39 protein-coding genes are annotated in these 41,232 nt (G+C 51.3%); 23 read left to right on the forward strand and 16 right to left on the reverse strand.

All coding sequences use genetic code 11. The features are described from left to right. A partial coding sequence (locus B7989_RS13140; RefSeq protein ID WP_144265082.1) for a tandem-95 repeat protein occupies nt 1-2,820 on the reverse strand: 2,820 nt, incomplete at its 3' end. A 442-nt stretch (nt 2,821-3,262) separates the two neighbouring features. Between B7989_RS13140 and B7989_RS13145 the strand changes: the two genes are divergently transcribed. The 9 genes from B7989_RS13145 to B7989_RS13195 all read left to right on the forward strand — a co-directional run bounded on the left by B7989_RS13145 (nt 3,263) and on the right by B7989_RS13195 (nt 10,741). Continuing rightward, a complete protein-coding gene (locus B7989_RS13145) occupies nt 3,263-3,673 on the forward strand; it encodes a hypothetical protein (protein WP_073322692.1) in 411 nt (136 codons plus the stop codon). Between the two features lie 10 nt (nt 3,674-3,683). Beyond that, the gene (locus B7989_RS13150) at nt 3,684-5,216 is read left to right on the forward strand and encodes a M23 family metallopeptidase (protein WP_088628929.1); all 1,533 of its coding nucleotides are present in this window, start codon (nt 3,684-3,686) and stop codon (nt 5,214-5,216) included. A gap of 204 nt (nt 5,217-5,420) precedes the next feature. Continuing rightward, nucleotides 5,421-5,870 carry a hypothetical protein gene (locus B7989_RS13155; RefSeq protein WP_088628930.1) on the forward strand — a complete coding sequence of 150 codons (450 nt, stop codon included), beginning with the start codon at nt 5,421-5,423 and terminating at the stop codon, nt 5,868-5,870. A gap of 128 nt (nt 5,871-5,998) precedes the next feature. Beyond that, the gene (gene leuC / locus B7989_RS13160) at nt 5,999-7,408 is read left to right on the forward strand and encodes a 3-isopropylmalate dehydratase large subunit (RefSeq protein WP_088628931.1); all 1,410 of its coding nucleotides are present in this window, start codon (nt 5,999-6,001) and stop codon (nt 7,406-7,408) included. An 18-nt stretch (nt 7,409-7,426) separates the two neighbouring features. Beyond that, nucleotides 7,427-8,029, forward strand: a complete 603-nt coding sequence (locus B7989_RS13165) for a 3-isopropylmalate dehydratase small subunit 2 (RefSeq protein WP_072978188.1) — start codon at nt 7,427-7,429, stop codon at nt 8,027-8,029. Between the two features lie 171 nt (nt 8,030-8,200). Then, complete coding sequence (locus B7989_RS13170; protein WP_088628932.1) at nt 8,201-8,632, forward strand: hypothetical protein; 432 nt, start codon at nt 8,201-8,203, stop codon at nt 8,630-8,632. Between the two features lie 368 nt (nt 8,633-9,000). Further along, nucleotides 9,001-9,495, forward strand: coding sequence for a hypothetical protein (locus B7989_RS13180; protein WP_088628933.1), 495 nt, complete (start codon nt 9,001-9,003; stop codon nt 9,493-9,495). A gap of 37 nt (nt 9,496-9,532) precedes the next feature. After that, nucleotides 9,533-9,775, forward strand: a complete 243-nt coding sequence (locus B7989_RS13185; protein ID WP_088628934.1) for a hypothetical protein — start codon at nt 9,533-9,535, stop codon at nt 9,773-9,775. 525 nt (nt 9,776-10,300) lie between these two features. Then, entirely contained in the window at nt 10,301-10,741 is a 441-nt protein-coding gene (locus B7989_RS13195; RefSeq protein ID WP_088628936.1) for a murein L,D-transpeptidase family protein, read from the forward strand. Here B7989_RS13195 and B7989_RS13200 read toward each other — a convergent pair. After that, on the reverse strand, nt 10,738-11,370 hold the full coding sequence (locus tag B7989_RS13200) for a PH domain-containing protein (protein WP_088628937.1): 633 nt from the start codon (nt 11,368-11,370) through the stop codon (nt 10,738-10,740). The two genes, B7989_RS13195 and B7989_RS13200, sit on opposite strands and share 4 nt — an antisense overlap. Nucleotides 11,371-11,522: 152 nt before the next feature. On the opposite strand from B7989_RS13200, the gene B7989_RS13205 reads away from it, so the two are divergent. Genes B7989_RS13205 through B7989_RS13215 form a run of 3 tightly spaced genes read left to right on the forward strand, consistent with a single transcriptional unit; the run spans nt 11,523 to nt 13,497 of the window. Continuing rightward, nucleotides 11,523-12,386 (forward strand): hypothetical protein, encoded by an 864-nt coding sequence (locus B7989_RS13205; RefSeq protein ID WP_088628938.1) that lies wholly within the window; start codon nt 11,523-11,525, stop codon nt 12,384-12,386. 56 nt (nt 12,387-12,442) lie between these two features. Further along, nucleotides 12,443-12,979, forward strand: coding sequence for a hypothetical protein (locus B7989_RS13210; protein WP_144265083.1), 537 nt, complete (start codon nt 12,443-12,445; stop codon nt 12,977-12,979). Beyond that, nucleotides 12,979-13,497, forward strand: a complete 519-nt coding sequence (locus B7989_RS13215; RefSeq protein ID WP_088628940.1) for a hypothetical protein — start codon at nt 12,979-12,981, stop codon at nt 13,495-13,497. Before B7989_RS13210 ends, B7989_RS13215 begins: the two co-directional genes overlap by 1 nt. A 76-nt stretch (nt 13,498-13,573) precedes the next feature. Here B7989_RS13215 and B7989_RS13220 read toward each other — a convergent pair whose 3' ends face one another. Then, entirely contained in the window at nt 13,574-14,173 is a 600-nt protein-coding gene (locus B7989_RS13220; RefSeq protein WP_088628941.1) for a superoxide dismutase, read from the reverse strand. A gap of 21 nt (nt 14,174-14,194) precedes the next feature. Beyond that, nucleotides 14,195-15,292, reverse strand: coding sequence for an exo-beta-N-acetylmuramidase NamZ domain-containing protein (locus tag B7989_RS13225; protein WP_088628942.1), 1,098 nt, complete (start codon nt 15,290-15,292; stop codon nt 14,195-14,197). Between the two features lie 162 nt (nt 15,293-15,454). Between B7989_RS13225 and B7989_RS13230 the strand changes: the two genes are divergently transcribed. From B7989_RS13230 to B7989_RS13240, 3 genes are read left to right on the forward strand one after another with little or no spacing between them, the layout of a single operon-like run. Next, entirely contained in the window at nt 15,455-15,916 is a 462-nt protein-coding gene (locus tag B7989_RS13230; protein ID WP_088628943.1) for a single-stranded DNA-binding protein, read from the forward strand. 3 nt (nt 15,917-15,919) lie between these two features. After that, entirely contained in the window at nt 15,920-16,876 is a 957-nt protein-coding gene (locus B7989_RS13235) for a hypothetical protein (protein WP_088628944.1), read from the forward strand. A gap of 9 nt (nt 16,877-16,885) precedes the next feature. Beyond that, nucleotides 16,886-17,887, forward strand: coding sequence for an aspartate-semialdehyde dehydrogenase (locus tag B7989_RS13240; RefSeq protein WP_088628945.1), 1,002 nt, complete (start codon nt 16,886-16,888; stop codon nt 17,885-17,887). A 126-nt stretch (nt 17,888-18,013) separates the two neighbouring features. Here B7989_RS13240 and B7989_RS13245 read toward each other — a convergent pair whose 3' ends face one another. Both B7989_RS13245 and B7989_RS13250 read right to left on the reverse strand, forming a co-directional pair. Then, a complete protein-coding gene (locus B7989_RS13245) occupies nt 18,014-19,132 on the reverse strand; it encodes an aminopeptidase (protein WP_088628946.1) in 1,119 nt (372 codons plus the stop codon). 103 nt (nt 19,133-19,235) lie between these two features. Continuing rightward, entirely contained in the window at nt 19,236-20,174 is a 939-nt protein-coding gene (locus B7989_RS13250; RefSeq protein ID WP_088628947.1) for an AgmX/PglI C-terminal domain-containing protein, read from the reverse strand. A gap of 519 nt (nt 20,175-20,693) precedes the next feature. Between B7989_RS13250 and alr the strand changes: the two genes are divergently transcribed. Continuing rightward, on the forward strand, nt 20,694-21,917 hold the full coding sequence (alr, locus tag B7989_RS13260) for an alanine racemase (RefSeq protein ID WP_088628948.1): 1,224 nt from the start codon (nt 20,694-20,696) through the stop codon (nt 21,915-21,917). 171 nt (nt 21,918-22,088) lie between these two features. On the opposite strand, the gene B7989_RS13265 is transcribed toward alr, so the two are convergent. From B7989_RS13265 to B7989_RS13280, 4 genes are read right to left on the reverse strand one after another with little or no spacing between them, the layout of a single operon-like run. Then, nucleotides 22,089-23,363 (reverse strand): RluA family pseudouridine synthase, encoded by a 1,275-nt coding sequence (locus B7989_RS13265; RefSeq protein WP_088628949.1) that lies wholly within the window; start codon nt 23,361-23,363, stop codon nt 22,089-22,091. Beyond that, nucleotides 23,363-23,974 (reverse strand): signal peptidase II, encoded by a 612-nt coding sequence (lspA, locus tag B7989_RS13270; RefSeq protein ID WP_088628950.1) that lies wholly within the window; start codon nt 23,972-23,974, stop codon nt 23,363-23,365. The genes B7989_RS13265 and lspA overlap by 1 nt, the downstream gene beginning before the upstream one ends. A gap of 6 nt (nt 23,975-23,980) precedes the next feature. Continuing rightward, complete coding sequence (locus B7989_RS13275; protein WP_088628951.1) at nt 23,981-25,087, reverse strand: squalene/phytoene synthase family protein; 1,107 nt, start codon at nt 25,085-25,087, stop codon at nt 23,981-23,983. 39 nt (nt 25,088-25,126) lie between these two features. Further along, complete coding sequence (locus tag B7989_RS13280; RefSeq protein WP_144265084.1) at nt 25,127-25,726, reverse strand: MFS transporter; 600 nt, start codon at nt 25,724-25,726, stop codon at nt 25,127-25,129. A 282-nt stretch (nt 25,727-26,008) separates the two neighbouring features. Between B7989_RS13280 and dnaA the strand changes: the two genes are divergently transcribed. Further along, nucleotides 26,009-27,334, forward strand: a complete 1,326-nt coding sequence (gene dnaA, locus B7989_RS13285; RefSeq protein ID WP_073054742.1) for a chromosomal replication initiator protein DnaA — start codon at nt 26,009-26,011, stop codon at nt 27,332-27,334. A gap of 105 nt (nt 27,335-27,439) precedes the next feature. Here dnaA and B7989_RS13920 read toward each other — a convergent pair whose 3' ends face one another. After that, nucleotides 27,440-29,422 (reverse strand): hypothetical protein, encoded by a 1,983-nt coding sequence (locus B7989_RS13920; protein ID WP_144265085.1) that lies wholly within the window; start codon nt 29,420-29,422, stop codon nt 27,440-27,442. 91 nt (nt 29,423-29,513) lie between these two features. On the opposite strand from B7989_RS13920, the gene B7989_RS13295 reads away from it, so the two are divergent. The 5 genes from B7989_RS13295 to B7989_RS13315 are packed head-to-tail and all read left to right on the forward strand — an operon-like array spanning nt 29,514 to nt 35,107. Beyond that, the gene (locus B7989_RS13295) at nt 29,514-30,311 is read left to right on the forward strand and encodes a peptidase-C39 like family protein (RefSeq protein ID WP_233144430.1); all 798 of its coding nucleotides are present in this window, start codon (nt 29,514-29,516) and stop codon (nt 30,309-30,311) included. A gap of 12 nt (nt 30,312-30,323) precedes the next feature. Then, nucleotides 30,324-31,829, forward strand: a complete 1,506-nt coding sequence (locus B7989_RS13300; RefSeq protein ID WP_088628954.1) for a RimK family protein — start codon at nt 30,324-30,326, stop codon at nt 31,827-31,829. Then, on the forward strand, nt 31,829-33,055 hold the full coding sequence (locus B7989_RS13305; protein ID WP_088628955.1) for a glutamate-cysteine ligase family protein: 1,227 nt from the start codon (nt 31,829-31,831) through the stop codon (nt 33,053-33,055). The genes B7989_RS13300 and B7989_RS13305 overlap by 1 nt, the downstream gene beginning before the upstream one ends. A 19-nt stretch (nt 33,056-33,074) precedes the next feature. After that, a complete protein-coding gene (locus tag B7989_RS13310) occupies nt 33,075-34,430 on the forward strand; it encodes a tyrosine-protein phosphatase (RefSeq protein WP_088628956.1) in 1,356 nt (451 codons plus the stop codon). Then, nucleotides 34,430-35,107: an N-formylglutamate amidohydrolase gene (locus B7989_RS13315; RefSeq protein ID WP_088628957.1), complete on the forward strand. Its 678-nt coding sequence runs from the start codon at nt 34,430-34,432 to the stop codon at nt 35,105-35,107. The genes B7989_RS13310 and B7989_RS13315 overlap by 1 nt, the downstream gene beginning before the upstream one ends. A gap of 44 nt (nt 35,108-35,151) precedes the next feature. Here B7989_RS13315 and B7989_RS13320 read toward each other — a convergent pair whose 3' ends face one another. From B7989_RS13320 to B7989_RS13340, 5 genes are read right to left on the reverse strand one after another with little or no spacing between them, the layout of a single operon-like run. Then, nucleotides 35,152-36,135, reverse strand: a complete 984-nt coding sequence (locus B7989_RS13320) for a diaminopimelate dehydrogenase (protein ID WP_088628958.1) — start codon at nt 36,133-36,135, stop codon at nt 35,152-35,154. Between the two features lie 45 nt (nt 36,136-36,180). After that, on the reverse strand, nt 36,181-36,615 hold the full coding sequence (locus tag B7989_RS13325) for a dUTP diphosphatase (protein WP_088628959.1): 435 nt from the start codon (nt 36,613-36,615) through the stop codon (nt 36,181-36,183). 25 nt (nt 36,616-36,640) lie between these two features. Beyond that, on the reverse strand, nt 36,641-37,003 hold the full coding sequence (locus B7989_RS13330; RefSeq protein WP_088628960.1) for a hypothetical protein: 363 nt from the start codon (nt 37,001-37,003) through the stop codon (nt 36,641-36,643). Next, nucleotides 37,004-37,777, reverse strand: coding sequence for an RNA methyltransferase (locus B7989_RS13335; RefSeq protein WP_088628961.1), 774 nt, complete (start codon nt 37,775-37,777; stop codon nt 37,004-37,006). Nucleotides 37,778-37,779: 2 nt separating this feature from the next. Continuing rightward, nucleotides 37,780-38,667, reverse strand: coding sequence for a sugar phosphate nucleotidyltransferase (locus B7989_RS13340; RefSeq protein WP_233144431.1), 888 nt, complete (start codon nt 38,665-38,667; stop codon nt 37,780-37,782). 81 nt (nt 38,668-38,748) lie between these two features. Here B7989_RS13340 and B7989_RS13345 point away from each other — a divergent pair, with 81 nt between their 5' ends. After that, a complete protein-coding gene (locus B7989_RS13345; protein WP_088628962.1) occupies nt 38,749-41,007 on the forward strand; it encodes a DUF748 domain-containing protein in 2,259 nt (752 codons plus the stop codon). Nucleotides 41,008-41,232 lie beyond the last annotated feature (225 nt).

Genomic DNA, 41,232 nt, shown 5'->3' on the forward strand with positions numbered 1-41,232 from the left:
TTCCTTGATGGTCTGGTTAGCAATATCCTTCATGACCGGCGGGTCGTTGATGGACTTGACCGTGAACACGGCGTCAGACTTGGCAGATGCGCCTTCGGGGTCAGTCACCGTGAAGGTCACCTTTTCAGAACCGTTCCAGTTCTTGGTCGGCTTCTTGATAGTGGCAACACCGTTGCCATCGATTTCAATCTTGAGCTGCTTGTTGCCAGAAACAGTCCACTTGAGGCTCTTGAAGGAATGATCCGGGTCAGAAGCGAGGTCTGCAAGATTGATCGAAGCAAATTCATGCTTTTCTTCGATCATCTGGTCCGGAACCTTCTTGAGGGTCGGCACGTCGTTCACAGACTGCACCGTGAACAGAGCCTTGGAGGTAGCCTTGGCACCTTCGGGGTCAGTGACCGTGAAGGTGATTTCGTCGGCACCGTTCCAGTACTTGTTCGGGATCTTGATGTTAGCCACATGCTGGGCGTCGATTTCGACCGTGAGGCCAGCATTCTTGCCGTTAGCAGACTTCACATCGACAGTGAACTGGAGATCAGAGAGCTTGTTGTCGAGGTCGCGGACCATTTCGCCGAGCTTGATCGGCTTGAACTGTTCCTTTTCCTTGATAGTCTGCGGAGCAACCTGCTTCGTGAATTCCGGAACGTCGTTCACGGATTCCACAGTGTAAGCGACAGTGCGTTCATCCGTTGCACCTTCCGGGTCAGTGACCTTGATGGTGAGCGTTTCAGAACCGTTCCACTGCGGGCTCGGCGGAGTGACCTTCAGCACGCGGCCTTCGAGGGACACCTTGAGTTCGCGGTTACCCGTAACAGTCCACTTGAGCTTGTCCTTAGAGTGGTCAAGGTCTTCGACAAACTTGTCGAGTTCGACCGGCTTGAAGGAACCCTTTTCCTTGATGGTCTGTTCAGCAATATCCTTCATGGCCGGCGGGTCGTTGATAGACTTGATAGAAAGCTTGAACTGAGTAGAAGCCTTGCCACCGTCGGGGTCGGTAGCAGTGAGGGTAATGGTTTCAGAACCGTTCCAGAGTTCGGACGGAGTCTTGAAAGAAATTTCGCGAGTCTTGTTGTTCAGGTTGACCTTGATGTCCTTATTACCTGCGATGTCGATCTTCAACTGGGAGAGATCGTGGTCGGCATCGGAGAGATAGTCATCAAGCATGACAGAAGAGAATTCGTTCTTTTCTTCGATCGTCTGGTCCGGAATCTTCTTGAACACAGGAATATCGTTAATGGACTTGACAGTAAATGTCACCTGCTGCTTGGCAGAAGCACCTTCCGGGTCAGTCACGGTGAAGGTTGCCACAGCGGTACCGTTCCAGCTCGGGTCCGGAATTTCGATAGAAGCAACATGATCGTCACCGATATTTACAGACAAAGTACCGGACTGCGGTTCCTTGCCCTGGTGCTTCACGTCAGCTTCCCAAGAAAGTTCAGAATTCTTGTGGTCAGCATCCTTCACATATTCATCGAGCTTGATCTTAGCAAAGGTCTTCTTTTCGTCGATGGTCTGGTTAGGAATCTGCTTCACGATCTGCGGCACGTCGTTCACGGAGTTCACCGTGAAGCTGTTTTCAGATTCAGCGCAAGCGCCAGCCGGGTCGCAAACCTTGAACTTGAGAGATTCAGAGCCGTTCCACATCTTGGACGGAATCTTGATGGTAGCGGTCTTGCCGGCGATATTGACGGCGAGATCCTTGTTGCCAGAAACAGTCCACTTAAGTTGTTCGAAAGGATGGTCGGGATCCTTGACCAGCTTGTCCAGTTCGATCGGCTTGAATTCCTGCTTTTCTTCAATGGTCTGGTCTTGGATTTCCTGCACAAATTCAGGAGCGTCGTTCACAGACTTGACCGTGAACTTGGCGGTTGCCTTGGCGGAAGCACCGGCGGCGTCAGTTGCGGTGAAGGTCACGGTTTCAGTGCCGTTCCAGAATTCGTTCGGGATCTTGATATTAGCAGAACCGTACTTGTCGATATCGAACTTCAGGTCCTTGTTGCCCGAAATGCTCCACTTGAGCTTCATGACATCGTCATCGACATCGGTCACATAGTCAGAAAGGCTAATGGATTCGAATTCGTTCTTTTCTTCGATGGTCTGGTCCGGAATCTTCTTGATCACCGGAGCATCGTTAATCGGCTTGACCACGAAGTTTGCGGTCGTAGAGGCACTAGCGTATTCGCCGTCAGTGGCCGTAAACTTGATCTTTGCAGAACCGTACCAGTTCTGGTCCGGGATAATCACGGAGGCGACGCGGTTCGGATCGATTTCCACATTCAGGTCGCCGTCAGCTTGATCCTTGCCCACCGGTTGGATGTCGAATTCCCACAAAATCTGGTTCTTCGGGTGGTCAGGGTCAGTGACGAAATCATCGAGCTTGATCTTGGTGAAGGACTTACCTTCATCGATAGTCTGGTCCGGAATCTGCTTGACTTCGGGCGGGTTGTTCACGGATTCCACATTGAAGTTCACCGTTTCAGAACCAACGGCACCCTTGGTGTCGGTAGCCATGAAGGTAATGTCTTCGGAACCGTTCCAATACTTGCTCGGAATTTCAATCGTTGCAACACGTTCGGGAGAAATGGAAACCTTGAGTTGCTTGTTGCCAGAGACAGACCATTTCAGCTTATCGGCTTTGTCATGATCGTCAGAGACGTACTTGTCCAACTTAATCGGGGCAAATTTACCACCTTCGTTAATCGATTCCCCCGGAATCCCCATAACAGAAGGAGCACTATTTTCTTCCTGTGCAATACCTATAGAAGCCAAAATACTGACTGACGCCAATAGGGCTGCTACAGACCAATTTTTTCGTTTCATTTATGATCTCCCATAAATTTCTTCTTCCAATTACACCTTTTGCTTTCACAAAAAACGTACCGCCCCCGGTAGTCCGAGCGCGATTTTACGAGGTCAAATATAACGTTTTTAAACGTGATAAAACGCACATTTTCAAAAAAAATCGCTAAAAAGTAAATTTTGAATAACCATCAAATTGCCGTTTTTGAGCAAATTTAAAGGTTTTCCGTTCGTAAATCATTGATACTCAACGACTTACGAAAAGTCCCCTCGAGGAGTCCTCCGGATGGGCCGGAAAAAATTTTTTTCGTAGTTTGTATTGATTTTCACGATTTTACAAAGAATTTACATTCAAACGGAACAAAAAGTTCCGAAAGCAGCTGTTTTCACGCCTTTGTCGGCTGACAGTGTATTACCAAAAAAGTATTTTTGTTGCAAACAACAATCAAAAACAGGTAAAACAATGAAATTCGTATTCCTTTGCGACGCCAACTACCTCAAGGGCGACATGGTCAACTTCGTGAACAACTTCCCCACCAACCACGAACTGGTAACCATGACGAGCGACGAACTGCTCCAGACCAAGTCCATTTTCGAAGGCACCTTCGCCGTGCTCGCCGAACGTACCACTTGGCAGAAGAACTTCAGCCTGTTCCGTTACTTCGGTCTGCTCCCGCTCCTGGAAGTGCTCCCGCTCGGTATCGTGAGCCGCTCCCGCCGCAGCGAACCGCTCAAGGGCCGCACCCAGAACCGCAACCAGGAAATCTATTTCAACCCGAGCGCCTCTGCCGAAGAACTCTATCTTCAGGTCGACAAGTTCGTGGCTGCCCCGCCTGCCGGTTTCACCTACCCGCGTGGCACTCAGAAGGCCTAATTAGGGGACAATGCAGCACAAGGTCTTAAATGACCTGTACAGGCAAGGCGGAATCACCTTTTTTGCTTTTCCGGGCGAAACCGAGATTCCGCTTGAACCCTTGCAGAACCTTGCGCTGGCGCTAAACGCCGGCGCTCGTTTTTTGGTTATTGACTTTTCAGGCAAGAACAGCCTGAAAGGGAACGCGCCTATTTCGGCAAGCGACCTGATCGAAAAGAGACTCCCGCAAGAATCTCTCAACGAACTCAGTGCCGATACAAACAGCTGGACCATTACCGGAACCAGGTGCTTTCCGCAAGACGATGACCAATTCAGGTGCCTGTACCACAACCTGCAACAAATCAAGAAATCGATTGCGCAAATCGTAGCCATCCTGCCATTGGAAATTAACGACCAGGAAGCCTATTACGCAAAACTGGTTTCGAGGCTCATCGTCATTGGCGGCGAAAGCGCAAGCGAAGCGTCTGCCTACCTGGAAGACCTCCCCCATTTCAACAAGTCGAATCTGCTTTGGCTGTTTCCGCAAAAGCCCGACAAGAAGAAATTTTACCACGCCTACAGGGCGGTACGCCGGAGCCATTCTTTCTACAAAGAAATCCGCCAATGCGACTGGAAAAAGAATCCTGAAAAATTCGCCAAGATTGTCGAGTACTTGCACAAGTTCTCGATTCTGGAAAAGAACCCCCTGGACGGTTCGTCGAAAGTATTCAGGACGTTGTTCCCGTTGTTGCTTTTGTTCGCCATCGCGCTACCGTTTTTCTTTGTGACCAAGACGGAACCCGGCATTTCCAACACTCGCGACCGCATCCACGAACGCGACAAGCTTTCGATTGCGCCGTCGTTTGAATACACCTTCGACGGCAAGGAATCCATGCAGCGCATTTCGCGCTACGCTATCGGCCGATTCAACGCCTTGATTACGAACGACAAGATGGTGCAGCAGTACGTCAAGGTTACGCTCGAAGAAAACGGCTTCCCCAAAAATTCCTGGGAAAACAACAGCAAGAACATTCCGCCCGCAGGAACCGTGATCAAGTTCTCGCGCCCCGATTTCTTCGCGAAATCGGCATCGGATTCTATTGGAGCCGCCTGGAAATACTGGACATCGATCGTATCGGATAGCGTCGCCTACCTGACAGAATTTTACCACGCCCAAGCCACCGCCTCGTATAGGCAACATAACGGCATCGACGTGGCCAGCCGACAGGGCGCCCGCATACTCGCCCCGTTCGCTGCAAAAGCATGGACCGCACGCGACGAACGCGGCGGCATCGTGATCGGACTTGTACGCAAAAAAGACGTCGTGATCTTTATGCATTGCGATCAGTTGTTATACCTTGATGGACAAGAAGTTATGGCAGGCGATCCTATTGCAACTGTCGGCCTTACCGGACACACCACCGGCCCGCACGCCCACGTGGTTACTGGGCTCATCGACAAGAACGGTGACAAGCGAATCGGCAACGTTAGGTACAAAGTAATAGACCCGATCAAGTGGTTCTACATGTTCAAGCCGACTGCCGATGCAGTGCGAAACCGATAACAATCACTTGTTGTAAAACACACAACGTAGCCGCAAAAGTGACAGCGGTCACAACGCACTCTAAAAAGTGTTCTCTAAGCGTTTTTTTAGGCCCGATGTAAGCTATTTGTTACATATTGGGGGTCGCCAAAACACCCCGTTTTAAATAACTTTTATTCTGGAATTAGGGATAAGGTTCAAACAAAGAAAAAAGGAATAAAAAAAATGAAATTACGTGTGTTGGCTTTCGCTACCATGACCGCCGCCCTCCTTACCGGATGCTCCGGTGTCGTTAAACCCACTGTAGAAGTCGCCAATCACGATTCCGACCACAACATCCCCGCCATTGATGAAATGATTGTCGCCTACAAGACGGACTACATCAACAAGTGCTACATTCCAGTCGCCAAGAAGCATCCGCCTGAAAACCAGTGCCAGTCCGAACTCTTCCAGATGCTGGAACGCAGCTACCACCTGGACTACAACCAGAACCACGTTGCAATGGCCTCTAACAAGTTGCTGTTCAAGGACATAGACGCAAAGATCATCGAAATGTCCCGCAACGATCCTGAAGTTCGCAACGCCATTCGCGCAGGCGCCTTCACCAGCACAAGCGAAATGCTCAGCTACTACCACGAAAAGTACCAGTTTGACACCCAGGTCGAACAGTATTAGGAAGATTGAATTTTATTCTTCGGTAAACAAAAGTCCTGCAGTCATTCTGCGGGACTTTTACTATATTTACGCCGCAATTAATCAGCCTTGGAGAATAATTCGAAAAGGCATAAAAAAGAGACAAAATCATGGGAAAATCACTCTATCAGAAGATTTTTGAAAGCCACACGGTAGCTAAGCTCCCGAGCGGCCAGTGCCAGCTCTTTATCGGGCTCCACCTCTGCCACGAAGTCACGAGCCCGCAGGCATTTGCGCAGCTCCGCGAAGAAGGCCAGAAGGTTCTGTTCCCGGAACGCACGTTCGCCACGGTCGACCACATTATCCCGACCACCTTCCCGGAACGTAACCGCCCGCTCAAGGACGGCATTTCCGAAGAGATGTTCTCCCACATTGAAAATAACACCAAGAACAACGGCATCAAGTTCTTTGGCCCCGCTACCGCCGAACAGGGCGTTATCCACATCGTGGGCCCCGAAGAAGGCGTGACCCAGCCGGGCATGACCGTCGCTTGCGGTGACTCCCACACGGCAACGCACGGTGCCTTCGGTGCTATCGCATTCGGTATCGGCACCAGCCAGGTGGCAGACGTTCTCGCTACCCAGACGCTCGCCATGAGCCCCTTGAAGACTCGCCGCATCAAGTTCACCGGCAAGCTGAAGCCGGGTGTGACCGCCAAGGACGTTGCCCTCGCCTACATCGCTAAGCTCGGCGTGAACGGTGGTGTTGGCTACGCTTACGAATTTGCTGGCCCCGTCATCGAAAACATGGGCATGGAAGGCCGTATGACCATCTGCAACATGGCTATCGAAGGTGGCGCCCGCGTCGGTTACTGCAACCCCGACGAAAAGACTTTCGAATACCTCAAGGGCCGTCCGTACGCCCCGAAGGCCGACAAGTGGGACGAAGCCGTTGCTTACTGGAAGTCCGTGGCTACCGACGCCGACGCCCAGTTTGACGACGAAGTCGAAATCAACTGCGACAACCTCGAACCGATGGTCACCTGGGGTATCACTCCGGCTCAGGCCATCCCGCTCAACGGCAACATGCCGAAAATCGACGAATTCGAAGGCAGCGAAAAGAAGGTCATCTCCGAAGCCTACGAATACATGGGCTGGGAAGAAGGTTCCAAGATGATTGGCCGCCCCATCGACATCGCCTTCGTGGGTAGCTGCACCAACGGCCGCCTCAGCGACTTGCAGGCCGCCGCCGAAATCATCAAGGGCCACAAGGTCGCCCCGACTGTCAAGATGTGGGTCGTTCCGGGCTCCATGAAGATCAAGGTGGAAGCCGAACAGCTCGGTCTCGACAAAATTTTCAAGGAAGCCGGTGCCGAATGGCGCGAAGCAGGCTGCTCGCTCTGCCTCGCCATGAACCCGGACAAGCTCAAGGACCGCCAGGTGAGCGCAAGCTCCAGCAACCGTAACTTCAAGGGCCGTCAGGGCAGCCCCTCGGGCCGCACCATCCTCATGAGCCCCGCCATGGTGGCCGCCGCCGCCATCGAAGGCAAGGTCACCGACGTCCGCAAGTACATCAAGTAACGCAAGGAGATTTAAAAAATGAATTCTATCGACATTGTTAAAGGTTCCGGCGTTCCTGTACGCGGCAACGACATCGACACTGACCGTATCATCCCGGCACGCTTCCTCAAGTGCGTGACTTTCGAAGGCCTCGGCGACAACGCCTTTGCCGACGATATCGCAGGCCTCGCCGCACAGGGCAAGGTCCACCCGTTCCGCGATCCGGCCTACAAGAATGGCTCCATTCTCGTTTCGAACCAGAACTTCGGTTGCGGTTCCAGCCGTGAACACGCTCCGCAGGCTCTCAAGCGCTGGGGCATCCGCGCCATCATCGCCGAAAGCTACTCCGAAATCTTCTTCGGTAACTGCGTGGCTATCGGCGTTCCTTGCTACAAGGTAAGCCACGAAGTGGCAGACAAGATTCTCGCCTGGATCGAAGCACACCCGAGCGAAGAACTCGTCACCAGCACCGAAAGCCGCACGCTCAAGATGGGTGACGAAACCATCGAGCTCACGCTTGCCGACGGCCCCCGCGGTCAGTTCCTCGACGGTTCTTGGCACGCACGTTCTGCCCTCATGGCCAACGCCGACAAGGTGCAGGAACTTGCAAGCAAGCTGCCGTATATGCAGTTCTTGAAGTAACCGCAGAATGTCATCCCGGACCCGTTCCGGGATCAGCATTCAAAAACGTCCAGGTTAAAAGCCTGGGCGTTTTTATTACACCATCTATTTATAAAATCATTTCTTCTTTATCTGGCAAAAAAAAACATATATTTGCAAAAGAACCTTTGAAAAAACGGGATGTAAATACATATGTTGTGGATAATTTTAATCTGTTTAATCATTGCCGGGGTTATTACCAATAATTTTACACCCTTAAAACTTTTTGGTAAAATCATGGCCTGGTTCTTTGGCATTTTGTTGGCCTTATACTTAATTGTTATTTTGATATTAGTTATTTTAGCAAAAAATGAAGATGCCAAAAACAAGAAACAAGAAGAAGCCTATTGGGAACAGGTTAAACAAACTCCATTAATCCAATGGGCATGTGATGCCGACGGCTATCAATTATATTTAGGAGAACGTCCGGAATATGTTTATCAGTGCTCAACAGGAAAATTGATCGCAACTTTGCATCATGACGGTTATATGTGCAAACCATCATATAAAACCGTAAACCATTGGAAGCACTGCGAGCATACCAATCAAGCAAAGAACTCGAAATACAATCACTTATTGAAATGATTTAGTTTAACCGAAGTTTCCGTCTTATAGCGACAGATCATTTTCCCCACACGGGGAAAATGATAAAGATAATCACCAAAACAAATTCTTATAAATCGTTCCGAGGGCATTCGCGAGCCTGTGGGCCATCTTGCGGCCAATCGGTTCCCTACCCCGCTCCATCGATTTTTCAAAACATCTAGGTTCAAAGCCTGGGCGTTTTTTTGTATTACGAGCAAAAAAATGGACAAAACCGCAGTTCTTTTATCTTAAATTTCTGATTTTTTCAGCGACAAAGCGCTTGCGAATCCGCATAAATAAAGGTATATTCAAAAATAGGTCTTATAGGGGCTCTTTACGAGCAGAGGAAAACAATGGAGATATAGAACATGAAATTATGGTTAATCAGTCTTGTCTCAATCTTTTTATGTGCCTGTTTTGAAGATTTATCTTATCCAAGCACACTCGTTTTCGACGCAAGAGTCCAAAATATTCCGGCCGAATTGAACAGGCTGAATCTTAAAATTTGGGGAGACGATTCCATTTATTTCGATACGAACCTGTACAAGTCGATTTCGGACAAAGCCGTATTCTGGGAAAGTTTATCAATAGATGACTACTCAGATACCCCAATAAAGACGATTACCATAGAAATGGAAGGATTTTGCGATAACGGAAGTTTCAAATTTCCAAAGATTAACATCGCGCTAGACAATTGTTACATGTTCGACATCAGCCAAATGCGATATAACTTAGACAGTGATAAATACTATCCCGTTCTGGAGAACCCGGAAACGCCCTGCGGGGAAATTGACTATTGGTTCTACTCCATCGACACCATTCATCAATTAGGAAATAGAGATTGTGAAATAAGAGCCGACTAGATACGGGACACCGATAAAAACTCTACCTTAAACTACCATGGATATCAAGATTCTCCGAGCTACAGAAGAATGGCAGCGTGCGGGCACGTACTCCATGCCTTTGAGGTCGCTACGCTTTGAGGTATGGGGTGTCATCCTGGAGCCGCAGGTCCCTGAGCTTGTCGAAGGGTGCGGCGATAGGATCCACAAGCATTACAAAGCGTCCAGGTTCAAAGCCTGGGCGTTTTTTTATATTCTTTTTATAATTACCCATAATTCACAAGGCATTTTTGATGACTAGCGATATAAAAAAAAGATTTTTGTTTACAGTGGCCAGCATAATTGTCTTCATTGAAACGATTATTGTCGATTTAATATACATGGGCGATAAAAGGGTGGTAATTTTTCTGCTGATCAGCATCGTTCCCTTTTCTTGGCTTACGTTTGCAATTCTGAAATCAAAATCAATAAAAGACAATCCACTTATAATAACAAAGCCCTTTAGTTTTCGTGGAATAGACAAACCTGAAGAAGACACTCTTTTTTGGAGTATTATTATATTCCAAATAGCGCTATTCTTTCATTGTATAATCAGCATCGCAAAACCCGACATTGATACCAAAATACTTTCTATAAGCGTTTTATTAAGTTGGTTTACAATTGGAGCATTTACTCTTTTATGCATAAAATCATTTAGGCGATGGAAAAAGTCAAAAAACCTGCAAGACCTACTTTTCGACTGGCCTTTTAAAAACAAATCGTTGCCGAACAAATTAGAATAAATCAAATCCAATAAAGAAAGACCTTTATCACTACATTTCAACTCATGCTCTCCTCTCCCATCGACAACATTCTCGTAGAAAAGGCAAAGCGCCAAATGCACTTGCGCAACGGCGATAGTGTTGTCAAGACATACAGAATTTCATTGGGTAAGAATCCCATGGGAGCGAAAGTCAAATCCGGCGACAACAAGACACCCGAGGGCAATTACTCCATCGAGTGGCACAATCCCAAAAGCAGGTTCCATTTATCGCTGAAGATTTCGTACCCGAACGCAGAGCAAATCAAGGCCGCGAAAGAAGGCAACTACGAGCCCGGCGGCGACATCATGATTCATGGCTTCCCGAACAAGATTCCGGCGTTTCTCTTTAAATTCTGGCACAGGTGGAAAGACTGGACCGCCGGTTGCATCGCCGTCACGAACGATGAAATCGAAGAAATCTACGCCGCCGTCAAAGACGGAACTCCGATAACCATCAAGCCTTAGCGCATATACTTCGACTTATACCCGTGATTTTCTGAAGGACGCAAATCATTGGGATACATCACGTCGGTGTAGATGTCTTCTTGCAGCTGTTTCACGAGCTTGTACACTTCTGCATAATTGGCGATGCTGTCAATAGAAATGCCCGCGTTGGTAGAAGTCCTACGCCCGTTCATCGTGGCGGGATTGGCCTGCGCAGAGGTCGTAATGATGTCGCCCACGCCAAACCACTGGTCAAAAACGCCGCGATGCAAGTCCACATGGGAAAGTTCCGCGAAAGGCTTTGACTTATAGGTCCTCGCAAAGATTCCGCCAGAAGCGTAGATTCCTTTGTCGGTAACGATATAGGCCGTGTTGCGGTACCGTCTGAACGAAAGCAGCGCCCCGCCCAAGTAAAGCCAAACCGGCATCATGTGCAGCGCCATGAACGGGATGATAAAGAAGGCCGCCTCGTCCGCCTTGTCCGAAGAGAATGCAGCCCCGATAAAAAACATGTCAAAGAGTCCCCAGACAAGCGCAAACGGGAGCAATGGATTGAAAATACATTCAAAGATAAAGCACCTTTTGTCCGGCTTGCCGGCATAAAGGATCTTTTCCCCCTTCCCTATCAAAAGTGTCAGTTCATTGTCCATAGCCACACCTCAAAACGGATAAACATTTCCCTATTAATATAAACAAAAAAGCGTGATTTACTCCTTTTTATTTACAATTTGTCCAAAGTTTTGGATTAATTCGTTTGCAAATCTTGCGCTTTAAAGGTATATTATGGGAAAAGGAGAACGAGATGTCTATCAAGAAATACAAGCGTAAACTCGCTTTATGCGTTGCCGCATTGTTTTGGGCAGGGTGCGACAGCGATTCCAGCAGCGCTACCGAAGCCATTCCAGAGAATCCCGGCGAGATTACTCCTCTCCCCAACAGTTCCGAGGATACCGCCCCCAGCAGTTCTTCCGAAGCGGAAACGATTCCTTCAAGCGAATCTTCTGACGAAATTTCCAGCAGCACTGAAGCAATCCCCGAGTCATCTAGCGAAGCGGTATCGCCCAGCGAAACTGAATCATCGTCTAGCGAAGCGGAATCGTCGTCTAGCGTGAACAGCGATTACCCCTACACGCTAAGCACATTCCCGAATGTCCACTGCAAGGATTCAAGCTATTTCCATAAATCCTGGTGCCCCTCCAGCAAGCCCACTTTAAAACAATCCATTGCCGAAATGGAAACAGACATGCCTTTATACGGCGTTGTTCAGCCTGTCTGCCAAGACTACGACAGAACTGAACATGTCTACACATGCGATAACGGATGCAAGTATCAACCAGGAGCATTCAATCTGCTGCAAGGAGACACAATCTTCCAGCAGGAATATTCCAATATCGACAAGAAGTATATTCCCATTCAGAAAAAGATCGCACAAGACAGCGCTCAAGCCGAGGCCAGCACCTCTTACCCGTACATGCTCGCCAGCGACACCACCGTCCATTGCAAAACCATGTACAAGACCAAAATTGCGAAATCGACTCCTTCGAGTTTGTGCGACACCTACTCCGAAGGATACCATTTTAGATGTAAAGACGGCAACAATTACGAATGGGAAGAGATGCTCCGAGACGAGAACGGACTTATCGAACGTGAAAACCCGGATGAATAAACCGGCCCGCTCACAAATCTTTGACAAACTAACAATCTAATACTACCTTACAAACTATGCGTAAAAAAACATACTCTCTCATGGCTTTATCGCTCGGCCTGATTCTTGCCGCCTGTGCAGGAACGAAAATTGAGCGTAATTCGCTCCCCGGCCTCGACATCAGCGGCAAGAAGCTTTGGATTCTTGTCGACGACCAGAAGGCATACACGGGCTACACCACCAAGCTCGATTCCCTTTGGAAGGCATACGGCGACAAGAACAATCTTGAAATCGAATACCGCAAGAACGAAGCTCTGGCCCTGGAACCGGTCAGTCCCAAGGCTCTCATGCAGGAATGCAAGGATTCCTACCTGATGCATACAGCCGTGTCCGGCAAATCCCAAACCACCCAGTACGACGCCTCGACCGGCATGATCATGGGCAGCTCCAGCGAAGTCGAATACACCTCTGTCATGTACGACTGCAACAACGGCAAGGTCGTCTGGAAAGCAATCCTGAAAACGACGGGAATGGAACTTTGGGCCCAAAGCGAACTCGTCAAGGGAATTATCAAGGACTTTCATGAAAATTCAATCTTAAAAGAGGAGAAATAATGAAAAAATTAGTGTTACTCGCACTCGCTGCACTTCTGCTTTGCTCTTGTGCACCTGCAATCCAGAAAATGTCCAACTTTGACAAGGTTCACCCGCTGCAGGGCAAAACCGTTGTCGTCGTTTCTGAATCCCACAAACAGGTGGCCGATTTCGCAAACCAGGTCGCAACCACGATGGCCGACTCCCTGAAGGTTCATGGAGTCGAAGCCAAGGCATTCGTACAGGACAAGAGCTCGCTTTCTCTGAGCGAAAATCCGGTTGTCGATTACGCCAAGGAACAGAACGCCGACTACCTGCTGCTCCAGAACTTTACCAAGGTGAACCTCTACAACGCCGCTCTTGACAGCTTCGAAGAAGAACTGGTTCTGTACTCCATCGAAGAAAAAAAGCCCGTGTGGAAGGGTTCCGTGACTTGGAACAACCCCATGCCCCTGGGTAACGGCCCCGGCATCACGGCTGCCCGTCAGGCTACCATGGAACTCTTGACGACCGACGGATTCGTACCCGCCAAGCAGTAAGTCCCTAGCACAAACTACCTATGAAAAAACCGCCGGTCGCATGACCAGCGGTTTTCATTTTACACTTGTATTGGAATTAGCCGAGACGGTTGTTGATGACGTTCCAGTCCACAATCTGCCAGAGACCCTTGAGGTAATCCGGACGGCGGTTGCGGTAGTCGATGTAGTAGGCATGTTCCCACACGTCGAACGTGAGGAGCGGCTTGAGACCCTTGGTAAGTGGGTTCTGGGCGTTGCCTTCCTGCGTGATGACGAGCTTGCCCGAAGCGTCGGCAGAGAGCCATACCCAGCCGGAACCGAAGAGGCCTGCGCCCTTCGCCTGGAATTCTTCCTGGAACTTTTCGAAGGAGCCGAAATCACGAGCGATGGCGTCGGCAATCTTGCCCGTCGGAACGTTGCCGGCAGAAGGAGCCTTGAACTGCATGAAATACATGTAGTGGTTCAGGAACTGGCCTGCGTTATTGAACACGCCGCCTTCGGCCTTGGTCACGATTTCGCCAATGGTCTTGCCTTCGAAAGCGCTACCCGGAAGGGCGGCATTCAGGTTGTTGAGGTAAGTCTGCAGATGCTTGCCGTAGTGGAATTCAATGGTTTCCTGGCTGAGCACCGGAGCCAAGTCCCCCGCTGCGTACGGGAGTGCCGGCATTTCAAATTTTCCGTTAGCTTGTTGAATCATTACGTGTCTCCTTCTTGTGGGTTAAATGCTACTTTCGATGAATTCCTTACGGAACGTGCCGTTACCGAGAAGAATGTCGATAGGCAACTTCTTGAATTCATATTCGTAAGGCGGCTGTTTCCAGGCGAAATCCTTCGGGTATTCGTTGAAAATGTACTGCAACAGCTTTACCGCCATGTCGAAACTGCGGAACTTGTCGCGGTCAAGCACATGGATCTGCGCACCGCCGCAAATCTGGCCAGCCCCCTTGTGGAAGGTGGGCTGGAAATAGTTTTCGCGGAAATACACGCCCGGGAGCTTGAGGTCGTTCATGTACTTGCAAAGCTTGACGGCATCGATAAACGGCGCGCCGAAAATTTCGAAGGGGCGTGTAGTGCCGCGACCTTCGCTCACGTTGGTCGCTTCGAACAGGCACATGCCCGGGTAAACGATGGCGGTATCGAGAGTCGGCATATTCGGACTCGGCAAAATCCACGGGAGACCCGTCTGATCGTACCACATCTTTTTATCGTAGCCTTCCATGCCGAGCACGTAGAGTTCGCACTTGGGGAAACGTTCTTCCTTGAACTGGACGGCAAGTTCGCCGATTGTCTTGGCGTGGCGAGTGCGGATGCTGTGCAGGCCCACGAAACTCGTGTAATTCAAATCCAGCACCGGGCCTTCTTCGTCCACGCAGTTGATGGGGTTCGGACGGTCCACCACAATCACGGGGATTCCGGCCTTTTCGCAGGCTTTCATACAAAGGAACAGCGTCCAGATAAACGTGTAGTAGCGGGCACCCACGTCTTGCAAGTCCACGAGCATCATGTCCACGTGGGAAAGCATTTCGGCGGTGGGTTCACGGTGTTCACCGTAAAGGCTATAAACGGGAATACCCAGTTCGGGGTCGGTGTATCCCTCCCATTCAATCATGTTGTCCTGGGTGTGCCCCTTGATGCCGTGCTGCGGGCCAAAAAGGGCAGAAAGTTTAAACAGCTTGCCGTCGTATTCTTTGAGTAAATCGAGGGTATAGTGCAAATCCGGGAGTACCGATGCCGGGTGCAGGACCGCGCCGAGGCGCTTGCCCTTGAGATTTGCGGGGAAAACTTTTTCAAAATGTGAAAGTGCTAAAGTAGTCATACGTTCAAGAAATATAATTAAAAGGAGTAATGCGGGGCTAAAGAATGTGGAAAATGTCAAACAATGTTTGCAAAACGCAAAAAATTCCCAAATTGGCACAAAATGACAGTTGGATTTTTTTATTTTTAGCCGCAGACAAAAAAAGATAAAATAGGATTAATTATGGCTTATTTGAATAAAGTGATGCTTATCGGCAATATCGGCAAGGACCCCGTCATTAGCGCAAGCGCAACTGGTCGCAAGCGCGTATCGTTCTCCTTGGCCACCAGCCGTCGCTATCGTGATAACAATGGCGAACAGAAGGAACAGACTGACTGGCACAACATCGTAGGTTGGGGCAAAATCGCCGACACGATGGAAACCCTCGGCGTGCACAAGGGCATGACGCTCTATGTCGAAGGTTCGCTCACCAACCGCAGCTGGACCGACCAGACGACCGGTCAGAAGCGTTACAGCACCGAAGTCAACCTGGATACCTTCCAGCTTTTGACGCCGCGCGGCCAGAACGGCGGCAATTTCCAGGGAGGCAACTCCTACAGCCAGTCCAACAACTTTAGCCAGGCTAGCGCCCCCGCTTACGATGCTCCGGCACCGGAAGGCGTCGACGACGACCTGCCTTTCTAAAAAATGAACCAGCAAATTGCAGATATCGCTTTGATGATGGTGCTCCCCCTGGGCATCACCTTTACAGCAATTCTCATGTCCGTTTCTGCAGAAACACGCACCAAGATCATGATGGGCGTGTTTTTGTCGTTCCTGATCGTGGCAATGGACTGCGTCTTCTTCTTCGCGAAGAACTCGTTCATCGCCTACAACTGCGACGGCGGACTCCTGCTTTCATTCGCAAGCCTGTTTTTCTTCGCCATCATAAGCTTTATCCGCTTTGATGACCGCGCCGCGAAGGTCGGAAACATCTTCCTCGCCTTCTTCATGCTGTCGGCCTTCATGGGTATCGCCTACTGGGACCGCCCGACGTTCATTCCGACATCGGACTACACCGCCGAAGAAATCGCCGCGATGAACACCAAGTACCAGGATTACATCGCCTCGTTCCAGAACGGCGAAGGCGGCCAGATCCTGCCCGGTTCCGACCACATGGCCCGCCATAGGATTCGTACCGGCGGTCAGGCCGGCAAAGCCGGCAGCGACGACAAGGACTTGAGCAGGCTCGACAGTTACCTGGTCGATGCAGAAACTGTCATCAAGCGCATGCAAGACATTATCAATGCCATGGATGCCTTCGGCACCCTGCCGTCCAGCATTTCGGAATCAGAGCGCGAAACGCGCAGCAGCCAGGCGCTTGCCATCAACAACAACGCCATCGCACTGAACAAGAAGGTTCTCGGGCTTTTCCACCCGCATGAATCCAGCGATGCGCACAAGGAACTGATTCAGGCAAGCGAATGCGTGAGACTCGCCGCATACGCGCTCTACAGCTACACGCTCCAGGAAAATCCGGAGCAGCAGCTGATCCTATACAGGCAGTCCAGAGACCAGATCGGCCAGATGAAAATCTACCTGAAGCGTTTCTGGAACGCCACTGAAGCTTTACAATCAAACAATCAACAACAAACCGAACAATAAAGGTTAATTATGATTCGCAACGTAGCCATTATGGGCGCAACTGGCGCCGTAGGCCAAGAAATCCTCTCCATCCTCGAAGAGCGCAATTTCCCGCTGCAGAGCTTGAAGCTCCTCGCTTCTGAACGCAGTGCCGGTAAGGAATTCAAGTTCAAGGGCGAAACTCTCAAGTGCGAAGTTCTGAACAAGGATTCTTTCAAGGGCGTTGACCTGGTGCTCAGCTCCGCTGGTGCCGCCATTTCTCAGGAATTTGCCCCGATCGCCGTCGAAAACGGTGCCGTGGTTGTCGACAACACGAGCTTCTTCCGTATGGATCCGAACGTTCCGCTGGTCGTTCCTGAAGTGAACCCGGAAGACATCAAGCTCCACAAGGGCATTATCGCTAACCCGAACTGCACGACCATCATGATGGTTGTGGTGCTCAACCCGATCGAAAAGATTTCCCACATCAAGAAGATCCACATTTCTTCTTACCAGAGCGCTAGCGGTGCAGGTGCCGTGGCCATGGAAGAACTCAAGCAGCAGTACAAGGATATCCTTGAAACCGGTTCTACCACCCACATCAACAAGTTCCCCTTCCAGCTCGCCTACAACGTGATTCCGCAGATCGACAAGATGACGGAAAACGACTACACGAAGGAAGAAATGAAGATGTTCAACGAAACGCGCAAGATCATGCACTCTGACGTTCGTACGAGCGCCACCTGCGTGCGCGTGAGCTCTCTCCGTTCTCACTCCGAATCCGTGTGGTTCGAAACCGAACGTCCGGTTTCTGTCGAAGAAATCCGCAACGCCCTCAAGAACGCTCCGGGCGTGACTCTCAAGGACGATCCGCAGAACTATGTGTACCCGATGCCGCTCGAAAGCGCTGGCAAGGACAACATCTTCGTGGGCCGTATCCGTAAGGACCTCGCCGATGAAAACAGCAACACGCTGTGGCTCACCGGTGACCAGATCCGCAAGGGCGCTGCTCTCAACGCCGTGCAAATCGGCGAAATCTTGCTCAAGATGTAAGATTGGTGATAGCGGGCGCCCCCGCTATTACATGCGTCAAAAAAGCCGTCCCGCAAAGGACGGCTTTTTTCATGGATTGCTTCTTCGCTACGCTTCTCGCAATGACGTGCAAAGCGAGTGCTGCAATTATTTTCCGAGCTGGTCCGGGTTCAGGCACTTGAGTTCGTCAATCACAAACAGGCCATCCTTGCGGATGAGCTTGTCGTCGAACCAGATTTCGCCGCCACCGTATTCCGGGCGCATGATGAGCACCAGGTCCCAATGGATGGCGCTGATGTTGCCGTTCGGGGCTTCTTCGTAGCAGCGGCCCGGCGTAAAGTGGATAGAGCCGGCAATCTTTTCGTCGAACAGGATGTCGCACATGGGAGCGTTCACGAACGGGTTGAAACCGATAGCGAACTCACCCACATAGCGGCCACCTTCGTCTGTATCGAAGAGGGCGTTGAGAGCCACGTTGTCGCCGGATTCGCAAGTGGCGTTCACAATCTTGCCGTCCTTGAATTCCAGGCGGATATTGCTGAAGTACTTGCCATCGTAAAGGGTCGGCGTATTGTAATGAATCACGCCGTTCACGCTTGTCTTGACCGGTGCGGTATAGACTTCGCCATCGGGGATATTCATGTTGCCGCAGCACGGAATTGCCGGAATGTCCTTGATGCTGAAGGTCAGATCGGTTCCGTTTGCCACCAGGCGAACCTTGTCGGTATGGTTCATGAGATCCACGAGATTCTGCGCGGCCTTGGCCATCTTCGGATAGTCGGCAAGGCAGGCTTCGAAATAGAAGTCTTCGAACGCCTCGGAACTCATCTTGGCACCCTGAGCCATGGAGGGGTTCGGCCAGCGGAGCACGCACCAACGCGTCTTATTCACGCGATAATTGAGCACGTCTTCGTTGATCTTGCGGTAGTTAAGCATCTGGCGGCCATTGATATCGCAATTTTCGAGAGCGTTATCGGCGCCGCGAATGGCGATGTAAGCCTGCATCTTCTGCATTTCGGCCATGGCGAGATCGGCCTGAAGCTGCATCTGTTCGATGGTTGCCGACTTGATCATTTCGCGACGGACACGGCCGCGGTAATTATGCACGAATGCGTTACCGCCCACTTTGGCGACAGCCTTCACAAGTTCAGTCGTGACTTCGTCGGGCGTGTCGGTCGTTTCGATAAGGATGTTTTCGCCCTGCTTAAGTGCAATGGCATTGTTAATCAAATTTTCAGCTAATTTGGTGATGCGAGGATCAGTCATTATTTCACTCCATTTTTGCAGGCTATAATATAGAAAAAGGAGATCGCCACGGCGCTACGCACCTCGCGATGACGAGAATACGTAGCATCCGCAGCGAATTATTTTATTCCGTAAAGGTAAACGGGATTGTCACCGTGGTATTGCCTGATTTCACCTTGCTGAATGTCCAGCGACCGACAGATTTCTTGATTTCATTGTCGAATTCGCTGTAATCCGTCGTGGACGACACCAGCGAAATGCTGATGATTTCGCCCCCCGGCGCAATCGTGAATTTGAGCGTTACTTTTCCTTGGAACCCCGGCTTCTTTTTGAGGTGTTTATTGTAGATATGCCGTAGTCCCGGAGTACGCTGACGGACGACCTTCATGATATCTGCAGCGGAACGGGATGAAGGACCGGAGCCCCACTCGATATCGGTATCCTTGGGAGCCTTTATATTTCCCATCGCCTTGGTCGATATAGCTCCAGCAGAGCCACTGACCAGGTTCGAGATATCGTCGCCGATACCGCCACTGCCACCGGCAAACATGCCTTGGTTAAATCCGTCTGAAATTTTTCCACGGACTTCGCCAATTTTTGTTTTACCCGTGACCTGCAAGCCATTCGTATTCTTGATGACCTTGTCGATATCCTTGGCAAAGCTTTGCTTGATCAAGTCGTAAGCGGCGGCCGAAGCATTTGCAGTTTGAGCCTCTAGCGCATGAATAACGCCACGATTGAGCGGGGCTCGAGGGTTACCACGCCCTACGGGTTTCCCGCCTCTGCCAGGCCTTTTGCTTTGGATATTTTGCGGTTTTCGTTCCGGTTTCTTGTCGGGCTTTTTTTCCTCCTTTTTGTCGATGATGTTCATGGTTGCTGTGATTTCGGTGGTTGGCGGATCCACAAAAATGGAATCGTCAATCAGCACCTCGTACGTCGTTGCCCAGAAGCACAGAAGAATCGCGACAAGAAGCGATACGCCTGCAATGCGCACCATCTTTTTGTCGGAATCCGGCAACAGGGACGCGATGAACGAATCCGGTGTTTGGATTACTGCTGTCATGATTTTATCCTCCCTTTAACAGGGTTTTGATGGATGTTTTAGGGTATAGGCAGGGACACTACCCTTTTGACAGGGCATTATTCTTGCCTTTGGAACAGACTCCGGAACGGGACTTTAAAAGGCAAGCCCATTACACAAAGTCAAATATGTCAGGGAAACAAAACGACAGAATAAAGGAATTAATTTATCTGTATTTCATTCTATATCCGTTCCTTTACTCGGAATTAGAACAAGATATTTCTTTCTTCAAAATGAAAACTACAAACAAAAAAAAGAAAGGTTTCATCGCAAACGGTAAACAAATTTTCATCTGCAAAATTGTAAACTCATACAAAATAACAGACTCCGCGCCATTACTGAGATTGAGCGCGAATTGAAGCTTAGGCTGCTGCCAGCCTGATTTACAAAAAACCTTTCAACTTGATTTATTCCACTATGGAATAAGAACACCCCAAAAAAGGACAATTTTCTTACAAACATGTAACCAAACCAAAAGGACTTACCTATATTTCACACATCATGAAACTTTTAGCGACTCCTCCCGATTTAAATAAGATAGCGCGCCCGAACTGGATTGAAATCAACTTAGACGCACTCTGCAACAACATTCAATTTATCAGAAGCCAGATTCCGGCCAACACGAAGATTCTTTTGCCCGTCAAGGCGGACTCTTACGGTCACGGAAGCCTCGCCTGCTCCTTTGCCGCCAAATTCGGCGGTGCCGACTACCTGGGCGTAGCCCACATTAGCGAAGGCATGTTGCTTCGCCAGTACGGCATGGACTTGCCGATTCTGGTACTTGGCCCCTGCACTCCGGCTGATTTCGCCTACTTCGTCGAATTCCAGCTGACCGCGGCCATTACAGACATTCGTACCGCCATGGCGTTCGATCAGTTCCTGCGCGATACGGGAACCACCTGCAAGGCTCACTTGGCCATCGATACCGGCATGAACCGCTACGGTTTTGACGCCGAAGACTTTAACAACATCCGTGCAGCCCTTAGTCTCAAAAACTTGCACTTCGAAGGCATGTTCACTCACCTGGCCACCGCCGACATGCCGGGGAACCCGAAGACCGAAATTCAGATTCAGCGCTTTTCCCGCCTGGTCGACGTGCTTGAAGCCGAAGGACTCCGCCCCGAGATTTGCCACTGTTCTAGCTCGGCAGGAACCCTCACCCACCCCGAAAGCCACTTTGACATGGTGCGCCCGGGCCTTGCCCTTTACGGCTACAACTGCATGGGAGCAGCGCCTTCTCCTTGGCCGATCAAGCCAGTAATGCGAATCAAGTCTACCATTCGTCACATCCACGATGTAAAGCCCGGCGAAACCGTGAGCTACGGCGGTTACTGGATGGCCCAGCAGCCGACCCGCATCGCCACAATCGCTATCGGTTACGGCGACGGCTACCTGCGCGGCGAATACAACAAGGGATTTGTGTTCATTCGCGGACAGCTCTGCCCGATTCTTGGCCGCGTGTGCATGGACGCCACCATGGTTGACGTGAGCCACATTCCCGATGTGCAAGTCGGCGAAACAGTCGATGTCGTGAACGGCGAGCTGGATTTTCGCATTTCGATGGAAAGCGTGGCCGATGATCACCACACAATTCCGTACGAATTAACAAGCCGCGTCGCCCGCCGCCTGTACCGCAAGTATTACTGGAAGAACCGCCTAGTCCGCTGGGATTACCTGCGCAAGGAATTCGGCGTCAAGGACTTCAAGGAATACCCGCTGCGATAGCTAAAATCTATATAAACTAAAAAAGGCTCCCCCTCAGGGAGCCTTTTTTGCAATTAAAGATTGATGTATGCCGAGCGGAGGCGGTAGGCATATAGCCTACCGTCAAAGCGAAGGGCGACCAAAGACTTACTTACCCTTTTGGAGTTCGCATACTTCTTTGGTCGCGATTCATTAAAGTAAATCCGGGTCGATTGTCGGTTCGTAACCCGGCTGAACAAAGTCTTCGGGAGCGATGCCGCGCTTGCGGGCGGCCTTTTCTTGCTTGATACGCTTGCGTTCTGCCGCCTTGGCCTTGCGGTTAGCGGCATTGGCAGCGCGTTCGGCAAAGCGCTGGGCACGCGTTTTACGTTCCTTGTAAGGAGCCACTTCTTCGGGGAAGAGGGCCAGCGGTTCGCCATCGTCGATTTCTTCCTCTTCTTCGAAATAACGCATTTCGGGGTCAAAATCGCGGAAGCCTTCATCTTCGTCGAATACCGGAGCGTCTGCCGGGCATTCCTTCTTGAGGAGCTTGAGAACTTGTTCGAAAGGCTTTTCGAGCGGCACTTTGAACTTCATCTTCTTGCCCGTGGTCGGGTGAATCAATTCAATTTTCACGGCCTGCAAAAGCTGAGCCGGAGCTATTTCCAAGACCTTCGCTGCAATATCCTTCATCAAGGGAGTCACACGGTTCAAGCAGCCATCGCGGCCATCGTACAGCGGATCGCCCACGACCGGGTGCCCCATGTAGCGGCTATGCACACGAATCTGATGCGTACGGCCCGATTCGAGCTGCAATTCCAGAAGTGTTGCAAACGCAAAGAACTTCTTTGCCACAAAATGCGTGCGGCTCGGCTTGCCATCGCTCACGACCGCCATCTTCAGGCGATTCTTGGGGTTACGCCCGATGGGGGCATCGATGGTGCCTTCCAAGTCGCGGGGATGCCCCCACACCAGGGCATTATAGGTGCGGTGCAGCGTGCGTGTTTCCAGCTGGTGTGCCAAATGCCTGTGGGCAGCGTCGTTCTTCGCCACCACCATAAGCCCAGGTGTATCCTTGTCCAGTCGGTGGACAATGCCCGGGCGTAACGGACCGTTCACAGCCGACAAATTTTCTTTGAAATGATACAGAAGGCCTGCGGCCAGCGTACCGTTCTGCACGCCGTTACCCGGATGCACCACCAGGTTGCGCGGCTTGTTCAAGACCACGATATCGTCGTCTTCGTAAACGATGTCGAGCGGGATATTTTCGGGTTCCAAGGTGCTCGCCTCTTTTTCGGGGACCTTGTCGACCACCACGACCATGCCCGTTTCGACACGGAAATTCTTGGGAGAGGCAACGCCACCCACCTTGACTTCGCCAGCGGCAATCAGCTTCTGCACGTCCGTGCGGGACACGTTTTCCATGACACCCACAAGGAACTTGTCGATGCGTTCGCCAGAATGTTTTTCGTCAACGATATAGTTCATTATTCTTCCGCACCTTTTTCGTTTTCGGATTTCGGTGTTTCTTCTACGACGTTCTTCTTTTCTTTTTCTTCTTTAATCTGCTTGTGCAGTTCACGCAAAATGACGGGAGAAAGAATGACTATAGCTACGCCGACAGTGACAAAGGAATCCGCGACATTGAATGTCGGGAAACGAGTCATGATAAAGTCCGGGAAATCGCAATCGATAAAATCCACCACCATCTGCAAGCGCATACGGTCGATAAAGTTGCCCACGGCACCACCGAGAATCATCACCACGCCCAAACGGCTCATCCAATCACGCTTGTCGATGGACTTGTAGAACCACACAAGCACAATGGTTGCAACAATCGAAATCAGCAAAAAGAACAGCCAAGGCGGCAAAAAGGGCATCAAGTCCTGCGGACGGCTGCTGAATGCGGCCCCCTTGTTGAACACCAACTGGAAACGGACCAATTCACCGACAATATTGATCGTATCGTGGTTCGGCGCACCCGTTTCGTTCGTAAAGCGAACTAGCGCCCACAGCTTTGTCAGCTGGTCAGCCACAATGCTAAAAAGAATCAAGCCCAGGTGAAACGGCCATTTATTCACAAAATCAAATTTCTTCATATACTCTTATTTGTTTCTCAATTTAGCGTAAGACTTCTCGATCCACTTATCCGAATAGAAATGCAACGTCGTCTGCTTAATGATTCGCTTGACGGTGTCGCGGGTAATCTTCACCTTCTTTTCGGAGGCAAAAAGGCTAGAACCGTCGCCAATCAGCTTCATGTTTTCGGCAGCCATAAAGAGCGGCCACAGGCAGAACAGCCTTGTACGCATCTTGACGTTCGGAATGAGCTTGGTGTAGGCAATGGCATCGTCCAAGTGGCCCCAGGCCTTTTGCACGAGCTCGCCCATCACCGCGGCGCGACGCTTGTCAAAGTCTGCACGGGCACTTGCATCTGCCGGGGCCTCGAACATTTCGTAGGAATGGGCAAAGCCATGCCTGCGGCAAATTTCTTCGGGAACAAAACAGACCCTGCGTCCGGAATCTTCGACGCAGTCCTTCACGATGTTCGCCACCTGGAGCGCAAGCCCAAAGCTCACGTCCAGTTTCTGCATTTCGGCCTTGCGGGATTCGCCGATGAGGCAAGTATCGGCAGCAAAGAGATTCGTCAAGAGCTTGCCGACAATGCCGGCCACGTAGTAGCAGTATTCGTCGAGGTCGGCCACGCTTTCGAGCGTAAACCAGCCGGAACTGAGCGCAGCCTCTTGCCGGAGCGCAAACTTGGCCATGCCATGGCACATTTCGATCGTTACCGCACGCACGGGTGCCGCATACGTTTCGGGCATTTCGCGCAACAGGGGCACCACCACATGGGTATGCAGGCAAAGGTTCATGTACGGGTGTTCAGACTTGCGCCAACTTTCCGGAAGCGTTTTTTCAAAGTCGGCAACCAGTTCGTCGGAGAGTTCCGCCGTCTTGAAGATTTCGGCAAACTTGCCCAGAATGATTTCTTTTTCAGAAGCCTTCATATCGGGATCGTCTTCGACCGTGTCCGCAATGCGCAAGTACAGGTAAGCAAGCAGAATGCTCTTGTGGAGCTTACCCTTGAGCACGTTGATATTGAGCGCAAAAGTCCTAGAAACCTGCAGAAGGATTTCTTCGGCATACTTCCATGCGGCGCGACCGTCCAAGACGTTTTCACCGACTCCGATTGAATCAAGAATATTCGACATTCAAAACCCTCAACACATCCTTTGACTTAATCGAAGAAACTAGTTGATCTCCGCGTAAATGTCGCGAGGAATCTTCTTGCTCTTGGCCATTGCATTCACATACTTCCACAGACGTCCGTGAGCTTCGGCATTCTTAAGCTTCTTGGTAAAACTCCAGAAAGTGCGATTCTGAATATCGGACTCATTCCTGAGAGCTCCCTTGACATCGCACTCGTAACAAGCCTTGCGGTATTCCAGGAAATAGGCAGCCTGGAAAAGTTTAGCCGTCTTGCCGCGTGCAATACGGCGAAGCAACAGGCCAAACAGAATAAACAGGGGCGAAACGGCAAATCCGTAGAACCAGGGGTAAATCGGGAGCCATTTCATCACGGCCCAAATAGCGGGCATGGCCGAGGCAATCGAAAAAATCAGCGTAAAGAAGGTGTCCAAAGGTTTCCAATAGAACTTCCACTTAGGAACATAAGCCCATTTTACCCTTTTATTCGCCAATTTCTTGAAATAGAGCGGGTAAGACACACGGAAAAACCATCTATACAGCCAAAACCAGAATACGAGCGGAACCCAAAACCAAAAGTCCATCGTTTCGTGAAGCTGTGTAATCACAGTATCAAGAATCTGCATATAATCGAACGTCTGCATACGGGCGTAAATGTAGAAAAATAGAGGCAAATTCAGGAAAAAGAAGCCTCAAAGAGCGGCCTTCCAAGCAGTTTATTAATTTATACGTAAACGCCGTACTTTATGTAAATTATTCATTCTATCTTGTTTACAATCAACGACTTAGGGTTGCAGTCCAACCTCGAAAATCGATTTTTTGCCATTAAGTGAGGCCAAACTTATCAACACCCCAGCGCATTTTTCTAGATTATATGGCCTACCTGTTGATAGATTTTTGTTCGCCCTTTAGTGGAAGAGGAAGAAATGCAAGCCGAATGGGAAAGATGTTTGAACTACCTCCGTGGGATGCTTTCAGACACGGTTTATAAGACATATTTTGCGCAGACCAAGCTCACGAGCCTTACTACCGGTCACGCTGTCGTTACCGTTCCGCCCGGACTGGATACCGCCGTCTATTCTGCTTACAAGGAACTCATCCGCCTCGCCTGGCGCGAAGTCACGCACGACGAATCCGCTATCGAATTCGAATTCCAGCAGCAAGAAGCCGTAGCCCAGGCCGCACCTGCAGGCAACAACAGCTTCCGCGATTTCTTGAAGCCGAGCATTCCGCTTTCGGGTTCTTTCCGCTTTGAAAATTTTGTGCCGGGTGACAAGGCCCAGCTTGCGTTCAATGCAGCACTCGCAGTCGCCCGCAACCCCGACGGCACGCAGTACAACCCGCTCTTCATTTACGGTTCTTCGGGCCTTGGCAAGACTCACCTTTTGCAGGCTATCGGTAACTACATTCTCGAAGAAGATCCGACCAAGCGCGTGTGCTACCTGACCTCCGAAGATTTTTCGCAGCAGTACATGAAGTGCCTGCGCGAACAGCGCATCACCGAAATGTCCGACTTCTACCGCAACGAAGTCGACATCTTGCTGATTGACGATATTCAGAACTGGACTGGCAAGTACGAAACCCAGAACGAATTTTTCTTGATCTTTAACGCATTGCACCAGGCCGGCAAGCAGATCGTGCTGACCTCTGATGCACCGGCAGCCGAAGTCAAGAACTTGTCTGACCGCTTGGTCAGCCGCTTTGCTTGGGGCTTGACCGTAGACATCCAGCCGCCTGATGTAGAAACCCGCGAAGCCATTTTGCACAAGAAGGCCGAAGAACGCCACCTGGAAATCAGCGATGACGTTTTGCACTACCTTGCCGAAAACATTGCAAGCAACGTGCGCTGCCTCGAAAGCGCCATCATCAAGCTCACCTTGCAGTCGAGCCTGATGCACCACGATATCGACATGAGCATCGCCCAGAAGGTGGTCGCCGAAATCGCTCCGACGCTCCGACGCCGCGTAAGCCTCGACGCCGTGCTCCACACGGTTTCCAAGCACTACGAAGTTCCCGAAGCCAAGCTCACCGAATCGGGCCGTGGCACCAAGGAAATTTCGAAGGCCCGTCAGGTCGCTATGTACCTGATGCGCGAATGCTCCCCCATCAGTTTGCAGAGCATCGGTTCCCGCTTTGGCGGCAAGGACCACTCCACCGTGGTTCACGCCATCAAGAGCATCAAGAAGGAAATGGAAACTGACCCGAGCTTTGCACGACTCATTGAAAGCCTGAAGAACTCGATTCACGACTAATCGATTAACGATCGATCGTTATCTGTCGTTCAAGATTTGAACAAACAGAAAAGGCGCAGTTGTCTGCGCCTTTTTCGATTTCAATGGCCTGCGGCCATGAACTAGTTATTTCTTTTTCTTGCTCGGCTTTTTCGCCTTGGAAGCTTCTTTTGCCTTGCGGGCCTTCTTGGCCTGGCGTTCAGCCTTCAATGCCTTCTGTTCAGCCAGAATTGCTTCGCGTTCGGCCTTCTTTGCTTCGGCAAGGGCCTTCTCGGCTTCTTGCAAAGCCTTCTGGGCTTCGAGCTTGGCCTTTTCCGCCTTTTCGAGTGCGGTCGGTTCGTGCGGTTCTTCCGGAGCGGCGGCAGGAGCCGGTTCGGGTTCAGCCTTCTTGGCAGACTTCTTTGCGGCAAGAGCCTTCTTGCCCTTCTGAATGGCGGCAGCCATTTCTTCTTCGGACTGTTCCGGCTTAGCAGGGGCTGCTGCGGGTGCAGGAGCAGGAGCAGGTTCAGCAGCGGGAGCCGGTGCAGGAGCGGCAGCAGCCTGCTGTTCAGGTGCCGGCTGTTCTGCTGCAGGAGCCGCTGCGGCAGCGGCAGCTTCAGCCGCCTTCAAGGAGTCCGCTTCCTTCTGCTTGGCAAGATCTTCTTCGGCATCCTTCATCAAGGCTTCGGCCTTGGCGCGTTCCTTTTCCTTGAGTGCAATTTCAGCATTGATAGCGAGTTTCTTGACGGCAGCGGAGTCCAGTTCGGGACAGATCAAGTCCTTGCCGCCCTTTGTACCATCGGCGCATTCCATGGTGCCCTGGAACTGGCCCATCTTGTAGGCTCCCCACTGTTTCTTAGTAATGCGTTCGGAGTAGCAAACTTCTTCGTCGGGCATCCACTGGTAGCAGGTGTCCTTGACAGTCCAGAAGGTAACCATGCCGTTCGGAAGGCCCTTGTGGAACACGCCACCGAATTCACCGAAATCGACAAAGCCTTCAAGGCTATTCGCATTGAACGTCAAAGCCACCGGCTTTTTCTTGAACGGGTTATACACCGTCATACGGCCGTGCAAGGCGTTGCGCTTGTACGGGATTTCGGCCATCAGGAAGCCCTTGTAGGAATACATCTTGGCCGTACCGTTCACGTAGCCCTGGGTATAGGGCACTTCGAGGAACTTGAAGTAGTAAGAGCTGTCGACCGTACCGTGAATCTTCTGGTCCATGACGCTGGAGCGGTAGAAGGTAGAAACGCCTTCGCGCATACCCATCTTGTAATGAGACTTCCAGAGGATACCACCCCATTCAGGACCTTGCTTCTTGGGGTAGGTCGGGTCGTTCATGTAACCGATTTCTTCGCCGTACATAAGGCCGTTGGCATCTACGTGGCGAAGGTTTTCGACATAACCGTTAGCAGCAAAGCCAGTCAGTTCACCCTTGTCGAGGCAGCGCACATCGCTGTAATCGGTAAAGCGACCCACGGCGCTCGGAATGAGCTTGCGGGGCATGCCAGAAAGGTGGAACAGGAACGGGTTGCGCATGTCGCTTTCAAGACCGGCATCCGGTCTGTTATGCACGTTGATAAAGCAGTTGATCGAATCGGCGCGGACCTTGCGGGCTTCCAGGTATTCGCCGAACGGAGTCTTGGACTTGTCCTCGAAGTTGAGTGCAATAGCGCCTTCCAGCGGTTTGCCCTTGGCAAAATCCGCAAGCATGGGGACCGATTCCTTGATATGGTCAACGCACTGCGAGATGTAGAGTTCCTGCGAGCAGGTCATGCCCTTGGGGCAGGTAAGCAGACGCGGCTTGGGAATGTCCCAGACCTTCACGATTTTCTTGCCCTCGTCATTGGCACGCCAACCGAAACCACCCTTTTCACGGACCGTGTAGCAACCGCACACCGTAGCCTCGTCACGAATGGCTCCGATACGGTTACGTTCGCGCGGGACAATGTTTGCCGCCGACTCGATCCAGCAGTCCATGTATTCAAAATGGTTGACATCATACATGCCCGGCATATTCGCCGCTTCAGTAGAATCCACCGAGGCAAGAGCATCTTCAAAATCATCGGCAAAAGCAAAACATACCGTCAAGGCAATTACCGAGGCAATCTTCCAAGAAATCGATTTCATACAAGGGCAAATCTATATATATAAACGAAATTTGTCTTGTAATTTTAGTTTACAAGCATATTTTTGAGCCTCTTGCCCATTTTTACAATTTTTGGTATCTTTGAGGCACGCCATCGACGACCCGGAAAAACCTTCCGATAGCCGCCAGACGAGCACCGGACAACCGGCAAGCTTTAAAAAAGGCATAACGATGGACATCAAGATTCTACAGCAGCCCGACGACGTCACTTGCGGGCCGACTAGCCTTCAGGCGGTATACAACCACCTCGGCTACAAGATTTCCCTAAAGCAACTGATTTCTGAAATTGAATTTCTTGAAGATGGCGGAACCCTCGGCGTTTTCCTCGGCATCGACGCCCTGAAGCGCGGATTCAAGGCGACTATTCATTCGTACAACCTGACGCTATTGGATCCCACCTGGAGCGAGCTTTCCATGCCAGAACTCAAGGCTAAGCTGGAACTCTTGCACAAGGCAAAGCACGCCCCCAAGCTCCGCAAGGCAATCGAAGCCTACATCCGCTTTATTGATTTGGGCGGAACCGTCGCATTCTCCGACCTGCGTGCCGCCATGTTCGAAAAATATTTCAAGAAGGGAGTGCCCGTTCTTTGCGGACTTTCGGCTACCTACCTGTACCGCAGCATGCGCGAATTCACCGGAGCCGATGACAAGTCCGTCTTCGACGACATTCACGGCGAACCCATGGGGCACTTCGTCGTAGTTTACGGCATCGACGACAAGAAACAGTTCATGGTCGCCGACCCCGACGGCACCAACCCCCTTCACAAGACTCCTTACTACAAGGTGGACAAGTTCCGCCTGCTCCACAGCATCTTGCTCGGCGTCATGACGTACGACGGCAACGTGCTTGTTATAGAGAATAAGAAATAACGGCATAGAATCATGAAAAAACTGATTGTGGTGAACAATCCCAAGCACTGGAAATTGCACGTTCCTGGCATCGATATCATTTCGGCACAGGACTACCTGATTTCGAGCAAATACACCAACGAACGCAACCTGCGCGTATTTAACCTTTGCCGCGATTACAACTACCAGAGCAAAGGCTACTACGTATCGCTGCTGGCCGAAGCCCGCGGGCACAAGGTGATTCCGGGCGTCAAGAACATGCGCGACTTCAAGGCCCCCGCGGTCATCAAGCACATCTCCGACGAAATCGACAACCTGATTCAAAAGAGTCTGCACAAACTTACCGGTACGGAATTCGTGCTTTCGATTTACTTCGGTCAGAACGTGAGCCCGCAATACTTGGAGCTTTCGCAGGAACTTTACCGTTTGTTCCAAGCACCGCTACTGCGTGCAAAATTCGTATTCAAGCAGAAGTGGTTCATTCAGAGTATTCGCCCCATTTGCGTGGATGAAATTCCTGAATCGCACATGGAATTCGTTGATAAATTTGCGCAAGAATATTTTGAAAAGACTCGCTACGCCACCAGTAAAGAAGAAGATTACCTGTACGACTTGGGCATTCTTACGAACCCCGACGAAGTAGAGCCGCCGAGCAATGCGCAGGCGATTCAGAACTTTATCAAGGCTGCCGAAGAAACGGGATTCCGTGTGGAGATGATAACCAAGAAGGATTACCCGCGCGTAGGCGAATTCGACGCCATATTCATCCGCGAAACCACGAACGTGAACCATTACACATACAGTTTCGCCCGCCGAGCCCAGTCGCAAGGCATTGCGGTGATTGACGACCCCGACAGCATTCTGCGCTGTTCCAACAAGGTGTATTTGCAAGAACTGATGCAGGCGGCCAAGATTCATTCGCCGAAGACGATTATCGCGCACGCCGAAAACCGCCACACGCTCGCCAAGGAAATCGGATTCCCGATGGTGATCAAGTCGCCGGATTCGAGTTTTTCCATGGGCGTTAAGAAGGCGACCAACAAGGAAGAACTGGAACAGATTCTCGACGAGATGTTCCAACACAGCGACTTGCTGATTGCCCAGGAATTCACGCCGACGGAATTCGACTGGCGCGTGGGCGTTCTGGACGGCAAGCCGCTCTACGCCTGCAAGTACCACATGGCGAAGGGCCACTGGCAAATTTACAACTGGGAAAGCAACGACAAGCAGAGCGAAGAATTTTCGGGCAAGTGCGAAAGCATTCCTATCGAGATGGTGCCCCACGGAATCGTAAAAACCGCCCTCAAGATTTGCAGCCTGATCGGCAACGGGCTTTACGGCGTCGATTTGAAGGAATGGCACGGCCACCCGATTGTAATCGAGGTGAACGACAACCCGAGTATTGACGCGGGCATTGAAGATGGCGTGGGCAAGAGCAAGGTTTACCTCGCCATCATGAGATCGCTGCGCCACCGCATTGAAGACCGCATGAACGCCGCACAGCATAAATTGCAACAGCACGAAAGGGAATGGTTCTAATGTCCAACTACAAACTTTGGCAACGTTACGGCATCGAGATGGAATACATGATTGTGGATCGTGATTCCTTGAACGTTCTCCCCCGCGCCGATGTACCGCTTGGAAAAGACAAGAACGGCGAACAGCTTTCGGACGTGGAACACGGGCCCATTGGACTTTCCAACGAGTTGGTGAGCCATGTGCTGGAATTCAAGTGCGCAGAACCCGTTGACAGTCTGAAGCATTTGGGCAAGACCTTCCATCACGAAATCTTGAAAGCGAATGAATCGCTCAAGAGCATTAACGCCATGCTCTTGCCGACGGCGGCCCACCCCTTCATGGATCCCGCCGAAATGAAGCTCTGGCCTTACGACTGCCTGGATATCTACGAGACTTACGACCGCATCTTTAACTGCAAAGGCCACGGTTGGGCGAACCTGCAATCCACCCATATCAACCTTTCTTTTAACGGCGACGAGGAATTCGGAAAGTTGCACGCAGCCATTCGCGCGCTGTTGCCGCTGATTCCCGCCGTAGCAGCCTCTAGCCCGTTTTTGGACAGCAAGTACTGCGGATTCCTGGATGGCCGAATCGAAACTTACCGCCATAACCAAGAGAAAATTCCGAGCATTACGGGCAAGGTGATTCCCGAAGCGGTCTTTACTTACAAGGATTACGAGGAGCAAATTTTCAACCACGTGAAGGCCGACATTACGCCTTACGATCCGGAACATTTGCTGAACCATTTCTTCTTGAACAGCCGCGGGGCAATCGCCCGCTTTGACCGCGGTGCCGTAGAAATCCGCCTGGTCGACATTCAGGAATGCCCGGATGCCGACATCGCCATTGCCGAATGGGAAGTCGCCATACTCAAGGGCCTTGCAGAAGGCGCTTTCGCAAGCGAAAAGGAAATTCGAGCCCTTGACACCGACGCTCTCGCCAAGATTCTGCTCGCGACTACGAAATCTGCCGAAAAGACCGTGATTACAGACCGCGATTTCCTGAAAATTTGGAAAATAGATGCCAGCGAAATCACCGCCGGCGAGCTCATCCAAAAAATCACGGACCGCGTTAAAGTCAAAATCAGCGCCCATTCGCAGGCCTTGCTCGCCGAAATGTTCAAACGCGGAACCCTCGCAAGCGCCCTCGTGAAAGCAGTCGGCGCAGACCCCGACCGTGACGATTTCGTATACGAATACGGGAAATTGGCAAAATGCCTGGCTGAAAATAGACTATACGGAATTTAAAAGAATATATTTATTCCTAATGAGAAAGAATTGGTCTATTCTTGCGGGACTCCTTATCTGTGCGCAGGCTTTTCTAGCCTGTAGCAATTCCGTTTCTACTTTTGTTACCGAGACTGAAGAGCCTCAAACAACAGCAGAAGAAATCGCAGCAGCGGACACAACTACAGTAGAAAAGACAACAAAGCCAGATACTACCGTTACTGAGGAACCTGCTGAGTCCGACACGACAAGCTCCGAAGAAATTGTAGTTCCGGACACGACGGTTGCAGCAGATACCGCAAATATCGATACAATCTCAAACGATTCTATCGCAATAGATTCCAATAGTCTTCATTTAACCCTCAAAGAAGATGGTATAACATCCGGCAACTTGTATCTAAACTACCCCGCAGATTCTTTCTTGATTCGGTTTGAAATTGGCGACATTGTAACAGTCGCAATCAACGGCTACGACACTCTTGAAATGCCGGTAGCGGAAAGCTCCAGCGACGTGCCCATCGCAGGATTCCTTGTCGCAGCAATCAAGGGTTCCGACCAACTTGTCTTGACAGCTCATAACGCCAAGTTGGCAAGTGTCCTCGGAATAACCGCCGAAAAAGCGCCAATACAAGTTTCTTTATCTATGAAAGAAAAGGGCGGTTACCTGTTGGGTCTCGACATCATGCGCAATACCCAATACATGGGCTCTTACGCAGAAAATTACCCAGACCTTTCAGTCGAAGAATTCGCAAACTTTAGAGAAGTTCACACCACAGGCATGGGGGAACATAAACTTTACCGTTCCTCTAGCCCCATCTACCTTTATCTCGGTCGCAATTACTACGCCGATTCTCTGGCTCAAGCCGCAGGCGTAACCACCTTCATCAACCTAGCCGATTCGGAGAGCAGTGCTTACTCCAACAAGGGTTACGAAACCACCTATTATTCGACACAAAACATCATCTTTTTAGGAGTTCCCCCGGAATTCTTTTCAGAGATTTTCAAAGTAGGTCTCGTAATAGGGTTCCGTTACATGATTGAGCACGAAGGCCCGTATCTGGTGCACTGCACCTATGGCATGGACCGCACCGGTTTTATGATTGCCGTCTTGGAAGCCTTAATGGGCGCTACCGCAGAGGAAATCCAAGATGATTATGCAAAGACTTTCAGCAACTACTTTACCGTAATCGACAACCAACAGGTCGCCCTGAACGAGCAACAGATTGATTTCTTCAAGGCCGTCGTTCTCAGGAATTTGAAAGCAGTGTACCACGCCGAAGGTGTCAACATTTCTGACGTCAATCATGCAGACTGGGCCTCGGCCACAGAAAAATACCTGGAAAAACTAGGTATGACCCAAGAGGAAATTTCCGCTTTGAAGGACAGGTTGAAATAATGAAACTCATGCTTACTTGCGAGCACGCGAGCAATAAGTTGCCTGCAGCGTTCAAGAGCGCCGTTCCTGCCGAAATCTTGAAGACGCACCGCGCCTATGACATCGGGGCATGCTCCGTTTTCCGCAAGCTCGTGAAATTTGCAAAGCCCGAATTTTATTGTGAAGGGAAATTCTCGCGCCTGTTCGTTGATTTGAACCGCACCATCACCAACAAGAGTGCGTTCAGCGAATACTACGAAGCGTTCGAAGCTAGCGACAAGTCCGCCGCCGAGAAAGCAAAAGCCCAAGCCACCGCCTACTGGCAGGAATACCGCGCAGCTATTGAAAAGTTCGTGGCAAGTTCGCTGAGTTCGCCGAAGCGAACCGCCTCTAAAACGCGCGCAGCAAAACCTGCACCAGAAATCGTCCACCTGGGCATCCACAGCTTCACGCCCGTGCTAAACGGCAAAGTCCGCTGCACCGACATCGGGATTCTCTACGATCCGAGCCGCCCGCTAGAGCGCGCCTACGCAAATGTCATCAAGGACGAAATCAAGCGGCTCTACCCCGCCATGAAAGTCCGCTTCAACTACCCGTACAAAGGAACATCCGACGGGCTCACCACTACGCTCCGCAAAAAAATCGGCCCGCGATACGTGGGAATCGAAATCGAAATAAATCAGAAATTCTTTTTATAAAAAAAGCCTCGGGATTAACCCGAGGCATTTTTTAGATTTTTCGATTACAAGCAGTGCGCTCTCAGGTCTTCATCGCTCAGAGTGCTGAGGTATGCAGGCGGCACATCGAGAACGGTCTTGCAGCCGGTCTGGCCGTTTGCCTTCATGCGGAGAGCCGCGCGGGCGTAAGCCACGAGAACGCTCGTCGTGAATTCCGGGTTGGAATCGAGCTTGAGGCTGTATTCGATCACGTGGGTGTGTTCCTTGTTCATGCCGGTCTTGCCGGTACGGATCACGAAACCACCGTGAGCGAGGCCGCTGTGGTTCTTGTTGAATTCTTCTTCGCTGATGAAGTTCACCGTGGTGTCGTATTCGTCGAAGTAGTTCGGCATCGTCTTGATGGCGTTTTCGATATAGGCCTTGTCGGCACCTTCTTCGGCCACCACATAAACCAGACGCGTGTGCTTCTGGCGCGTGGTGAGTTCCGGCATGGAACCGCTACGCACGGCTTCGAGAGCCGCTTCCACCGGGCAGGTGTACTGCTTCGCATTCTTCACGCCCTTGATGCGGCGGACAGCGTCGCTGTGGCCCTGGCTAACGCCCTTGCCCCAGAACGTGTAGTCCTTGCCTTCCGGGAGGATGGACTGGGCGTACACGCGGTTCAGGCTGAACATGCCCGGGTCCCAACCCACAGAAATCATGGCAATCTTGTTTGCGCCCTTGGCAGCAGCGTCAACGGCAGCGAAGTGCTGCGGGATCTTGGCGTGGGTGTCGAAGGAATCAATCACATTGAACATGGAGGCGTACTTCGGGGTGAGCACCGGCAGGTCCGTAGCAGAGCCACCGCAAATGATGAGCACGTCCACCTTGTCCTTCCAGGCTTCCATTTCAGAAACGTTCAGCACCGGAACGCCAGCCGTCTGAATCTTGACCGTAGAGGGGTCACGACGAGTGAAAACAGCGACGAGTTCCATATCCGGAGCCTGCTTCACAGCGCATTCCACGCCGCGACCGAGGTTTCCGTAACCGAGAATAGCGATCTTTGCCATAATAAGGTCCTTGTTAAAATTTTTGCGAGTAAAAATATAGGAAAATCAGATTCCCGTGCTGCCGAAGCCGCCGCGGTCAGCGCCGTCGAGAGCACCTTCTTCGAAGGTGAGCGTTGGCTGGATTTCCATGATGCGGAACTGAGCGATGCGGCTCCCCTTCTCGATGGTCACGTCGCGGGTAGCGTACACGGGCATTTTCCACCAGTCGTTGGCACCGCAGTAACTGGAGTCCACCACGCCCACGGAATTCGCCTGCAGAATACCGAAGTTCTTGAATGTGGAACTGCGCGGAGCGATATGCGCCTCGTAGCCCTCGGGCAACTTCATCGCCACCCCCAGGTGAATGAGCCTGAACTCCCCCGCCTTGAGCGTCACGGTCTCTGCCGCGGCGAGGTCAATCCAGTCAGACTTGCCGCCAATGTAAGTGAGTTTCGGGATGGAATCGTCAAGGTACTGAATTTTAATCGTCTTCGTGGTCATGATATAAATTTAAAAAGGTTTGTCGCTAAACAACGTCGTCAATTTTTTCATTCCAGTAGTTCGTGGTTTCACGAACCATTTCTTTTCCGCAATCATAGATGCATAAAAAGCAAACTTCGTTCACGACTTCGTAATCGGAGCCGCCATTGAACACGTTGGCGTTACCGTATTCTTCGCGGTCTTTCCACAGGTAGACTTTGCAAGCGTTCTGCGCCGAAACCACCTTGCAGTAGGCAGCGAGAGCATCTTCGCTGAGATCGGCCGCACTAGTCGCGGCCCCCGCGGACCCATTCATCACCAAAGGCGACGCAAGGATTTCGGCAAGCGATATGATTCGCGTGCCGTCCTTGGCCAAGATTCGCCCTGCGATGTTGAATTCGACTTCCATTTATTTCGATTCAGCAGATTCTGCCGCAGCCTTTGCGGCCTTGTCGGCAGCTTGTTCGAGGCGAGCGGGCTTTTTCGCGAGATTGCGGATGAGTCCGAACAACGCCGAAAGTTCGTTGCGGGTCGGGTGCAGGCGCTGCAAGAGCGTATTGAGGAAGTTGTCACGCCAAGACTGGTCGTGATACTGGCCCGTCAGATAGCGGTCCAGGAATTTCTTGAAGCTGTCAATCTGGTCGATGGTGGCAGGAGCCGTTTCGCAAGCACCCTTGCTTCCGCGCTTGGCACGGCCTTCGCCGTTGGCAAGTGCACCGCTGCGGCAGAGTTCATAAAGGCCAACCGTTACCGCCTGGGCCAAGTTGAGACTCATAAGGCCCGGCACCGGTATTTCGCACTGGTAAGTGCAAGCGTTCACTTCTTCGGTTTCAAGGCCGCAAGATTCGCGACCGAACACCAGCGCAATGGTTCCATTCTCGGGCAAGAGTTCTGCAAGCCCGGGCATCATGGTATGCTTGATGGCAGAACCGTAAATGCGGCGGCTGAATGCGACAGCGCATGCGCAATCACCGATGGCATCTTCGAACTTATGCACGATGGTCGCCTTATCCAAGACATCGTGGCTGTTCGGAGCCGTATGGTAGGAATTTTCAATTACCTTGTCGCGCTTCGGGTAAACGATATAAAGCTCGTCGAGGGCGTAGCAGTGCATGGCGCGGGCCACAAAGCCCACATTGTGCGGATGTTCCGGTTCAACAAGTACAACTCTGAATTTGCGCATATCTAAACTTCCCACTTAAAACCGCGACCGCGGATTTCGTTTTCAATTACTTCGCCGGCCTTTATCTCGGCACCGGCATAAATCACGGAATGCTTGATGGTCACGCCTGCAGGCACTTGAACGCCATCTTCAATGACAGCTTCGTTCACGTCGCGGCCAAGCTCCTTCAAGCGAGCCTCCACCGCATTCATCAAGCCTTCGGGCGAGCCCATATCGATCCAAGTCGCATGCCGTTGCGTCATATCCACGAACGGAGCGCGCACAGCCGCAATTTCTTGCTTCCAAAATTCACGGATATCGAATTCCCCGTCGCGAATGCGCGAAAGAGCCTCATCGCTGTACCACGAAACGCCCGAAAATGTTGCAGGCAAACCTTCTTCGCTGCCAAAGCGCCCGACCACACCGGCCAAGCGACCGTCCGCACCCACGCGGAACGTATTCACCTTCGGAAAATCCACCGCGAGCAAAGCCACCTGCGGGCCATCCGGTTGGGCAGCCAACGCCTGCGCATTTTCAACAAAAGCCTTCAAGTCGAAATCGCAATAGGCATCGCCATTCATAATCAGGAGGCCACCGCGGTAGCCCTCGTTATAAATGCGCTTGAGCGGACCAGCCGTCCCAAGGATATCGGGTAGTTCCACCCAGACTTTTTCGAAACCTAAAGTTTCACCCGCCGCCACCACCTGGTCGGCCAGGTAATGGGCATTTGCATGCAAACGAACATTTCCGATGGCGCGCGCCTTACGGGCCTGCAAGTCCAGAATCGAAGCATCAACCACGGGAACAAGGGGCTTCGGCACGTCATTCGTGAGCGGGCGCAGACGGGTTCCAAGGCCCGCCGCCAGGATCAAAACATTCAGGGAATCGTTATTCACAAGGAAATTTTCCATTATATGTATAAAGATAGAAAAAGGCGTTCTAAAAAAAATTAACACACTTCTGCAAATTAAGAATTCTATTTTTAGGGCACCATGAAGAAACGTTACATTGCCCTTATCGTTCTCGCGGCCCTGATCGTGCTCGTCATCGCCGCCCTCAAAATCGCTCCCGGCATCGCCAAGAATTACGTGGTCGAACATTCCGAAGAACTCATCGGCCGCAAAATGAAAATCGAAAACATCGATTTCAGTCCGCTGTCCTTTACGATCACGGTCGACGACTTCGCCATCTTTGAACCCGACGGAACCACCCCCTTCGTGGCCTTCGAAAAGTTCCGCATCAACGTGAACCCCACGCGACTCATCGCTAAAGAAATCAGCGTGAGCGAAATCTACCTGAAAGGTCTCTACACCCGCGTAGCCCAGAGAGGCGACCTGTTCAACTTCAGCGACATTCTCAACAAGTTTGCCGCCGACTCAACCGCCGACACCACCGCAAAGGAAGAACCCAAGGTCGACACCACGGCAGCGGACTCTGCCCAAGCCCTGAACCTCGACCCGACCGAAGCCTTGGGCGGATTCAGCGTGGCCATCGAGAACATCACTCTTGAAAAAGGCAACATCATTTACGAAGACCTCAAGGTGGGCTCCAAGATCCACATCCAGGATTTCTCCGTCGCCATTCCCGCCGTCTACTTCAGCAACAAGAACACCGACATCGGCGTGAACCTCAAGTTCGCAAACGGCGGCGACCTGGGAGTCAAAGTCCAGTTCAACATGCAGACCCAGGACTTCGGCGTGAACGTTACGCTTAACAAGCTCGCCCTCGCCGTTGCCAAGCCCTACCTCAAGGACTTTATCAACTACAAGGATTTCGAAGGCACTCTCGGCGTGAACCTGAACGTCGCGGGTAACGTGAACAACGTTCTTTCTTCGAACGTGAGCGGCACCGTCTCCGTAGACGACATCAAGCTCACCGAAACCAGCGGCAAGGCCATTGGCGTTGCACACGTCGGCGTAGGTATCGCCAAGGCAAACGTAAACGAAATGGATTTCCGCGTGGATTCCGTGATTGTTGACGGAGCCTACGCACACCTCGACCTCTTAAAGAACGGCAAGACCAACATTGACATTTTGCTCGAACCGCTGAACAAGCCCGCAAAGGCCGCTCCGGTCGACACCACCGCCAAGGACGAACCCAAGGCCGCCGAAAAGTCCAAGCCGCTCAAGGCCGTGATCAACAAGCTGCAAGTGGTCAACACCAACGTTTCTGCATCCGACCACACGCCCAAGCAGACTTTCAACTATAAAGTCAGCAACATCGCCGTCAACGGTTCCAACATCAACTTCAACACCCCCTGCACCATCAACGTTTCTGCAGCCTTCCCCGAAGGCGGTGCACTCACGCTCAAGTACAAGGGCGCGCTCTCCGACATCGGCACCATGGACGCCTACATCAGCGTGAAGAACCTCGCCCTCAAGCACTTCTCGCCGTATAGCCACCACTACACCGGCTATCCCATCAGCTCGGGCACCATGGCATTCGCCAGCGAAAACAAGATGAACGACTGGAACATCGAAAGCAAGAACACCATCGACATCTATAATATCGACGTCGCTGACAAGGACGGAACCACCGACCCGGAATACACCGTTCCCATGAAGGTCGGTCTCTATATTCTCAAGGATAAAGATGACAAGATCCAGTTCGACGTTCCCGTGAAGGGCAACGTGAAGGACCCGGAATTCTCTTACCTGAAGATCGTATGGCAGACCGTGATGAACTTGCTCATCAAGGTGGCTCTCTCGCCGCTCAAGGTCGTGGGTAACGTGGCCGCCACAGGCGCAGGTGCCGTCGGAATTGACCTCGGCAAGAACGACGAAATCTACATCGACCCGCTCGCAAGTTCCTTCACCAGCGAACAGTTCGCCAAGGCCCAGAAGATGGTCGAGGCGCTCGCCAAGGACAAGAAACTCAAGATGAACTTTGTGCAGAACTTCAACATGAAAAAGACCGTTGAAGCCTACAAGACGCACAAGCTCAAGACCGACTTCTACAAGGCCACGCAGAACAAGACGACGCTCAACGAACTCGACGAAAAGGCCATTGTCGCCATCGAAGACAAGGACAGCGCCTACGCCTCCTATGCCGCAGAACATGCCAAGGAACTGGACCGCAAGACCATGGAAAAGGAAATCCTCGCCATGGCCGAAGCCCGCAACCAAGAACTGCTCAAGACCTTGCAGCAGCAACCCGGTGTGACCAAGAAGAACGTCACCGTGACCACCGCCCCGCGCGGCGCACTCACCCAGCGCAAGGCCATGTACAAGGTACAGATTGACGTGCAATAAACGATAGAGCCGAGCGATTTATTGTGAGTCACAAGCGGCTCATATCAATGAGCCGTGGTGACGAGAGTGAGGCGATATCACATTTTGTAATCTACGATAGAGCCGAACAGTCTGTAAGGGGAACGCCTTCCCCTCACTACAAAAAGTGACCCGCCGGCATAGCCGGCGGGTCTTCATATACGGGCATAGCCCTAGGATACTAGCAACGCGTTGCACGCGTTGACG

Origin of the sequence: Fibrobacter sp. UWB5 (assembly GCF_002210295.1) — a bacterium.
In the GTDB taxonomy this organism is placed as follows: domain Bacteria; phylum Fibrobacterota; class Fibrobacteria; order Fibrobacterales; family Fibrobacteraceae; genus Fibrobacter.

What these genes read in the sequence shown, in the direction of transcription:
- B7989_RS13145 (WP_073322692.1), top strand. Translation starts at nt 3,263, where the DNA reads ATGAAATTCGTATTCCTTTGCGACGCCAACTACCTCAAGGGCGACATG.
- B7989_RS13150 (WP_088628929.1), top strand. Translation starts at nt 3,684, where the DNA reads ATGCAGCACAAGGTCTTAAATGACCTGTACAGGCAAGGCGGAATCACC.
- B7989_RS13155 (WP_088628930.1), top strand. Translation starts at nt 5,421, where the DNA reads ATGAAATTACGTGTGTTGGCTTTCGCTACCATGACCGCCGCCCTCCTT.
- leuC (WP_088628931.1), top strand. Translation starts at nt 5,999, where the DNA reads ATGGGAAAATCACTCTATCAGAAGATTTTTGAAAGCCACACGGTAGCT.
- B7989_RS13165 (WP_072978188.1), top strand. Translation starts at nt 7,427, where the DNA reads ATGAATTCTATCGACATTGTTAAAGGTTCCGGCGTTCCTGTACGCGGC.
- B7989_RS13170 (WP_088628932.1), top strand. Translation starts at nt 8,201, where the DNA reads ATGTTGTGGATAATTTTAATCTGTTTAATCATTGCCGGGGTTATTACC.
- B7989_RS13180 (WP_088628933.1), top strand. Translation starts at nt 9,001, where the DNA reads ATGAAATTATGGTTAATCAGTCTTGTCTCAATCTTTTTATGTGCCTGT.
- B7989_RS13185 (WP_088628934.1), top strand. Translation starts at nt 9,533, where the DNA reads ATGGATATCAAGATTCTCCGAGCTACAGAAGAATGGCAGCGTGCGGGC.
- B7989_RS13195 (WP_088628936.1), top strand. Translation starts at nt 10,301, where the DNA reads ATGCTCTCCTCTCCCATCGACAACATTCTCGTAGAAAAGGCAAAGCGC.
- B7989_RS13200 (WP_088628937.1), bottom strand. Translation starts at nt 11,370, where the DNA reads ATGGACAATGAACTGACACTTTTGATAGGGAAGGGGGAAAAGATCCTT.
- B7989_RS13205 (WP_088628938.1), top strand. Translation starts at nt 11,523, where the DNA reads ATGTCTATCAAGAAATACAAGCGTAAACTCGCTTTATGCGTTGCCGCA.
- B7989_RS13210 (WP_144265083.1), top strand. Translation starts at nt 12,443, where the DNA reads ATGCGTAAAAAAACATACTCTCTCATGGCTTTATCGCTCGGCCTGATT.
- B7989_RS13215 (WP_088628940.1), top strand. Translation starts at nt 12,979, where the DNA reads ATGAAAAAATTAGTGTTACTCGCACTCGCTGCACTTCTGCTTTGCTCT.
- B7989_RS13220 (WP_088628941.1), bottom strand. Translation starts at nt 14,173, where the DNA reads ATGATTCAACAAGCTAACGGAAAATTTGAAATGCCGGCACTCCCGTAC.
- B7989_RS13225 (WP_088628942.1), bottom strand. Translation starts at nt 15,292, where the DNA reads ATGACTACTTTAGCACTTTCACATTTTGAAAAAGTTTTCCCCGCAAAT.
- B7989_RS13230 (WP_088628943.1), top strand. Translation starts at nt 15,455, where the DNA reads ATGGCTTATTTGAATAAAGTGATGCTTATCGGCAATATCGGCAAGGAC.
- B7989_RS13235 (WP_088628944.1), top strand. Translation starts at nt 15,920, where the DNA reads ATGAACCAGCAAATTGCAGATATCGCTTTGATGATGGTGCTCCCCCTG.
- B7989_RS13240 (WP_088628945.1), top strand. Translation starts at nt 16,886, where the DNA reads ATGATTCGCAACGTAGCCATTATGGGCGCAACTGGCGCCGTAGGCCAA.
- B7989_RS13245 (WP_088628946.1), bottom strand. Translation starts at nt 19,132, where the DNA reads ATGACTGATCCTCGCATCACCAAATTAGCTGAAAATTTGATTAACAAT.
- B7989_RS13250 (WP_088628947.1), bottom strand. Translation starts at nt 20,174, where the DNA reads ATGACAGCAGTAATCCAAACACCGGATTCGTTCATCGCGTCCCTGTTG.
- alr (WP_088628948.1), top strand. Translation starts at nt 20,694, where the DNA reads ATGAAACTTTTAGCGACTCCTCCCGATTTAAATAAGATAGCGCGCCCG.
- B7989_RS13265 (WP_088628949.1), bottom strand. Translation starts at nt 23,363, where the DNA reads ATGAACTATATCGTTGACGAAAAACATTCTGGCGAACGCATCGACAAG.
- lspA (WP_088628950.1), bottom strand. Translation starts at nt 23,974, where the DNA reads ATGAAGAAATTTGATTTTGTGAATAAATGGCCGTTTCACCTGGGCTTG.
- B7989_RS13275 (WP_088628951.1), bottom strand. Translation starts at nt 25,087, where the DNA reads ATGTCGAATATTCTTGATTCAATCGGAGTCGGTGAAAACGTCTTGGAC.
- B7989_RS13280 (WP_144265084.1), bottom strand. Translation starts at nt 25,726, where the DNA reads ATGCAGACGTTCGATTATATGCAGATTCTTGATACTGTGATTACACAG.
- dnaA (WP_073054742.1), top strand. Translation starts at nt 26,009, where the DNA reads ATGCAAGCCGAATGGGAAAGATGTTTGAACTACCTCCGTGGGATGCTT.
- B7989_RS13920 (WP_144265085.1), bottom strand. Translation starts at nt 29,422, where the DNA reads ATGAAATCGATTTCTTGGAAGATTGCCTCGGTAATTGCCTTGACGGTA.
- B7989_RS13300 (WP_088628954.1), top strand. Translation starts at nt 30,324, where the DNA reads ATGAAAAAACTGATTGTGGTGAACAATCCCAAGCACTGGAAATTGCAC.
- B7989_RS13305 (WP_088628955.1), top strand. Translation starts at nt 31,829, where the DNA reads ATGTCCAACTACAAACTTTGGCAACGTTACGGCATCGAGATGGAATAC.
- B7989_RS13310 (WP_088628956.1), top strand. Translation starts at nt 33,075, where the DNA reads ATGAGAAAGAATTGGTCTATTCTTGCGGGACTCCTTATCTGTGCGCAG.
- B7989_RS13315 (WP_088628957.1), top strand. Translation starts at nt 34,430, where the DNA reads ATGAAACTCATGCTTACTTGCGAGCACGCGAGCAATAAGTTGCCTGCA.
- B7989_RS13320 (WP_088628958.1), bottom strand. Translation starts at nt 36,135, where the DNA reads ATGGCAAAGATCGCTATTCTCGGTTACGGAAACCTCGGTCGCGGCGTG.
- B7989_RS13325 (WP_088628959.1), bottom strand. Translation starts at nt 36,615, where the DNA reads ATGACCACGAAGACGATTAAAATTCAGTACCTTGACGATTCCATCCCG.
- B7989_RS13330 (WP_088628960.1), bottom strand. Translation starts at nt 37,003, where the DNA reads ATGGAAGTCGAATTCAACATCGCAGGGCGAATCTTGGCCAAGGACGGC.
- B7989_RS13335 (WP_088628961.1), bottom strand. Translation starts at nt 37,777, where the DNA reads ATGCGCAAATTCAGAGTTGTACTTGTTGAACCGGAACATCCGCACAAT.
- B7989_RS13340 (WP_233144431.1), bottom strand. Translation starts at nt 38,667, where the DNA reads ATGGAAAATTTCCTTGTGAATAACGATTCCCTGAATGTTTTGATCCTG.
- B7989_RS13345 (WP_088628962.1), top strand. Translation starts at nt 38,749, where the DNA reads ATGAAGAAACGTTACATTGCCCTTATCGTTCTCGCGGCCCTGATCGTG.